Below are 43079 nucleotides of genomic sequence, written 5' to 3' on the forward strand. Positions count from 1 at the left end.
AGCCCTCGGCGACCGCATGCTCGATGCTGTCACCGAGTTTGGGGCACGACCTCGTGCGCGCGGTGTCGCCCCCGGACGCACGCACCTCGGTGAAGTGCGCACACCGCTGCCACGCCTCGGTGTTCCATTGCACCGCGGTGTGTCCGGGCCCGAGCCTTCGAACGGTGACCCGCACGTGGCAGAACCGGCAGTCGACCGGCAACAGACCCGAGTTGAGGTAGCGCTCGCGGTCGGCCCGACTGGCCTCGGCGACCGCAGCGGCGCGCTGCGGATCGTCGGTGAAATCCCTTGATTTCGACCAGGACCCACCCTTGCGTTCGGGGCCGGCTCGATGCTCGTCGTGGTCGTGATGATCGCCGTGCAGCAACAACATCGACCGCGCGAGCTGATCGACGTCAGGTACCGCCGGCTGATCCTCGCTCATGATTCCTAGTGTTGGTTGGCCGGCACGTCGTCGGTGGCGGGCTCGTCCGCCTCGGAGTCCTTGGCCTTGAGGTTCTGCTCCACCTCGGCATTCCAGTACTCATTGGCTCGGGTCGTGTCGACCTCGATCTCGAAGCGCTCCACCATCTCCGGCTCGATGTCGGCGACGTCGACGTAGAACTGCTGGTACCAACGACGCAACTGATAGACCGCGCCGTCCTCTTCGACCAGCAGCGGATTGTCGATGCGGGTCTTGTGCTTCCAGATCTCGACGTCCTGCAGGAAGCCCTTGCTGACGCCCTCGGTGAACACCCTCGACAGCTTGTCGGTCATCTTTTCGTCCATGCCCTTGGGCTTTTCGACGATGACACCCCACTGCAGCATGAACGAGTTCTGGGTCACCGGGTAGTGGCAGTTGATCAGGATCGACTCGGCCTTGTAACCGCCGTAGCTATTGTGCAGCCAGTTGATCATGAACGACGGCCCGAAATAGGACGCCTCCGAATCCAGGTGCGCCTCACCGTAAGACGTGCCGAGGTCGTTGACGTCGGGCCGGCCCACGTTGTGCAGGTACTGCGAGGCGATGTGGCCCTCGAACACGTTCTTGAAGTACGTCGGCAACCCGAAATGGATGTAGAAGAAGTGCGCCATGTCGGTGACGTTGTCGATGATGTCGCGGCAGTTGGAGCCCTCGATGAGGATGCTGTTCCACCGCCACTCGGTCCACTCGTCGCTGTGGGATTCCGGGATGTCCGGGATGCGCACGGCGGGGTCCGGCGGATTGTTCTCGTGGTCGTGCCAGACGAACAGCAGGCCGCCGCGCACGTCGGTCGTCCACGACCGGGTCCGCGCCGTCTTGGGTGTGCGCTTGGCGTACGGGACCAGCTTGCAGCGGCCGTCGCCGCCCCAGCGCCAGTCGTGGAACGGGCAGGCGACCTCGTCGCCCTTGATGGTGCCCTCGGAGAGGTCGCCGCCCATGTGGCGGCAGTAGCCGTCGAGCACCTTGATGTCGCCCTGCGAGTCGGCGAAAACCACCAGCTTGGTGCCGAACGCCTCGATCGAGTGCGGCTTTCCGTCCTGGAAGTCCTTCGCAACGCCCAGGCAGTGCCAGCCGCGGGCGTATCTGGTCGGCAAGGCGCCGGGATCGATCTCCCGGATGCCGACCGCCTTGGTGTCGGTACTCACCTGTCACCTCCAACTCGCTGGGCCTCTAACTAGAACACGTTACAGTTTTGCAGCGGGCGCGCGCAACGACGGCGAGCCTGGCCATGGCATATGCGCGCTGCGGTATATCTAAACGATGCCGCTGTTTGCGTTCGAGGGCCGCGCGCCACGGGTCGATCCCACCGCTTTCGTGGCCCCGACGGCCACTCTGATCGGCGATGTCGTGGTGGAGGCGGGGGCCTCGGTCTGGTTCAACGCCGTGTTGCGCGGCGACTACGGGCCGATCGTGGTGCGCGAGGGCGCCAACGTCCAGGACGGATCGGTGTTGCACGCGCCACCCGGCATCCCGGTCGACATCGGTCCCGGTGCGACGGTCGCGCATCTGTGCCTGATTCACGGGGTGCACGTCGGCCAGGAGGCGCTGATCGCGAACCACGCCACCGTTCTGGACGGTGCGGTGATCGGGGCGCGCAGCCTGGTGGCCGCGCACTCACTGGTGACGGCGGGCACCCAGATCCCGGCCGGGATGCTTGCCGTCGGAGCGCCGGCGCAGATCAAGGGCCCTGTCGCCGGGACCGGCGCCGAGATGTGGGTCAAGGTGAACCCGCAGGCCTACCGCGACCTCGCCCAGCGGCATCTGGCCGGGCTGGAGCCGCTCTAGACTTTGCGCGTGTTGGCCGCGGCGCGTTCCATCTCCCAGTAGGCGCGCAGGGCCACCATCTTGCCCTCGGCGTCGACCCGGTAGGTGAAAACGCCCTCGGCTGTCGTCTGGTACTCACCCGTCGTGATGAGGATGTGCCCGACGTTGGCTTCTTCGTTGCCGCACTGGTAGGTGTCGCGGAAGAAGAACTCGATCTTGCTGGTGGGGGCGATGGCCTTGTCCCAGAAGGCCGCGATGGCGTCACGGCCCCGGTGGCCGAGGCCTTCGGGGTCGAACACCGAGGGCCCGATCGGGTCCTCGACGATGGCGTCGTCGGCGAATACCGCCAGCCAGGCGTCCTTGTCCCGGGCCGCCACCGCCTCGCGGGAGCGGCGGCCGGCCTCGTGCGCGGGATGCTCACTCAACGGCGCCGCTCCTCATCGCTGCGTCCCCCGCAAGCGGGCGGTACCCCCACTGCATCGTCGTCGGCGGGCTCACGAGACCTGCTGGGCCGCGGGCTTGTCAGCACCGACCACCCACATCGAGTAGTACTGGGAGCCACCGCCGTAGGCGTGTCCCAGGGCCTTTCGCGCGTTGGGAACCTGGTGGTCGCCGCCCTTGCCCATTACTTGAATGGCCGCTTCGGCGAAGCGAATCAGGCCCGACGCGCCGATCGGGTTCGACGACAGCACCCCGCCGGACGGGTTCACCGGCAGCCGACCGCCGATCTTGGTTTCGCCCGCTTCGGTGAGCTTCCAGCCTTCGCCCGCGGCGGCAAACCCGAGGTTTTCCAACCACATCGGTTCGAACCAGGAGAACGGGACATAGATCTCCGCGGCGTCGATCTCGTCGATCGGGCTCTCGATGCCGGCGGCCTTCCATAGTGCCGCGGCGGCGTCACGGCCGGCCTGCGGGCTGACCTGGTCGCGTCCGGCGAACTGCAGCGGCTCGGTGCGCAACGCGGTGGCGTGGATCCACGCCACCGGATGTCCTTGCGCCAGGCGGGCTTCGGCGGCCTCCTCGTTGCCGATTACGACGGCGGCGGCGCCGTCGGACGACGGGCAGGTCTCGTCGTAACGGATCGGATCCCACAGCATGGGCGAGGCCATCACCTTCTCGACGGTGATGTCGGGTTGGTGCAGATGTGCCAGCGGGTTCTTGACGCCGTTGAGCCGGTCCTTGACCGCGACCATGGCGCCGATGTTCGTCGGCGCGCCGGTCCGGCGGATGTAGGAGCGCACGTGCGGGGCGAAGTAGCCGCCCGCGCCGGCGCCCACCGGCTTGATGAACGGGATGGGAATCGACAACGCCCACATGGCGTTTGACTCCGACTGCTTCTCCCAGGCCATCGCGAGCACGCGCCGGTACTTGCCGGACTGGACCAGGCTGGCGGCAACCACGCCGGTAGAACCGCCGACCGATCCGGCGGTGTGCACCCGGATCAGCGGCTTACCCGTGGCGCCCATGGCGTCGGCCATGAACAGCTCGGGCATCATGACGCCCTCGAAGAAGTCCGGCGCCTTGCCGACCACGACGGCGTCGATGTCGTCGAAGGTGGAACCGGAATCGGCCAGCGCCCGGTCGATGGCCTCGCGCACCATGCCGTTCATCGAAACGTCTTGGCGCTTGGCGACGTACTTCGTTTGTCCGGTACCTAGTACCGCAGCAACGTTTGGCCCTGCACCGGCCATCAGTTCTTTCCTTCCATCACCGCGACCAGGTTCTGTTGTAGCGCAGGCCCGCTGGTGGCGTGCGCCAGCACCCGCTCAGCAGAACCGTTCCAGATGTGTTGTGCCGCAAAGCCGATGCGTTCGAGACCGGCGACGAACATGGGATTGGCCGCCAGCGCGCCGCCGGACGGGTTGACCTTGGTCGGTCCCGGTATCCGGATGGCTTCCGCGATGATCAGGTGTTGGTGGGTGAACGGCGCGCAGATCTCGGCAACGTCGAGGTTGTCGGTCCGCCCGCCGGTGGCCACCTGGGCGGCGGCCTTGGTCGACGGGGACTCGGTGAGGTCCCGCGCGCCCAGCACCGGCGTTTCGATGCGATGCTCGATTCCGGTGATCCAGGCCGGGTTTTCGCGCAGCTCGCGCGCCCGGTCGCCGGCCGCGAGCACGATGGCCGCGGCGCCGTCGGTGATCGGGGCGATGTCGTGGCGGCGCAGCGGGTCGGCGAAGAAGGGCCGCTCGAGCAACTCGGCCACGCTGATCGACCCCTCCACGTTGTCCACCCGGCGCGCGTTGGCGAAGGAGTCGAAGGCCACGCGCGCCATCTGCTCCTCGGTCCACTTGCCGGTGTCGAGCCCGATGCGCGCCTGCAGCCCGGCCATCGAGATCGAATCCGGCCACAACGGCGCGACGGTGTAGGGGTCGGTCTGCCGCGTCAGGATCTGACGCAGGATGCCCGCCGAGGACTTGCCGAAGCCGTACACCAGCGCGGTGTCGACCTCGCCGGTCAGGATCTTGATGTAGGCCTCGTAAAGCGCCCAGGCCGCGTCCATCTCGACGTGTGATTCGTTGATCGGCGGAACGGCGCCGATCGAGTCGATCGCCGAGATGAACGAAAATGCCCGTCCGGCAAGGTAATCAGATGATCCGGAGCACCAGAAGCCGATGTCGGTCCGGCTGATGCCCAGCTCCTCGTACAGCTGGGCGAAGCACGGGATCAACATTTCGACACCGTTGGTGGTGCCGTCGGTGCGGCGGACGTGCGGTGCGTGGGCAAAGCCGACTACCGCGACGTTGCGAGCGCTCATGTGTTCTTAAGCCCTTTACAGGTGGTGCTTGTAGGTGTCGTAGTCGGCGTCGGGTTCCCCGGTCGGCCGGAAGTACTCGATGTTGTCGATCCCAAATCCCCACTCCTCGCGGGGTTTCCACACCGCCTCGACGCGCATGCCCATCCGCACCTCGTGGGCGTCGATGTCGGCGACCAGATGGAGGAACGGGATGTCGGAACCGTCGAGCAGCACGTAGGCCGCCACGTACGGGGGCTTGATGCGCTGACCCTGGAACGGGATGTTGATGATCGCGAACGTCGTGACGGTGCCCTTGTCCGGCAATTCGATGAACTCGGTCGTCGGCTGGCCGGTGGCGGGGTCGGCGCCGTGCGGCGGGAAGTAGACCTTGCCGTTCTCGCCCGTCTTCGCGCCGAGCAGCTTGCCCTGCGCGATGGCCCGCAGGTAGGCGCTCTCCTCGTGTGAGGCGCTGTGCTGAATCGTCAGCGACACGGGCGTGACGACCATGGTCACCGGGTCTTTGTCGCCCTCCGAGTGCTCCGTCACGGCCTCGGCTTCCTCACCGAGCTCGAAATACGCGATGTCGGTGATGGCGCCTACCGGCTCGTCGGCCCAGCGCACATGTACCCGGGTGCCGGTCTTGATGTTCTTCGGCTCGCCCGCGTCCACCGCGTGGATCAGCGGGGTGTCGGCGCCGTCCAGCTTGATCAGCGCCCAGGCGAACGGCCTGTCCAGCGGCTGGCCCTCCATGGGCTCGGGCTGCCAGGTCCACGAGACGACGGTGCCGACACTGGACACCGGTACCATCTCGCCCAGCGGCTCATAGGTGACCGGGTCATACTCCGCCGGCGGCACGTGCACCCGGCCATCGGATCCGCGCACACCCAGGACGTGGCGGTCACGCAGTGCGGTGAAGAACTTGCCCAGCGTGGGGCCGACCGAACGGGTGTAGTCGAAGGACAACGTCAGTGGCGCGGCGAGCGGTGGCTCAGGGTGATCCATCAGGGGCGGGCTACTCGAACTGGCTGTCACGCCATCGAGTAGAACAGGTTCTAAGAACGGATTCAACATCGGGTCTGCTATCCGGAAGGGAAGACGATGAAGCTGGGATTGCAGCTGGGATATTGGGGCGCTCAGCCGCCCCAGAACCATGGCGAACTCGTCGCCGCCGCCGAGGAGGCCGGATACGACGCCGTCTTCACCGCCGAGGCCTGGGGCTCGGACGCCTACACACCGCTGGCCTGGCTGGGCTCGTCGACATCCCGGGTGCGGCTGGGCACCTCGGTGGTCCAGCTGTCTGCCCGCACGCCGACCGCCTGCGCGATGGCCGCGTTGACGCTCGACCACCTCTCCGGCGGACGCCACGTCCTCGGCCTCGGCGTCTCCGGCCCGCAGGTGGTCGAGGGCTGGTACGGCCAGTCGTTCCCCAAACCGCTGGCCCGCACCCGGGAATACATCGACATCATCCGGCAGGTGTGGGCGCGGGAGGCGCCGGTGACCAGCGCCGGCCCGCACTATCCGCTGCCTTTGCAGGACGGGGTCCGGGGACCGGCGACGGGTCTGGGCAAGCCCCTCAAGCCGATCACCCATCCATTGCGGGCCGACATCCCGATCATGCTCGGCGCCGAGGGACCCAAAAACGTCGCGCTGGCCGCCGAGATCTGCGACGGCTGGCTGCCGATCTTCTACACGCCGCGCATGGCCGACACCTACAACGAGTGGCTGGACGAGGGATTCGCCCGCCCGGGGGCGCGCCGCAGCCGGGAGGACTTCGAGATCTGCGCGACGGCCAACATCGTCATCACCGAGGACCGCAGCGCCGCGTTCGCGGCCATGAAGCCCTACATCGCGCTCTACATGGGCGGCATGGGTGCCGAGGACACCAACTTCCACGCCGACGTCTACCGCCGGATGGGCTACGCCGAGGTGGTCGACGACGTGACGAAGCTGTTCCGCAGTGGACGCAAGGAAAAGGCCGCGGAAATCATCCCCGACGAGGTGATCGATGACGCCGCGATCGTCGGCGACCTCGACTACGTGCGTAAGCAGATCAAGGCCTGGGAGGCCGCCGGCGTCACCATGATGGTGGTGTCGGGCCGCAGTACAGAGCAGGTCCGCGAGCTGGCGACGCTGATCTGACGCCCGGGCGCAACAAACGAGAACACGTTCTAATTTTCTTGCAAGAGACTTAGAACGCGTTCTAGATTGTCCGGATGACAGCTTCGCAGCACACCATCGCGGGCAGGGTGCTCACCATGCCGGTGCAGATCCGCAAGGCGACCCAGCACATGGCGATGTTCTCTGTCGACGCGGACGCCGCGCAGCAGATGATCGACTACAGCGGCCTGCAGGTCTGTCGTTACCTGCCAGGCCGGGCGATCGTGGTCCTGATGTTGATGCAGTACATCGACGGCGACCTTGACCAGTACAACGAATTCGGCACCACCGTGATGGTCAATCCGCCCGGGTCGACGGCGAGTGGGCCACGAGCCCTGCAGTCGGCGGGCGCCTTCATCCACCACCTGCCCGTCGACCAGGCGTTCACGCTGGAAGCTGGAACGAAGATCTGGGGCTACCCGAAAGTGATGGCGGACTTCACCGTTCGGGAAGGCCGTCGGTTCGGCTTCGACTGCACAGTCGACGGGCAATTGGTGGTCGGCATGGAATTCGGCCGCGGACTGCCATTTCGGCTCACCCCGCGCACGCAAGCGCAGCGGAGTTACTCGCACCGCGACGGTGTCACATGGGAGACCGCCTTCGACTCCACGCTGGACGGCGTGCGCACCAGATTCGGCGGGGTACGCGTCCGGCTCGGCGACCACCCCTATGCGAAAGAGTTGGCGTCGCTGGGCCTTCCGAAGCGCGCGATGCTGTCCAGTTCTGCTGACCCAGTACAAATGACGTTCGGCGACGCACAGGAGATTTCATGACTTCGACCATCCCGGAAGCAATCTCGAACATCGACCTGACCGACGGCAATTTTTACGCCGACCGTCGCACCTCGCGGGAGGCCTATCGCTGGATGCGGGCCAACCAGCCGGTGTTTCGTGATCGCAATGGGCTGGCCGGTGCCACCACTTATCAAGCCATCCTTGACGCCGAACGCAATCCGGAACTGTTCTCCAGCACCGGTGGCATCCGTCCCGAGCAGCCCGGCATGCCCTACATGATCGACATGGACGACCCCGCACATCTGTTGCGGCGCAAACTCGTCAACGCCGGTTTCACCCGCAAGCGGGTGAAGGAAAAGGAACCGTCGATCGCCAGGTTGTGCGACACCCTGATCGACGCGGTGTGCGAGCGCGGCGAGTGTGACTTCGTCCGCGACATCGCCGCCCCGCTGCCGATGGCGGTGATCGGCGACATGCTGGGCGTGCTGCCCTCCGAACGCGGCATGCTGTTGAAATGGTCGGACGACCTGGTCTGCGGGCTGAGCTCGCACATCGACCCGGAGTCGGAGACAGCCCAGGCGGTGATGGCCGCATTCGCCGCGTACACCGAATTCACTTCCGCCATCATCACCAAGCGGCGAGCCGAGCCCAATGACGACCTGTTCTCCATCTTGGTGAACGCCGAGGTGGAGGGCCAGCGGATGTCCGACGACGAGATCGTCATGGAGACACTGCTCATCCTCATCGGCGGCGACGAAACCACCCGTCACACATTGAGTGGGGGCACCGAGCAGCTGGTGCGCCACCGCGACCAGTGGGATGCGCTGGTGCGTGACCCGTCGCTGCTTCCCGGCGCTATCGAGGAGATGCTGCGCTGGACATCGCCGGTGAAGAACATGTGCCGAACCCTGACCGCCGACACCGAATTCCACGGCACCTCACTGCGTGAGGGCGAAAAGATCATGCTGCTGTTCGAGTCGGGCAACTTCGACGAGTCGGTGTTCGACGAGCCGGACAACTTCGACATCAGCCGTAACCCGAACAGCCACATGGCTTTCGGCTTCGGCACCCACTTCTGCCTGGGGAACCAGCTGGCCCGCCTGGAGTTGTCGATGATGACCGAGCGGGTGCTCAAGCGGCTGCCGGATCTGCGACTGGCCGACGACGACTCGACCCTGCCGCTGCGGCCGGCGAACTTCGTCAGCGGACTGGAAGCGATGCCGGTGGTGTTCACCCCGAGCGCCCCGCTGCTGAGCTGATTGGCTTTGCGCCGAGCGTGCACTCACGGCGAGTTTTTCGCTGATTTCTCGTCCTGAGTTCACGTTCGGCGCTTCCAAGCCGCCGATACCCGAGCGAGAATGCCGCCGGCCGTGTCTTCGGCGGTCACCCGGATGACGATCCACCCGAGCTCCGTCAGCGACTCCAATCGCGCGATGTCTCGATTGAATTGCCGTCGATCGGATCGGTGGTGGTCGCCCTCGTACTCGACGGCCAGTTTGATGTCCTCCCAGCCCATATCGAGGACCGCGACGAGCTCGCCGTAGTGGCCGTGGACCGGAATCTGCGTCCGCGGGCAGGGATAACCGGCGTCGATGAGCAGCAATCGCAACCACGTCTCGCGTGGCGACTCGGCCCCCGCGTCGACCATGGTCAGCGCGCGGCGGGCACGACGGACATTTCGATGTCCCGTGTAGCGGTCAGCGAGCAGCTGGGCTTCGGCGATGTCGAGATTCGTCGCCCTCACCAACGCGTCGAGAGCCGCGACGGCTTTGCCGACGGGATTGCGGCAGGCGATATCGAACGCCGTACGCGCCGCGGAAGTTGCGAGCATATCGCCGATCGACCGGACTTCGTTGTGCGACAACGAGTCCGACCAGGTGTTGATACCGGGCGGCGGACGGCGGTGTTCGTAGAGCAATTGTGCCGGCGCTTGGTGGTCGACCCATTTGGCCCCGTGCAGCGCCGCGGCGGAGCGCCCGGCGACGATGCCTCGGCGCCGCGACCACAGCCACGCCGCGCATGCGCGCGTTGTGGCGGTCAGTTCAGTGCCGGGGGCGACGTAGACGTCGGGGTGCACGGCGACGAATCGGCTGCGCAGCCGGTGCCGCGTCAGAGCGCCGGTTGCGAGCGCCTCGCTGCCGATGAAGGGTTCGCGCACGCAAGCAGTGTGGCGCGCAGGACCGACAACGTCGCCGAACGTGACGTCACGGCGACGAAATGGCCGAAAAGCCGCCATGAGTTCACGCTCGGCGAAGAGGGGGCTAGCGGTTTTTGAAGTTGGGCTTGCGCTTCTCGGCGAACGCCCGGGGGCCTTCCTTGGAGTCCTCGGAAAGGAACACCGGGATGCCGTTGGCGGTGTCGGGCTTGAAGGCCTCTTCCTCGTGCATCCCCTCGGTCTCGCGGATGGTCTTGAGGATCGCCTGTACGGCCAGGGGTCCGTTGTTTTCGATGACCTCCGCGATCTCGAGCGCCTTGGTCAGCGCCTGCCCGTCGGGCACTACGTGGCCGATCAGGCCCATGTCCTTGGCTTCGGCGGCGGTGATGTGCCGTCCGGTCAGCAGCAGGTCGCAGGCCACGGTGTAGGGGATCTGGCGCACCAGGCGGACGGCGGAACCGCCCATCGGGTACAGGCTCCATTTGGCCTCGGAGATACCGAATTTGGCGCTCTCGCCGGCGACCCGGATGTCGGTGCCCTGCAGGATCTCGGTTCCCCCCGCGATCGCCGGGCCCTCGACGGCGGCGATCAGCGGCTTCTTGAGCCGGCGACCCTTGAGCAGAGCGTCGATTCGCGACGGGTCGTAGCTGCCGTCCTTGAACGAGTCGCCCGGCGGCTTCTGGGTCGCCGCCTTGAGGTCCATGCCCGCGCAGAAGTAGCCACCGGCGCCGGTCAGGATGCAGACGCGGATGTCGTCGTCGTTGTCGACACGGTCCCAGGCCTGGACCATGATTTCCATCATTTCGGTGCTCAAAGCGTTGCGGCGGTGCGGCCGATTCATGGTCACGATGAGGGTGTGACCACGCTGTTCCACCAGCGCATCCGGGCCGGTTGCCCCGTTTTCGGTGTTTGCTGGGGTTCCGGCATTCTCCACGGTCACGGCTACCGCCTTTCCCTCGACAATGGGCACGAGCTTGCCTCGAAATGTAACACGTTCTAATTTGGTGGCCGTGGCCCTGAATATTGCCGACCTTGCAGAGCACGCCATCGACGCTGTGCCCGACCGTGTCGCCCTGATCTGCGGCGACGAGAAGCTGACCTACGCCCAGCTGGAGGAGAAGGCCAACCGCCTGGCTCACTACCTGATGGAGCAGGGGGTGAAAAAGGACGACAAGGTCGGTCTGTATTGCCGCAACCGCATCGAGATCGTCATCGCGATGCTCGGCATCGTCAAAGCGGGCGCCATCCTGGTGAACATCAACTACCGCTACGTCGAGGGCGAGCTGCGCTACCTGTTCGAGAACTCCGACATGGTCGCGCTGGTGCACGAGCGCCAGTACTCCGACCGGGTGGCCAACGTGTTGCCCGATACGCCCAACGTCAAGACGATCCTGGTCGTCGAGGACGGCAGCGACAACGACTTCGGCCGCTACGGCGGCGTCGAGTTCTACTCGGCGATCGCGCAGAGCTCACCCGAGCGCGACTTCGGCGAGCGCAGCGCCGACGACATCTACCTGCTCTACACCGGGGGCACCACCGGCTTCCCGAAGGGCGTGATGTGGCGCCACGAGGACATCTACCGGGTGCTGTTCGGTGGAACCGACTTCGCCACAGGCGAATTCGTCGAGGACGAATACGACCTGGCGAAGGCCGCGGCGGCCAACCCGCCGATGGTGCGTCACCCGATTCCACCGATGATCCACGGCGCCACGCAGTCGGCCACCTGGATGTCGATCTTTTCGGGGCAAACCACCGTGCTGGCACCGGAATTCAACGCCGACGAGGTGTGGCGCACGATCCACGACCACAAGGTGAACCTGCTGTTCTTCACCGGTGACGCCATGGCGCGACCGCTGCTCGACGCGCTGCTGGCCCACCAGGACGAGGGCAACGAGTATGACCTCTCGTCGCTGTTCCTGCTCGCCTCCACCGCAGCGCTGTTCTCGCCGAGCATCAAGGAGAAGTTCCTCGAGCTGCTGCCCAACCGGGTGATCACCGACTCCATCGGATCTTCGGAGACAGGATTCGGCGGCACCAGCATCGTCGCCAAGGACGCCCCACACAGCGGCGGCCCGCGCGTGACGATCGACCACCGCACCGTCGTGCTCGACGAGGAGGGCAACGAGGTCAAGCCCGGCTCCGGTGTGCGCGGCTTCATCGCCAAGAAGGGCAACATTCCCGTCGGTTACTACAAGGACGAGAAGAAGACCGCCGAGACGTTCAAGACCTTCAACGGCGTGCGGTACGCCATCCCGGGCGACTGGGCGACCGTCGAGGAGGACGGCACCGTCACGATGCTGGGCCGCGGCTCGGTGTCGATCAACAGCGGCGGCGAGAAGATCTACCCCGAGGAGGTCGAGGCCGCACTCAAGGGTCACCCCGACGTCTTCGACGCCCTGGTGGTCGGCGTGCCCGACCCCCGCTACGGGCAGCATGTCGCCGCCGTCGTCCAGCCCCGGCCCGGCGCCCGGCCCGCGCTGTCGGACCTGGACAGCTTCGTACGCTCCGAGATCGCGGGCTACAAGGTACCGCGCAGCCTGTGGCTGGTCGACGAGGTCAAGCGATCGCCCGCGGGCAAACCCGACTACCGCTGGGCCAAGGAGCAGACCGAGGCCCGCCCGGCCGACGACGTGCACGCCGCCCACGCCACTGCGTGACCGACTTCGTCAAACGTAATCCCGCCGCGCCCGCCGGCTTCTTCGCGTGGGAAGCCGCAGGGCTGCAATGGCTTTCCGCCGCCGAAGGTGGCGTGCCGTGCGCGCGGGTCGTATCCGTCGACGACGCCAGCCTGACCCTGCGGCGCCTGGAATCGGTGGGCCCGACCCCCGAGGCCGCGCGCACGTTCGGCGGCCGGCTGGCCGTCACGCACGACGCCGGCGCCCCGGCGTTCGGGGCCGGGCCGGACGGCTGGGACGGGCCGGGCTTCTTCGGCCCGCTGTCGCGGCCCCTGCCGATGTCGCTGTGCCCGCACCGCGCCTGGGGAGAGTTCTACGCCGAGGAACGGCTGGGCCCGATGGCCGAACTCGCGGCGCCTCGGCTCGATGCCGCCACCCGCGACGCCGTCGACTCCGTCGTGAAGCGTTGCCGTGCGGGCGATTTCGACGACGACGACCGGCCGGCCCGGTTGCACGGCGACCTGTGGAGCGGAAACGTGATGTGGACTCCCGACGGTGTCGTGCTCATCGACCCGGCCGCACACGCCGGCCACCGCGAGACGGACCTGGCGATGCTTGCCCTGTTCGGCTGCGCGCACTACGACGAGATCATCGCGGGTTACCAGGAAGTGCGACCGCTCCGGCCCGGCTGGCGCGACCGCACCGGCCTGCACCAACTCTTTCCGCTGCTGGCGCACGTCGTGTTGTTCGGCGGCGGGTACGCGCAGCAGACCCACGCCTGCGCCCGCGCCGCGCTGACCATCTGAGGTCGGCCGGGACCGGTCTAGAGCTGATTGCCCGCCTCGCCCCCTCGCCGCTGAGCGGCTGGGGGTACCCCCACCTCCCGCCGCTCCGCGGCGCGCATCGTCGGCGGGCTAAAGTCCAATCGCATGACGATCGATGTCTGGATGCAGCATCCGACCGCGCGGTTTCTGCGCAGCGACATGCTCGCATCCCTGCGGCGGTGGACGGGCGGGACAATCCCCGACACCGATATTCCGATCGAGGCGACCCTGGCATCGATGGACGCCGCCGGCGTCGAACTGGGTGTGCTCAGCGCCTGGCGCGGCCCGGGTGGAGAGGACCTGGTCTCCAACGACGAGGTGGCGCAATGGGTTGCCGCGCACCCGCAGCGGCTCGCCGGCCTGGCCGCCGTCGACCTGGACCGCCCGATGGAAGCCGTCCGCGAGCTGCGGCGCCGGGTAGCCGACGGCGGGTTCGTCGGGCTGCGGGTGGTGCCGTGGTTGTGGAACGCCCCGCCCACCGACCGTCGCTACTATCCGCTGTTCGCCGAGTGCGTAGAGTCCGGCGTGCCGTTCTGCACGCAGGTCGGCCATACCGGCCCGTTGCGCCCGTCGGAGACCGGCCGGCCGATTCCCTACATCGACCAGGTGGCACTCGATTTCCCGGAGCTGGTGATCGTCTGCGGCCACGTCGGCTATCCCTGGACCGAGGAGATGGTCGCGGTGGCCCGCAAGCACGAGAACGTCTACATCGACACCTCGGCGTACACGATCAAGCGGTTGCCGGACGAACTGGTTCGATTCATGAAGACCGGTACCGGGCAACGAAAAGTGTTGTTCGGCACCAATTATCCGATGATCACCCACGAGCACGCGTTGGCGGGACTGGACCAGCTCGGGCTGTCCGACGAGGCTCGCCGAGATTTCCTGCGCGGCAACGCCGAACGAGTTTTCCGACTGGAGGCAATGAAGTGAACGGTGCCCTGGCCCTGATCAACACCCTGGTCGACGGCGGTGTCGACGTGTGTTTCGCCAACCCGGGCACGTCGGAGATGCACTTCGTCGCCGCCCTGGACGCCGTGCCGCGGATGCGCGGCGTGCTGGCGTTGTTCGAGGGGGTCGCCACCGGCGCGGCCGACGGCTACGCCCGCATCGCCGATCGCCCGGCCGCGGTGCTGCTGCACCTGGGCCCAGGGCTGGGCAACGGCCTGGCCAACCTGCACAACGCGCGTCGCGCGCGGGTGCCGATGGTGGTGGTCGTCGGCGACCACGCGACGTATCACAAAAAGTACGACGCCCCACTGGAATCCGACATCGACGCGCTCGCCGGCACCGTCTCGGGCTGGGTACGGCGGACCGGTGACGCCTCCCAGGTCTCGGCCGATGCCGTCGAGGGCATCGCGGCCAGCCGGTGGGGTTCGCAGATCTCGACGTTGATCCTGCCCGCCGACGTGTCGTGGTCGGAGGGGGCCCAGTTGTTCTCCAACCTGGAGGCCCAACCGACGGGCGCCGATCCGCTGCTGGCGCCCGAGGTGCTCGAGGTGCTTCGCTCCGGGGAGCCGACGGTGATCATGGTGGGCGGCGATGCCACCCGCAAGGCCGGGCTGGCGGCGGCCACCCGCATAGCGGCGGCGACCGGTGCCCGCGTGCTGTGCGAAACCTTTCCGGCCCGGCTGGAGCGCGGCGCCGGCGTCCCCGCCGTAGACCGGCTCGCGTATTTCGCCGAGGCCGCCACCGCCCAACTCAACGGTGCCAAGCATCTGGTGCTGGCCGGCGCCAAGTCGCCGGTGTCGTTCTTCGCCTACCCCAACATGCCCAGCGATCTGGTTCCGGCCGGCTGCGAGGTCCACGTGCTCGCCGAATACAGCGGCGCCGCAGACGCTTTGATCGCCCTGGCCGATCAGGTCGCGCCCGGCACCGAGGCTCCGGTGGCGCCCGCGTCGCGTCCCCAGCTGCCGACGGGCGCGCTGACCTCCGCGTCGGCCGCCGACGTGATCGGGGCGCTGCTGCCCGAAGCCGCGATCGTGGTCGACGAGTCGAACACCTCGGGCGTGTTGCTCGCGGGCGCGACCGCGGGCGCGCCGGCGCACGACTGGCTGACGCTGACCGGCGGAGCGATCGGCTACGGCATCCCGGCTGCGGTCGGCGCCGCGGTGGCCGCCCCGCATCGTCCGGTGCTGTGTTTGGAGTCCGATGGCTCGGCGATGTACACGATCTCGGGATTGTGGACCCAGGCCCGCGAGAATCTCAACGTGACCACCGTGCTGTACAACAACAGCGCCTACGACATCCTCCGGATCGAGCTGCAACGCGTCGGTGCCGGGTCGACCCCCGGGCCCGAAGCGCTCGCGCTACTCGATTTGTCGAACCCCACAATGGATTTCGTGAAGATCAGCGAGGGCATGGGGGTGCCCGCCCGGCGCGTCACCACCGCCGAGGAACTGGCCGATTCACTGCGCGCCGCCTTCGCCGAACCTGGGCCGCACCTGATCGACGCCGTGGTGCCGTCAATAACGGGCTAGCGTCGGCAGCCGGCTCAGCAGCCAGTCGGTCAGCGTATCGACCACGTCGACGCCCGTCTCGAAAGCGCCGTCGTCCGCGTCAGCGGCGAGTGCTACACCCCACTGGCCGGAAGGGGTGGGAACGATGCCGAACTGGCGGACCAGGTACCCGCCGTGTACGCCCGGCCCCCAACCGCCCTTCGCGGCAAGGCCTTTCGCGGCCAGCCCCCACTGATCGCCGGGCACCAGGCGTTGCATCAGATCGATCACTTCCACGGCGTCCGGGATGGTCGACAGCTCCGCGGCGAACCGCGCTTGCCGTTGCAGGCTCCACTCGGTTTGGCCGAATGCGGTGAACCCGCGGCGGAGCCGTCGTGATTCGACCACCGTCGCGGTGTCGCCGCCTTCGGCCACCACGACCTGAACCCGTCGCGCGGCGTCCATCGGCTCGCCCAATTGCGACCACAACTGCTCGGAGGCGCGATTGTCGGATTCGGTGATGGCTTTCACGGCCAAATCGCGGGCACCCAGCCAATCATTGCGCAGCGCCGCTATCGCCAGGGGCACCTTGATCGTCGACCACGCCACGCCCGACCACCAGCTGCCCAGCGAGAACGTTCGGTCCGGGCGGGCGATCGCGACGCCGACGTTCGCCGGCACCGCGGCGGAAAGCTGTTCGAAGCTCGCTTCCAGCGCGAGTTCGAGAGGCCGTGCGGTCATGCCCTGGTTGCCACGGCCGAGCCGGCGACGACTTCGCGGGTTTTCATCAAGCGCTGAGTTTACTGCTCGCGTGGCAAGTCAACGGCGGATCTTGCACACCGGGTCGCCGCACTCGACACCCTGAGCGGCCAGCTGCCGCTTGAGCACTTTGAAGGTCGCCGTCCGCGGGAGTTCGGCGCAGATCCGCACGTACGACGGCCACTGCTTGGGCCCTAGATCCGTTTGCTCATCCAGGAAGGCACGGAATTTCTCGTCCTCGAACTCGGCGCCTGGCGCCAGCACCAACGCGGCCATCACCTGGTCGCCGACTACCGGGTCCGGCACCGGGTACACCGCGGCCTCGGTGACGTCGGGGTGGCGCAGCAACACCCGTTCAATCGGGGCCGCGCCGAGGTTCTCACCGTCGACGCGCAGCCAATCACCCAGCCGCCCAGCGAAGTACGCGTAGCCGGCGTCGTCGCGGTAGGCCAGGTCACCGCTGTGGTACACGCCGCCGGCCATCCGCTCGGCCTCGGCCGTGACGTCGTTGTAGTAGCCCTCGAAACGGCCCGGTCCCGCGGTGTTGACCAGTTCGCCGACCACACCCGGCGGGCAAGACGAGCCGGTGTCGGGATCGACGATGTCGATGCCGTCGGGAAGCGGGCCCAGTGAACCGGCCGGCGTATCGGGCGTGCGCGCGATGGCCACGCCGCCTTCGGTGGAGCCGAACCCGTCCTGCACCACACACCCGAACCTGCGCCCGAAGCGCTCGATGTCTTCGGGCACGCCCTCATTGCCGTAGACCGCGCGCAGCGGGTTGTCGGCATCGTCGGGCTGCTCCGGCGTGGCGAGCACATACGACAGGGGCTTGCCCACGTAGTTCGCATAGGTGGCACCGTAGCGACGGACATCGACGATGAAGTTCGAGGCGGAAAACTTGCGCCGCAACGCCATTGAGCCCTGGCAGGCCGCCGCGACGGCCCAACCTACCAGCACCGCGTTGGAATGAAACAGCGGCATCGACACGTAGCAGACGTCGTCGCGCCCGAGGCCGAAACGCTGCGTCATCGTCACACCCGCGATCGCGACCTTGCCGTGGCTGCACTTGACCGCCTTCGGCTCGCCACTGGTGCCCGACGTGAAGATCAACATGAAAAGATCCGCCGGCGAGGCCGCCTGAAAAGAGATCGGCGCGTCGCGGTGCGCCGCGACCTCGTCGGCCCACTCGGGCGAGTCGGCGTTCAGGTGCTCGATGTCGCCCAGCGTCTCAGACGATTTCGAGTCGGCCAGCACCAATTGGCAGTCGGCGCGGGCGATGTCGCGGCGCAGCGCATCGCCGCGGCGCACCGGGTTGAGCCCGACCGGCACGATCCCCGACATTCCCGCCGCCACCAGCATCGCCGAGAAGAAGGGGGTGTTCTCTAGCAGCACGCCGACATGCGGCGGCCGGCTGGGGTCGAGCCGCGCGCGCAACGTCGCGGCGATCGCGGCACCGTGCTGCAGGTGATCGCGCCAGCTGGTGAACGCGTCCTCGAAGTGGATGCCGCGATCGTCGATCTCGGTCAGCGGCGCCAGCAGCTTGGTGACGGTCAGGTCGTCGGTGAGTTCCATTGCGCCTAAGCGGGCGTCTCGGCCAGCTCCCGGCCGATCCGGCGCAGCTGGCCGGTGGCGCCGCCGAGGGCGAACTCGATCTCCTTGGCGGCCAAGAAGTAGCGGTGCGCGGGGTGATCGGTGTCGACGCCGACGCCGCCGTGCACGTGCACGATGGTGTGCGCCACCCGGTGTCCGGCGTCCGCCGCCCAGAACGCCGCACTCGCGACGTCGACCTCGGCCGGGATGTCCTCCGAGACCCGCCAGGCCGCCTGCGTCAGCGTGAGCCGCAGACCTTTGACGTCGATGTAGCCGTCGGCCAGTCGCTGCGACACCGCCTGGAAGCTGCCGATCGGGCGGTCGAACTGTTCGCGCTCGCGCGCGTACTCGGCCGTCATCTGCAGGCCGCGCTCGAGCACTCCGAGCTGGAAAGCGCTGCGGCCCAACGTGCCCAGCGTGCCAAGCCACGTCACGACCTCGGCGCCGCCGACCTTGCGGCTCTCGTCCACCTGGGTCCCTTCCAGCGCGAGGTGCCCGACGCTGCCCAGGCCCGTGGTTTCCAGCGCGGTCACCGTGACGCCGGGATCGTCGGCGGCGACCAGGAAAACCGCGGTGCCGGAATCCGTTTCGGCGGGAACCAGGAACGCGTCGGCGACCGGGCCGAAGCCGACCTGGGTGCGGGTTCCGGTCAGCCGATAGCCGGCGCCGGAACCGGCCGCCTGCACGGGACCCTCGCCCATCTCGCCGTCGAGGGCGACGGCCAGCGTCTTCTCGCCGTTGACCGCGGGCACCCCCCAGCTCTGTTGCAGCTCTTCGGAGCCGAACCGGGCCAGCGCTCCGGCGCCGAGCACCACCGACTCCAGGTAGGGCACCGCGGCCAGCTGGCGTCCCAGCGCGACCAGGATCGCGATCTGCTCGAGCGCCCCGAAGCCGTCGCCGCCCAGCGACGAGGCCGACGCGCTGGACAGGATGCCCGCGTCGATCAGCTTGCGCCACAGGTCGCGGTCGAACCGTTGATCGAGCCCGTCGAGCTCACGCTGGTGTTCGGGTGTGCAAACCGAGTCCACGATGGTGTCGACCAGGTTGCCCAGGTCGTTGGCCGCTTCGGTGGTGGTGAAATCCATGAACGTCCGTCCTTCTATTACGTAGCGGCTCAGCGGTTTCGGGGCAGACCGAGGGCGACCATGCCGATGATGTCGCGCTGCACCTCGTTGGTGCCGCCGCCGAAGGTGAGGATCAGGCAGGCCCGGTGCATCCGCTCGACCCGTCCGCGCAGCAACGCACCCGGCGAATTCTGGCGCACCGTCGCGGCGGTGCCGAGCACCTCCATCAGCAGCCGGTAGGCCTCGGTGGCCAGCTCGGTGCCGTACACCTTGGCCGCCGACGCGTCGGCCGGGTTCAGCGCTTCACTGGACGCCGAGGCCAGCTCCCAGTTGATCAGCTTGAGCACCTCGGCCTTGGCGTGCACGCGGGCCAGGTTGAGCTGCACCCACTCGGAATCGATCAGCCGGGCGCCGCCGGCGTCCTTGGTGTTCTGCGCCCATTCGCGGACCTCACGCAGGGCCAGGAAGATCGGTTGCGGCGAGACGAGCGCGACCCGCTCGTGGTTGAGCTGGTTGGTCACCAGTTTCCAGCCGCCGTTCTCCTCGCCGACCAGGTTGGTGACCGGGACGCGCACATCGGAGTAATAGGTGGCGCTGGTGTCCACGCCGGCCATGGTGTGCACCGGCGTCCAGGAGAAGCCCTCGGCGGTGGTCGGCACGGTCAGCATCGAAATGCCGCGGTGCTTCTTGGCCTCGGGGTTGGTGCGCACCGCCAGCCACACCCAGTCCGCGTAGGCGATCAGGCTGGTCCACATCTTCTGGCCGTTGATGACGTAGTCGTCACCGTCGCGTACCGCGGTGGTGCGCAAGTTCGCCAGGTCGGTGCCGGCGCCGGGCTCGGAGTAGCCGATGGAGAAGTGCAATTCGCCGGCGGCGATCTTGGGCAGGAAGAACTTCTTCTGTTCCTCGGTGCCGAACGCCATGATGGTCGGCGCCACGCTGTTGATGGTCAGGAACGGCACCGGCACACCGGCGATGGCGGCCTCGTCGGTGAAGATCAGCGAGTCCATCGGGGAGCGGTCCTGGCCGCCGTATTCCTTGGGCCAGTTCAGGGTGAGCCACCCGTCCTTGCCCATCTGCGCGACGGTGTCGCGGTACGCGGTGCCGGTGCCGACCTCGCCGCCCCCTGAAGAGGTCAGCGCCTCCCGGCGCTCGGGGGTCATCAGCTCGGTGAAGTACGACCGCAGCTCGCGACGCAGGTCCTCTTGCTCCGGGGTGTAACTGATACGCATTTCGGCCGTCCTCGAAGTTAACGACGTTCGGAGTAGCAAGCCTCATCACAGGCTGCAGCTCGACCAACGGCTACCCGTTCGCCTCCCCGGTTGTAACACGTTCTAGTCTGGGAATCCAGCGACCGTTTCCCCAGCGGTGTCGGGGTCCTATGGTGGACCTACATGCTGATGAGGCGAGTCCTGCGGTGATGGCCAGGTTCAAGGAGGGTGCTGTGCGGGTGATCGTGGACCGTGACCGGTGCGAAGGTAACGCAGTGTGCCTGGGAATTGCCCCAGATATCTTCGACCTGGACGACGAGGATTACGCAGTGGTGAAGCTCGACCCGATTCCCGCCGATCAGGAGCAACTGGCCGAGCAGGCGATCGCCGAATGCCCGCGCGCGGCACTTCAGCGCGCCGACTAATCCGAGCCCAGAGCGCGGAACCGAGAAACTAGAGGTATTCATAAATTGACTAGGCCTTATGACCCGGCTTCTTCTCAGACCGCTGCACGGTCTGCATCGTCGCCGGGCGCCAGCACGAACGCTACCGATCTGTCCGGAAAGGTCGCGGTGGTGACCGGTGCGGCCGCGGGCCTGGGACGCGCCGAGGCGCTCGGCCTGGCGCGCCAGGGCGCAACCGTCGTCGTCAACGACATCGCCGCGGCGCTGGATGCCTCCGACGTCATCGACGAGATCAACTCGGCCGGTTCGAAGGCCGTCGCCGTGGCCGGCGATATCAGCGAACGCGCCACCGCCGACGAGTTGGTTGCTCAGGCCGACTCGTTGGGTGGCCTCGACATCGTGATCAACAACGCCGGGATCACCCGCGACCGGATGCTGTTCAACATGTCCGACGAGGAGTGGGATCTCGTCATCGCGGTGCACCTGCGCGGTCACTTCCTGCTGACCCGCAACGCGGCGACCTACTGGCGTTCCAAGGCCAAGGACTCCGGCGGCCGGATCTTCGGGCGCATCGTCAACACCGCTTCGGAGGCCGGGCTGGTCGGGCCGGTCGGGCAGGCGAACTACGGTGCCGCCAAGGCGGGCATCATTTCGCTGACCCTGACGGCCGCACGGGCGCTGGGCCGCTACGGGGTATGCGCCAACGCCATCTGCCCCCGCGCGCGCACCGCGATGACGGCCGACGTGTTCGGCGACGCACCGGAGGTGGAAGCCGGCGGTGTCGACCCGTTGTCACCCGAGCACGTGGTGAATCTGGTGACGTTCCTGTCGTCCCCGGCGGCCGCCGAGGTGAACGGTCAGGTGTTCATCGTCTACGGTCCACAGGTGACATTGGTGGCCGCACCTACCGCGGAGCGCAAATTCGTCGCCGATGGTGGCGCCTGGGACCCTGCGCAGCTGAGCTCGACGCTGCAGGATTACTTTGCTGGCCGTGATCCTGAGCACAATTTTTCCGCTGGCGCGCTGATGGAGCAATAACGCCGGAAACCTGGTCGAAAGCGCCAAATCGCCAGGTAGAACGTGTGTCAGTTTGACACGTGCCAAGTGCTTCTGACCTGGCAAATTAACAGTTCAGATACGGAAATGCTGTTCATTGACATGGTGAACTTGTTCTGGGTTAATATGATCCGGCTCACACCGAGCCCCGTGGGACAGTAGCCGACGCAAAGGCCAGACATAGACTTCGCCGAGACCAAACCGAGGGGGGAACCGCGTTGAGGGAACAACTTGCGGTTCCCGCCCGCGCCGTCGGCGGATTTTTCGAAATGATGTTGGATACCGGCCGAGCGGCTTTCCGCCGGCCGTTTCAGTTCGGTGAGTTCCTCGACCAGACCTGGATGATCGCGCGGGTGTCGCTGGTCCCCACGCTGCTGGTATCCATCCCGTTCACCGTCCTGGTGGCCTTCACCCTCAACATCCTGCTCCGCGAGATCGGCGCCGCCGACCTGTCCGGCGCTGGGACGGCGTTCGGAACCATCACCCAGCTGGGTCCGGTGGTGACGGTGCTCGTCGTGGCCGGTGCCGGCGCCACCGCGATCTGTGCCGACCTCGGCGCCCGCACCATCCGCGAGGAGATCGACGCGATGCGGGTGCTCGGCATCGACCCGATCCAGCGACTGGTCGTGCCGCGCGTGCTGGCCTCCACGGTGGTGGCGCTGCTGCTCAACGGATTGGTGTGCGCCATCGGCCTTTCCGGTGGCTATGTGTTCTCCGTCTTTCTGCAGGGCGTCAATCCCGGCGCGTTCATCAACGGATTGACCGTGCTTACCGGGCTGCGCGAGCTGGTGCTCGCCGAAGTCAAGGCGCTGCTGTTCGGCGTGATGGCCGGCATGGTGGGCTGCTACCGGGGCCTGACCGTCAAGGGCGGGCCCAAAGGCGTCGGTAACGCGGTCAACGAAACCGTGGTCTACGCCTTCATCTGTCTGTTCGTGATCAATGTGGTGATGACCGCCATCGGCGTGCGAATCTCGGCGAAGTGATGGGACGGGTAAGCACGCAATGAGTTACGACATCACGTACCGGCTGCGCAATATCGCCTCCCGGCTCCAGGACCCGGTCGATGACTTCGGCGAGCAGGCGTTGTTCTACGGCCAGACGATGCGATATGTCCCCAATGCGCTCACCCGCTACCGCAAGGAGACCGTCCGACTGATCGCCGAGATGACGATGGGCGCGGGAGCTCTGGTCATGATCGGCGGCACGGTCGGTGTGGCCGCCTTCTTGACCCTGGCCTCCGGCGGTGTCATTGCCGTGCAGGGGTATTCGTCGCTGGGCAACATCGGCATCGAGGCGCTGACCGGATTCCTGTCGGCGTTCCTCAACGTGCGGGTGGTCGCGCCGGTGATCGCCGGTATCGCGCTGGCCGCCACCATCGGTGCCGGCGCCACCGCCCAACTGGGTGCCATGCGGGTGTCCGAGGAGATCGATGCCGTCGAATGCATGGCGGTGCACTCGGTGTCCTATCTGGTGTCGACCCGCCTGATTGCGGGCCTCATCGCGATCATCCCGCTGTACTCGCTGTCGGTGCTGGCCGCGTTCTTCGCCGCCCGCTTCACCACGGTGTACATCAACGGGCAGTCAAAAGGCCTCTACGACCACTACTTCAATACGTTCCTGATCCCGTCCGACCTGTTGTGGTCGTTTTTGCAGGCCATCGTGATGTCCATCGCGGTCATGCTCGTCCACACCTATTACGGCTACAACGCCCACGGCGGCCCGGTGGGAGTCGGGATCGCGGTCGGCCAGGCCGTGCGGACTTCGCTGATCGTGGTGGTCGTCATCACGTTGTTCATCTCGCTCGCTGTGTATGGGGCGTCCGGTAACTTCAACCTCTCCGGATAAGAGGACCGCTCACAAGGGACATGGCAGACACAGACGCGCGACGCTCAACCGTCCGGCTGGCAGCAGCGGTGCTGGCCGGTCTCTTGGTGGCTTTCGTTGTGCTGACCTATCTTTCCTACACAGCGGCCTTCGCATCGATCGACACCGTCACGGTGTCGGCGCCGCGGGCCGGCCTGGTGATGGAGAAGGGCGCCAAGGTCAAATACCGCGGTATCCAGATCGGCAAGGTCGAAACGATCGACTATTCCGGTGACCAGGCGCGGCTGACGCTGGGCATCAACAGCGACGACATGCATTTCATCCCATCCAATGCGACAGTGCGCCTCGCGGGTAACACCATCTTCGGTGCCAAGGCGGTGGAATTCATTCCGCCGCAGGCGCCTTCGCCGACGTCCCTGCGTCCGGACGCGCACGTGGCGGCATCCTCGGTGCAGCTGGAAGTCAACACCTTGTTCCAGTCGTTGATGGACCTGCTGCACAAGGTCGATCCGGTCGAACTCAACGGCACGCTGAGCGCGTTCGCGGAAGGCCTGCGCGGCCACGGCGACGACCTGGGTGGCATCCTGTCGGGCTTGAATACGCTGACGCGCCAGGCGAATCCGAAGCTGCCCGCGCTGCAGGAGGACTTCCGCAAGGCCGGGGTCGTGGCCAACGTGTACGCCGACGCCGCGCCGGACCTGACGACCGTGGTCGACAACCTGCCGACGATCGACAAGACGGTCGTGGACCAGCAGAAGAATCTCGACAGCACGCTGTTGGCCACCATCGGGCTGTCGAACAACGCCTATGAAACCCTGGCTCCGGCCGAACAGGACTTCATCGACACCATCAACCGGCTGCGGGCCCCGCTGAAGGTGGCCGCCGACTACTCACCGGAATTCGGCTGCCTGTTCGCCGGGATCGAGCGCGGTATCAAAGAATTCGCCCCGCTGCTCGGTGTCCGCAAGGCCGGCCTGTTCACGTCGTCGAGCTTCGTGCTGGGCGCGCCGGCGTACGTATATCCGGAATCGCTGCCGATCGTCAACGCCTCCGGCGGCCCGAACTGCCGTGGGCTGCCGGACATCCCGACCAAGCAGACGGGCGGATCGTTCTTCCGTTCCCCGTTCCTGGTGACCGACAACGCGAACATCCCCTACGAGCCCTTCACCGAGCTGCAGTTCGACGCGCCGTCCACGCTGCAGTTCTTGTTCCACGGTGCCTTCGCGGAACGGGACGACTTCTGATGGCCGCCTCGGGAATGCCGTCGCACCGCGAGATGATCATCAAGGTCAGCATCTTCGCGGTGGCCATGCTGCTGGTGTCCGCGGGGCTGGTGGTGGTCTTCGGTGATTTCCGCTTCGGACCCGAAAGTACCTACCACGCAACGTTTACCAACGTGTCACGGCTGAAATCCGGCCAGAAGGTGCGCATCGCCGGGGTCCCGGTCGGCGCGGTGTCGGGCATCAAGCTCAACCCGGACAACACCATCGACGTGAAGTTCGGAGTCGACAAGCGCTACACGCTGTATTCGTCCACGCGCGCGGTGATCCGCTACGAAAACCTGGTCGGCGACCGATTCCTGGAGATCACGTCGGGCCCCGGGGAACTGCGGAAGTTGCCTGCCGGCGGGACGATCAACAGCCAACACACCCAGCCCGCACTGGATCTCGACGCGCTGCTGGGCGGACTGCGACCGGTGCTCAAGGGTCTTGACGCCGACAAGGTCAACACCATCAGCGGCGCCGTCATTCAGTTGCTGCAAGGCCAGGGCGGGGCGTTGTCGAACGTGCTGGCCGACACCAGCGCGTTCTCCTCGGCGCTGGGTCAGCGCGACCAGCTCATCGGCGACGTGATCAACAACCTCAACACGGTGCTGACCACCGTGGACCAACGCAGCGCACAGTTCTCGGCCAGCGTCGACCAGCTTCAGCAACTGATCACCGGGCTCGCCCAGCATAAGGACGACATCGCCGGTGCCATCCCGCCGCTGGCGTCGACCACGACGGATCTGACGGAGCTGCTGAAGAATTCGCGCCGTCCGCTGCAGGGCATCCTGGAGAACACCCGCCCACTGGCCACCGAACTGGACAACCGCAAGGCCGAGGTGAACAACGACGTCGAGCAGCTCGGCGAGGACTATCTGCGGCTGGCCGCATTGGGTGCCTACGGATCGTTCTTCAACATCTACTTCTGCTCCGTGACGATCAAGATCAACGGCCCGGCCGGTAGCGACATCCTGCTGCCGCTCGGTGGCCAGGTGGATCCCAGCAAGGGGAGGTGCTCTTTTGCCAAGTAACGCAAGGCAGGGCGAGCGCGATCCACTGCGCACCGGCATCTTCGGCGTGGTGCTGGTGGTGTGTGTCGTGCTCATTGCGTTCGGCTACGCCGGATTACCGTTCTGGCCGCAGGGCAAAATCTACGACGCCTACTTCAGCGACGCCGGCGGCATCAATCCCGGCAACGCCGTGTACGTTTCGGGCTTCAAGGTCGGCAAGGTCACCTCGGTGGGCCTGGCCGGCGACAGCGCCAAGATCAGCTTCAGCGTCGACCGCCACGTCGCCGTCGGTGACCAGTCGCTGGCCGCGATCCGGACCGACACCATCCTCGGTGAGCGTTCCATCTCGGTGACCCCGGCCGGTGGCGGCAAGGCGACCACCATCCCGCTCAGCCGCACGACGACCCCGTACACGCTCGCCGGCGCGCTCGAGGACCTGGGGCAGAACGCCAACAACCTGGACAAGCCGCAGTTCGAGAAGGCGTTGAACGTGCTGACCGACACGCTGCACGACGCCAACCCGCAGCTGCGCGGCGCGCTGGACGGCGTGACCTCGCTGTCGCGCACCCTGGACCGCCGCGACGAGGCGCTGCAAAGCCTGCTGGCGCACGCGAAATCGGTCACCGGCGTGTTGTCGCAGCGCGCCGACCAGGTCAACAAACTGGTCGATGACGGCAACGAGTTGTTCGCCGCCCTCGACGAACGACGGGGCGCCCTGGAGCAGCTGATCTCCGGAATCCGGGGCCTCTCGGCGCAGATCTCCGGCTTCGTCGCCGATAACCGCAAGGAATTCGGTCCGGCGCTGAACAAGCTCAACGACGTGCTGTCCAACCTCAACGAGCGCCGCGACTACATCGCCGAGGCCCTCAAGCGGCTGCCCACCTACGCCACCGAGCTGGGTGAGGTGGTTGGTTCGGGACCCGGGTTCAACGTCAACGTCTACGGCGTGATCCCGGCGCCGTTGCTTGCCACCATGTTCGACTTCTTCTACCAGCCGGGCAAGATGCCGGCCAGCCTCGCCGATTACCTGCGTGGGTTGATTCAGGAACGCTGGATCATCAGGCCGAAGTCACCGTGACGCAGCGGATCCTCGGCAGCAGGGGGCTGCGCTACGCCACCATCATCGCGCTCGTCGCGGTGCTGGTGGGTGGCGTGTATGTGCTTACCTCGCAAGCGAATAACCGCAAGATCGTCGGCTACTTCGCCTCCGCGGTCGGGCTGTATCCCGGTGACCAAGTGCGGGTGCTCGGCGTCCCCATCGGCACCATCGACACGATCGAACCGCGGCCGTCCGACGTCAAGATCACCATGTCGGTGAGTAAGGACGTGAAGATCCCGAAGGACGCCAAGGCGATCATCATCTCGCCGAACCTGGTGGCGGCCCGCTTCATTCAGCTGACACCCGCGTACACCGGCGGACCGGCGATGGCCGACGGCGCGAGCATCGGCCCGGACCGCACCGCGGTCCCGGTGGAGTGGGACGAGGTCAAGGAATCGCTGACGCAACTGGCCGTGCAACTGGGCCCCACGGCCGGATCGATGCAGGGTCCGTTGGGCGCGGCGATCAACCAGGCCGCGGACACCTTCGACGGCAAGGGCGAGTCGTTCCACAACGCCTTGCGCGAGCTTTCGCAAGCCGCTGGGCGGCTGGGCGATTCGCGCGGCGACATCTTCGGCACCGTGAAGAATCTGCAGGTACTCGTCAACGCGCTATCGTCCAGCAACGAACAGATCGTCCAGTTCGCCGGGAACGTCGCCTCGGTGTCACAGGTGCTCGCCGACAGCTCGCGCCACCTCGACACCACGCTGGGCACCCTGAACGTGGCGCTGTCCGACATCCGGGGTTTCCTGCACGAGAACAACTCGACGATCGTCGACACGGTCAACAACCTCAACGATTTCGCGAAGACGTTGAGCGACCAGAGCGACAACATCGAGCAGGTGCTGCACGTGGCGGGCCCGGGTATCGCCAACTTCTACAACATCTATGACCCCGCACAGGGCACACTGAACGGCCTGTTGTCGATACCGGAGTTCGCCAACCCCGTGCAGTTCATCTGCGGTGGATCCTTCGAGACCGCCGCCGGGCCACGGGCACCCGACTACTTCAAGCGCGCTGAACTCTGCCGTGAGCGGCTGGGGCCGGTGCTGCGCCGGCTCACCGCGAACTACCCGCCGCTGATGTTCCACCCGCTGAACACGATCACGGCGTACAAGGGCCAGATCATCTACGACACCCCCGAAACGCAGGCCAAGGCTGCCACCCCGGTACCCCAGCTGACCTGGGTTCCGGCGAAGGGCGCCCAGACGCAGCCGGCCGCGCAGAACCCGGCGGATCTGCAGGCCCTGCTGGTACCGACGGCCCCGCAGGCCGGCCCCGCGCCGGGCCAATCGGCGCCGGGCGCCGCTCCGGCGCCGGGGCCAGCGCCCGGAAGCGCCTTCGGCCCGCTGCCGGGGCCGGCGCCGGGCCAGGCGCCCAACGGGCCCGCGGCCGACCTGGGCGGTGGCGGATGAACCGAATGTCGTTGCGCGTCGGCGTATTGGCGTCGGGCGCCATGTTGCTGGCCGGCTGCCAATTCAGCGGGCTGAACTCGCTGGCGATGCCCGGCACCGCCGGCCACGGTAGCGGCGCCTATTCGATCACCGTCGAACTGCCCGATGTCGCGACCCTGCCGCAGAACTCTCCGGTCATGGTGGACGATGTCACGGTCGGCAGCGTCGCCGGCATTTCGGCCGAACAGCGCGCCGACGGATCGTTCTATGCGGCAGTGAAACTGGCGCTCGACAAGAATGTCGTGCTGCCCGCCAACTCGACCGCGACGGTCGCCCAGACGTCGCTGCTCGGTTCCATGCACATCGACCTGGCGCGCCCGAAGGACAAGCCGGCCGTGGGCAAGCTGAAGGACGGGTCGAAGATCGCGGAGGCCAACACCGGTCGCTATCCCACCACCGAGGAGGTGCTCTCGGCGCTCGGCGTGGTGGTGAACAAGGGCAATGTCGGTGCCCTGGAAGAGATCACCGATGAGACCTATCGCGCGGTCGCCGGCCGGCAGGACCAGTTCGTCGACCTGGTTCCCCGGCTCGCGGAACTGACCTCGGGACTCAACCGTCAGGTCAACGACATCATCGATGCCGTCGACGGATTGAACCGATTCTCGGCGAGCCTGGCGCACGACAAGGACAACCTCGGCCGGGCGCTCGACACGCTGCCCGAGGCGATTCGCGTGCTGAACAAGAACCGCGACCACATCGTGGAGGCCTTCGGCGCGCTGCACAAACTGGCGAATGTCACCTCGAACATCCTGGCAAAGACCAAGGTGGACTTCGCCGCCGACATGAAGGACCTCTACTCGGCGGTCAAGGCGCTGAACGACAACCGCAAGAACTTCGTCACCTCGCTCCAGTTGTTGCTGACGTTCCCGTTCCCCAACTTCGGCATCAAGCAGGCCGTGCGTGGCGACTACCTCAACGTGTTCACCACCTTCGACCTCACCCTGCGCCGCCTCGGTGAAACCTTCTTCACGACGGCCTATTTCGACCCGAACATGGCCCACATGAACGAGATCCTCAACCCGCCGGACTTCTTGACCGGCGAGATGGCCAACCTGTCCGGACAGGCCGCGGATCCGTTCAAGATTCCGCCCGGCACGGCTTCAGGACAGTAGGGGGCGGGAAGCACATGCACGACAGACTGACCAAGATCCAGCTGGCGATCTTCGCGGTGATCACTGCCATCACCCTGACCGTGATGGCCATCTTCTATCTGCGGTTGCCCGCGACGTTCGGCATCGGAACCTATGGCGTGAGCGCCGATTTCGTCGCCGGCGGCGGCCTGTACAAGAACGCCAACGTCACCTACCGCGGCGTGGCCGTCGGCCGCGTCGAGTCGGTGGGCCTGAGCCCCAACGGCGTCATCGCCGGCATGCGGCTGAACAGTGGCACCGCCATCCCGTCGAACGTCACCGCGACGGTCAAGAGTGTGTCGGCGGTCGGCGAGCAGTACATCGACCTGGTGCCGCCCGGGTCGCCTGCAACCAGCAAGCTGCACAACGGATCTCGCATCGAGCGGCAGAACACCCGGATCGGCCGCGACGTCGCCGAGCTGCTGAAGCGCTCGGAAACCTTGGTCAACAGCCTGGGCGACACCCGGTTGCGTGAGCTGCTGCACGAGACGTTCATCGCGGCCAACGGCTCAGGTCCGGAGCTGGCCCGGCTCTTCGAGTCCGCCCGGCTGCTGGTGGACGAGGCCAACGCCAACTATCCGCAGGTCTCGCAGTTGATCGATCAGGCCGGCCCGTTCCTGCAGGCGCAGATTCGTGCCGGCGGTGACATCAAGTCGCTGTCCGACGGGTTGGCGCGGTTCACCTCCGAGGTGCGTCAAGCCGACCCGCAGCTCCGCGACACCCTGGCGACCGCGCCCGGCGCCACCGACGAGGCCAGCACCGCGTTCTCGGGCATCCGCCCCTCCTTCCCGGCCCTGGCCGCCAGCCTGGCCAACCTCGGCCGGGTCGGCGTCATCTACCACAAGTCGATCGAGCAACTGCTGGTCGTCTTGCCGGCGCTGTTCGCCGCGATCACCACCGCAGCGGGCGGTGGGCCGCAGGACGAAGGCGCCAAGCTGGACTTCAAGCTCGACCTCAACGACCCGCCGCCGTGCGCCGTCGGCTTCCTGCCGCCGCCGCTGATGCGCACCCCGGCCGACGAGACGGTGCGCGAGCTGCCGAGGGACATGTACTGCAAGACGGCGCAGAACGATCCGAGCACCGTGCGCGGCGCGCGCAACTATCCGTGCCAGGAATTCCCCGGAAAGCGCGCCCCGACGATCCAGCTGTGTCGCGACCCGAAGGGCTTTGTGCCGATCGGCCGCAACCCGTGGCGCGGGCCGCCGGTGCCGTACGACACGCCGGTGACCAACGGCTTGAACGTCTTGCCGCCCAACCACTTCCCGTACATCCCGCCCGGCGCCGAGCCCGACCCGGGCACGCCCATCGTCGGGCCGCCGCCCCCGGGCGTGACGCCCGGGCCGGGGCCGTTGCCGAACAAACAGCCGGCATTCGACCCGCCGCCGCCCAACAACAACGGGCCGCCACCGCCGTTCACGTCCTGGCAGCCGCCCGGGGTTCCCCCCGTGCCGCCCCAGCTTCCGTACCCGAAGTGGCTGCCCCCGCCCCCGGCACCGGAGGGCATCAGCCCGCCGCCGGCCGGCCCCGGACCGGAGAAGCCGTGGGGGCCGCCGCCCGGCGGACAACCGCAGGCCAGCGGACCTGCCTACGCCACGTATGACCAGAAGACCGGCGCGTTTATCGATCCGGCCGGCGGCACTGGTATCTTCGCGGCCGGCGCAACTGGCACCTCAGGCGCCGAGAACTGGGTGGACCTCATGCTTGATCCAAGGCCGATGTAATGGACCCTGCCGTGGCAGACGAACCGGCAACCACGCCGCGCGTTCGTCGACGGGCTTCGCGTGCGGCAGGTCCGGCCAAGGGCGGGCCGGCGCAGGACGCGACGGTCCAGACCGAGGCGCCCACCGCGCCGAAGCAGTCGGCGAAACCCGTCCGGGCCTTGAAGTCCATCAAGCCGCCGCCACGTCGGCAGCCGCATCGTGTCCTGGTCGGCTGGATCTCGTTCGCGGCGGCGGTGTTGGCGATCGGGGCGCTGGCCGCCGGCCTGGCATACATGTGGACCCAGCAGCGTCACGCCACCGCGGCGCAGGCGCGCGAACAGCGTTTCGTCGACACCGCCACCCAGACGGTGGTCAACATGTTCAGCTACAAGCAGGACAACATCGACGAGAGCGTGAACCGCTTCGTCAACGGCACCAGCGGTCCGCTGCGCGGCATGCTCGGTGCGAACAACAATGTCGAGAACCTCAAGGGGCTGTTCCGCTCGACCAATGCGACGTCGGAGGCCGTCATCAACGGCGCGGCGCTGGAAGGCGTTGACACCGTTACCGATAACGCGTCGGTGCTGGTGTCGGTGCGCGTCACCGTCGCCGACATCGACGGGGTGAACAAGCCGTCGATGCCGTATCGCTTGCGCGTCATCGTGCACGAAGACGATGCCGGGAAGATGACCGGCTACGACTTGAAATATCCAGACGGGGGTAATTGATGCGATGGCGGCGCCGGCTGCTGGTCATCGCGGGTTACCTCGTGGCCGTGGCGTTCGTCGGGCTGTCGGCGGTGGCCGGCTGGATGTACTGGGACCGGGTGCAGACTCGCGGCGAACAGGCGGCGCGCGCCGTGCTGCCTGGGTTGGCGGCCAAGGAGATTCCCGAGGTCTTCGCGTACGACTACCAGACCGTCGAGCGGAGCCTGTCGGCGGCGTATCCGTTGTTGACCCCCGACTACCGCGCAGAGTTCCAGAAGAGCGCCAACAACCAGATCATCCCCGAGGCCAAGAAGCGCGAAGTGGTGGTGCAGGCCAATGTCGTTGGCGTGGGGGTCATGTCGGCCAAACGGGAATCGGCATCGGTGATGGTCTTCATGAACCGGACCGTGACGGACAAGTCACGCCAGCCGTTGTATGACGGCAGCCGGTTGCGGGTGGACTTCAAGAAGGTCGGCAAGCAATGGCTGATCGCCTACATCACGCCGATCTAGGCCCGACGGGTCGAGGTCAGTAGCACATCGCAATGCCATTGCAGTACAACGGATAACGATTGATCGGGCTGGGTGGCGGACCGACCATCGTCAGCGAGAACGGTTCCTTCTTCATGCCCGGCTGCAAGCCGCACACGGCGCCGTGCATGGTGGTGTGGGTGCCGCTCATCGTTTCGTCGCTGAATGCGAAGGTTTCCGTGGTGGGTCCGGTGCCACCGCCCGGGCATGCGACACCGTCGGCCTTGTCGACCTTGAAAGTCCATAGCATGCTGGACATCCGGGCCCGGCCGCTGAAGTTCTGCAGCTTGTCCGCGGCGCTGATCTGCTCGGGGGTCGAACTCACGATGTTCAGCGCGCAGTTCATCGCGAACACGATCGGGTCGTTGTAGTCGTTCATGTTCCGGGTGCCCGAGGGCTGATCGCAAAGCGCCGAGATGGTCCAGGTAACCCCGGACACGCCCGCCTCGTTGAAGTTGTAGGTGCCGTCCGCCGGCGGTCCGACCGCTTTCGCCGGTTCACCGGATTGCAGCGCGATTCCCGCCGCGATCGCCGTGCAGATGCCGGCACCGGCGGCCATCCCGTGACGGAGCTTCATGTGATTCCCTCTCCTTCACGCTCGACGCTGCATCTGAGTATCACAGCGTTTGGGCGCCAACACCATGGGTTCTTGCGTGTGCGGGCTAATCGGCGGCATGGGGCCGGGATTCGGCGAGCGCATCGAGGAACGAGCGCGCCCAGCGGTCGACGTCGTGAGCGAGAACTTGGCGGCGCAGTGACCGCATCCGGCGGCGCCCGTCTTCGGCGGATTGGTTCAGCGCGGCCTCGATCGTGTCCTTGACGCCTTCGGTGTCGTGCGGGTTGACCAGATACGCCTGCCGGAGTTCGGCTGCGGCGCCGGTGAATTCGGACAGGACGAGCGCACCGCCGAGATCGCTGCGGCAGGCGACATACTCCTTGGCCACCAGGTTCATCCCGTCGCGCAGCGGGGTGACGAGCATGACGTTGGCGGCGACGAAGAACGCGATGAGTTCGTCGCGCGGGACCGGGCGGTGCAGGTAGTGCACCACCGGATGCCCGACTTCGCCGTACTCCCCGTTGATGTGGCCGACCTGGCGTTCGATGTCGTTGCGCAGGTGCTGATAACTGTCCACCCGTTCGCGGCTTGGTGTCGCGAGCTGTATCAGCACCGTGTCGTCGCGTTTGGCGCGGCCTTCGGCGAGCAACTCCGAAAAGGCCTTCAGCCGAACGTCGATGCCCTTGGTGTAATCGAGCCGGTCGACGCCGAGCAGCACCTTGCGGGGGTTGCCCAGCTCGGCCCGGATCTCGCGGGCGCGCCGCTTGATGTCGCGATGACGGGCCGCCTGGTCGAGGGAACTGGAGTCGATGGAGATGGGGAAGGCGCCCACCCGGACCACCCGGGACTCGAGTTCCACCTCGCCGTACCGTGAGCGCACTCCCACCGCTCCGCGTGAGGTGTTGGCCCCGGTCAGCCGTCGGGCCAGGAACAGGAAGTTCTGTGCACCGCCGGGCAAATGGAATCCGACCAGGTCGGCTCCGAGCAGCCCCTCGACGATCTCGGTCCGCCAGGGCATCTGCATGAACAGCTCGACCGGCGGGAAGGGGATGTGCAGGAAGAAACCGATGGTCAGGTCGGGCCGCAGTTCGCGCAGCATTTTGGGGACCAGCTGCAGCTGGTAGTCCTGCACCCAGACCGTCGCGCCTTTCGCGGCGGCGCGCGAGGTGGCTTCGGCGAAGCGGCGGTTGACGGCGACGTAGCGTTCCCACCATTCGCGGTGGTAGATCGGCTTGACGATGACGTCGTGATACAGCGGCCACAGGGTGGCGTTCGAGAAACCCTCGTAGTATTCGGCGACGTCGTCGGCGCTCAGCTTGACCGGTCGAAGCTCCAGGTCTTCCTGGACGATGGGCTCGGCATCCTGGTCGGTGTCCTCGTCGATGGTTCCAGGCCAGCCGACCCACGCCCCACGCTGGCGACGCAGCAGCGGCTCGAGGGCGGTGACCAGTCCCCCGGGGCTGCGTTTCCACGCGGTGCTGCCGTCGGGCAGGCGCTCCTGGTCCACCGGCAGGCGGTTGGCGACTACGACGAAGTCGGAATTCCCGAAATCGGCTGCCTTCGAGCTTCGCCCTCCCCCGGGAGACATTTACGCGTCGAGTTTCGCAGGTCCAATACCCAGCATGGACAGAAAGACCCGGCATTCGTCGGCGTCGTTGGCGTACGCCGCGACGACCCGCCTGGCCTGGCTCGCAGTGTCGTCGGCCACCGGCTCGACATCGCCGATTTCGCCGGGATCAGATTTTGTAGGCATGACTTAACTGTAGGCGACGCGGATGACCGGTCGCAGGCCGTCTCACCAGCTAACGGGCTCTAGGAGCGGTTATGGCTGGTTTGCACGGATTCGCCGCGCCGCTCGCGAAGAGACCATGGACTGCGCGCCCCGGTGATGCACCATAAGCAGGTGGTCGATCAGGACGCCGATAGCGACAGGGTGTTCGAGTTTTTCGATGTCGTCGTGGAGCGCCAGGGCGTGCGCGCTCTCGACGGGCTGACCGCCGCCATTCCGGGTCACGGTGTGACGGCCGTGTGTGGACCGTCGGGCGCCGGCAAATCGACCCTGCTTCGGCTGTGCAACCGGCTGGAGCTGCCGACGAGTGGGCGGGCCTCGTTCTACGGGTCGGACATCACCGGCCTCGACCCGCTGTCGCTGCGCCGCCGGGTGGGCATGTGCTTTCAGCGTCCGACTCCCTTTCCCGGCACGGTCGCCGACAACCTGCGGGCCGCCGACCCGGACGCGACCGACGCGCGGATGCGGGAGACGCTGGCTCGGGTGGCGCTGACGGGGTCGTGGTTGGGGCGTGACGTGGCCGAGCTCTCGGGCGGCGAAGCGCAACGCGTGTGCCTGGCTCGCACCCTGATGGCGCGGCCGCAGGTGCTGCTGCTGGACGAACCCACCTCCGCGGTCGACACCGAGGCCGCCGAGGTCATCGAGCGCGCGGTGCGCGAACTGGCCGCCGACGGGACCCCGGTCCTGTGGGTCACCCATAACGTGGCGCAGGTGCGACGCGCGGCCGACCGGGTCTTGCGCCTGGAGTTCGGCCGCAGCGTGGGGCTGGGCCCCGTCGCCGCCAATCCCGGCGATGGCTCGGTCGCGTCATGAACGGTCCGGTCGGCTGGGTGGGCCTGGCGACGTCGCTGGTCCTGGTGGCCTTCGCGGCCGGGATTTCGCTGTGGCGGCGACTGGGTTTGGAGCGGCAGCTGCTGTGGGCCGCGGCCCGCGCGCTGGTGCAGCTGCTGCTCGTGGGCGGGGCGCTGACGCTGCTGTTCGAACCGGGCCGGTCGCTGTGGTGGTCGTGGGCCTGGGTTGCCGGGATGGTGGCCTACGCCGGGGATGTCGCCCGCCGCCGGGCGCCGGAGGTGCCGCGCTTTGCGCCGCTGGCCGTGGCCGCGTTCGCCGGCGCGGCGCTGGTGACGCTGGGGGTGATCTTCGGCCTGCGGGTGTTCCCGCTGCAGGGCCGCACCCTGGTGCCGATCGCCGGGATGATGATCGGCAACTCGATGACCGCCATGGTGCTGGTGGCTCGGCGGCTGGTCGACGAGCTGCGCGACAAGCGCGACGAGGTCGAAGCCCGCCTCGCGCTGGGTCAGCCGTCGCGGCAGGCCGCGTCACCGTATCTGCGAATCGCCTTGCGCTCGGCCATATCTCCGCAGATCGAGACGACCAAGGCCACCGGCCTGGTGTTCCTGCCGGGCGCGATGACCGGTCTCATCCTCGCGGGGGTGCCGCCGTTGCAGGCCGTGCTGGTGCAGGCCGTGGTGATGTTCTTGATCCTGGGTTCGGTTGCCGCCACCACCGTGGTCGTCGCGATGGGCATCGTCCGGCTGGTGTTCACCCGCGACCACCGCCTGCTGCCGCTGCCCCGGCGGCCCGAGAGCGCCGGACGGTAGGCCCGTCGGCCGATCACCCCAGCGCGGACCCGGTTACACACTGGCCGTAATGTGTAAACAAGGCCAATTCAACGACGAACGAGGTGGGCGGAATGACAGTCTCCGAGCAAGCCGACACCGGCGCGGCCGACGCCAACTCTCCGGAGCTGGTGGCCTACGAGACCCTCGATGAGGGCCGCATCGCCCGGATTTGGCTGAACCGGCCCGACGCCCACAACGCGCAGAGTCGGCTCCTGCTGGTCCAGCTCGACGAGGCATTCGGCCGGGCCGAGGCCGACGACACGGTTCGCGTGGTGATCCTGGCGGCGCGCGGCAGAAACTTCTCCGCCGGCCACGACCTGGGTTCCGAGCAGGCCCTGGCCGAGCGCGCACCGGGGCCGGGGCAGCATCCCAGCTTCCGCTCGCGCGGGGCCACGCTCGAGCCGATCATGGAGAAGCTGTACCACCAGGAGTGGCACTACTTCTTCGAAAACACTTGCCGTTGGCGCGATCTGCGCAAGATCACCATCGCCCAGGTGCAGGGGAACGCGATATCGGCCGGCTTGATGCTGATCTGGGCGTGCGACCTCATCGTCGCGGCCGACAACGCAAAGTTCAGCGACGTCGTCGCGGTCCGGCTGGGAATGCCGGGTGTCGAATACTACGCCCACCCTTGGGAATTCGGACCACGAAAAGCCAAAGAGCTTCTGCTGACCGGGGATTCGATCGACGCGGACGAGGCGCACCGACTGGGTATGGTGTCCAAGGTTTTCGCTGTAGACGAATTAGAGGAGAAGACACTCGAATTCGCGCGACGCATCGCCGAACGGCCCACGATGGCGTCGCTGCTCATCAAGGATTCGGTCAACGCCGCCTCCGACGCGATGGGCTACACCGAGGCGCTGCGGCACGCGTTCCACGTGCACCTGCTGGGGCATGCCCACTGGGCGGCGTTCAACGAGAACCGTTGGCCGGTTGGCCAGCCCCCGCACGTCGAGGACTGGCGTAACGCGAAGCCGACGAAGCTGGCGCGCCGCGACACGCCGTAGCGCCGCGCCGCAAAAGCCTAACGAGACCGGGGGTAGCGATATTCGCCCCGAGCGGACATGCTTCTATAGCTAGAACTTGTTCCAGTTTGAAAGGGCCTCGCGTGCAGCTGTCTTTCGAAGACCGGACATATCTGATCACCGGCGGCGGTAGCGGGATCGGCAAGGGCGTGGCCGCCGGGCTGGTCGCGGGCGGGGCCTCGGTCATGATCGTCGGCCGCAACGCTGATCGCCTTGCGGCGGCCGTGAAGGAGATCGAGGCGCTCCCCGGGAGCGGCTCGATCCGCTACGAGCCCGCCGATGTCACCAATGAGGACGAGGTGGTCCGTGCGGTGGACGCCGCGACGGCCTGGCGCGGCCGGCTGCATGGCGCGGTGCACTGCGCGGGCGGCTCGCTGACCGTCGGCCCGATCACCCACACCGACTCGGAGGCGTGGCGAAACACCGTCGACCTCAACGTCAACGGCACCATGTACGTCCTCAAGCATGTGAGCCGCGAGTTGGTGCGGGGCGGTGGCGGCTCGTTCGTCGGGATCTCGTCGATCGCGGCCAGCAACACCCACCGCTGGTTCGGGCCCTACGGGGTCACCAAGTCGGCGATCGACCACATGATGATGCTGGCCGCCGACGAGCTCGGCCCGTCGTGGGTGCGGGTCAACAGCATTCGACCGGGTTTGATCCGGACCGATCTGGTCGACGCGAGCGTGATCCAGTCACCCGAGATCAGCGGCGACTACGCACTCTGCACGCCGCTGCCGCGGGTCGGCGAGGTCGAGGACGTCGCCAACCTGGCGATGTTCCTGCTCAGCGACGCCGCAACCTGGATCACCGGCCAGTGCATCAACGTCGACGGCGGACACATGCTGCGCCGCGGCCCGGACTACTCGTCGATGATGGAACAGATGTACGGCGCCGACGCGCTGCGCGGAGTGGTCTGAGCCGGGAGGATCGCTGTGAAAAGGCTTGAGGGCAAGCGGATCCTGGTGACGGGCGCCGCGTCGGGCATCGGCCAGGCCGCCGCGCTGCGCCTGCTCGACGAGGGTGCCGCCGTCGCGGCCTCGGACGTCGCCGCCGACGGCTTGGACCGCACCCGTGCGCAGGCCGACGAGGCCGGCACCGCCGACCGGCTCACCACCATGCCGATGGATGTCGGCAACGAGGAGTCGGTGATCGACGGCGTGCGCCTGGCGGTCGAGCAGTTGGGTGGGCTCGACTCGCTGGTGAACGCCGCCGGCATCCTGCGGGCCGCGCACACCCACGAGACCAGCCTCGACCTCTGGAACCAGATCGTCGGCGTGAACCTGACCGGCACCTTCCTGGTGGTCCGAGAGGCGCTACCGTCCCTGCTGGCGAATCCGCGCAGCGCGATCGTGAACTTCAGCTCGACGTCGGCCTCGTTCGCCCACCCATACATGGCCGCCTACGCCGCGAGCAAGGGCGGCATCCAGGCGTTCACCCACTCGCTGGCGCTCGAATATGCCAAGCAGGGTCTGCGCGCGGCATGCGTGGCGCCGGGCAGCATCAAGTCCGGGATCACCGACGCCACCGGCGGCTACATTCCGAAGGACGCCGACTGGTCGCTGTTTCCCCGGCTGATGCCGATCCTGCCGACGACGGTGGAGTCAAGCGGTGCCGGCATGGCCGAGCCCGGCGCGATCGCCGGCGTCATCGCCATGCTGGTGTCCGAGGACGGCGCGTGGATCACCGGTACCGAGATCCGGATCGACGGCGGCACCCACGCCTGACGGTGGCGACCCGCCGCGGTTGCGATCGCCTGGTCAGTTGACGCACGGGACGCCGCCGCCGTCGATCGGCTTCCCCTGATCGGGCGTCGGATAGGTCGTGGTCGTCCCGTTGTAGTAGTAACTCTTGGCCTTGGCCGACGTCGTGCTGGAGCTGGTGCTCGTGGTGTCGTCCATCTGGGTCTCGTCGGCGGTGGGCATCGAGAAACTGGTGTCCACGGTCAGCCGGATGTGTCCGGCCGCGACGCCGGGACTCGGCTGTTTGGGCGCGTCCACGCCGAGCATGCCGGCCAGGCTGAGCGCATCGGTCTGGGCACCCGCGCCGTACTCCACCGTCGTGGTGGTCGGGTCGCCCGATTCGCGGTCGCGCACCTGGCCCGGCGTGAAGCCCTTCTTTTTCAGCGCGCGCGAGACCTGGGTGGCCAGACCACTCATGGCGCCGGAGTTGACCACGTCGACGACGGTGGACGGATCGGGTTTGACGGCGGTGGTGCTCGGCGCGGTCGTCGGCGTGTCGGCGCCGATCGCCGCGGCCACCTCGGCCTTGATCGCCGCCGGGTCGACGATGTTGACGTCCTGGCCGTCGATGTTGTCGTAGCGCACCACCGGCAGGGTCCGGAACTCGACGTTGCCGCCGGCCAGCCCGCCGAGCCGCTGGATCATGTCGTCGTTCCAGCCCGCCGAGAGCACCACGTCTTTGCGCGCCACCGCCATGAGGTTCTTCAGCTTGTCGATGTTGGTGAAGGTGCCCGCGGCCTGCAGCTCCTGCATGACCGAAGAGATGAACGCCTGCTGCCGGTGGGTGCGGTCCAGGTCGCCGTTGTCCAGGCCGTGCCGCTGCCTGACGAACGACAGCGCCTCGGACGCGTCCAGCCGTTGCCGGCCGGCGGGGAAGTCCGCGCCCGAATACTCGTCGTAGACGGGGTGGTTCAGGCATACATCGACGCCGCCGAGAGTCTGTGCCAGATCGAAGAAACCGGCCAGATTGATCTCGGCGAAGTAGTCGATGGGAACGCCGGTCAGGTTTCGCACCGCGCGCAGCGTCGCCGCCCGGCCGGCCTCGCGGCCCTTGGTCTCCAGTTCCTTCTGCGTGCTGTCGCCCTGGCTGGCCAGCTTTTGGGCGACGTATTGTTTGGTCAGCCCGTACGCCTCTTTGATCTTGATGTGGTTGTAACCCGGGACGCCCGTGAAAGGCACCCAGTCGTCGCGGGGGATCGAGAAGGCGACGACTTTGTTGTCGGCGCTGACGTGCACCAGGATCATCGTGTTGGTGTTGTAGCCACCGTCGTCGGAATCGCCGGCGTGCAGATGCTTCAGGATCGAGTTGGGCAGGTCGTTGCCGTCCTGGTCTTTACGCGAATCCAGCCCGATCAGCAGGATGTTCATGTTGTCGCCGCTGGAACGCGGATCGTCGGGCAGCAGGGCGTTCGACACGGTGATACCGCCCAGCGCGCCATGCGCCACGTAGTACCCCGCCCCGGTGAGCCCCACGGCGGCAACGGAGACGAGCGCGCCCAGGGTGCGCGTCAGCCCCTTGCGGAAACGGGAGGGTTGACGGACGGCTCGATGACGACGATGTGCGCCGCCCGAGCGGGCCATCACAAACCTCTGCCCACGCCCAGCGCATCACCAGGCACCACAACGGTGCCCTGCGGCGATGTCGCTTCAAGCATGGTGACAAGTATGCGTTAGCTTGCTGTGAAGCCTCCAATCGAGAGCACCCGTCACAGGCTCTCCGCAGGCGCGTTTGTCGAGCCGACCAGGAGCGATTCGCGCTCGTCCCATCGGCTCTACCAGCAGGTTCAGCGCGGCCGCCGCCGCGACGGTCTCCTGCGGGTCTCGGGCCGGTCACGTCGCCGCCCGGATCGAGCCGAACTTGTTACCCAGCGGATGCGGCGCCGGAGACCGCCACCGCTCCGTCGCTACCGGGCTTTGACCAGGTCCTCGCCCGCGCTGTAAAAGAGCGCGATGTTGGTGCCGGTGACGATTTCCGCGAGGTAGACGCCGACGGGTTCGATCTCGTAGTAGTAGCGGACGTTGCCGTCGTTATCCAGCGTCGACGCACAGGCAAAGTCCGGCGCACCGCAGCGCTGCTTGACGGGTGCGGCGAGGACGGCAAGCAGTACGACGACGGCGGCGCCGACGACCAGCGGTTTCGCTCGCGCCGGATTGACCACGGTTGGAGTGTAAGCGGGGAATCCAGTGGCTTCGGCGCGCGGCCGGGATTCGTCATCGCGGCCGATCGGATACCGCCTCGGGCGTTTGGCTGCCCGGGTACGGCGGGTACGCGGCCATGAGCCGAGCGAAGGACTGAGCATGATCGACACACGCCTCAGGCCGTCTCCGGCGGGGCGGCCGGCAGATTCGGAGCCGGTGCAACCGGGCAGTCCCGGCGAGACGCCGGAGCGGCTGACGCCGACGGAAACGCCCGAACGGGTCACGCCGGCAGAACCGCCCGAGCGCTTGACGCCGTCCGAACCACCCGAGCGCCAGGCGCCGGAGTAGCCAACACGATTGGAGAGCAGATATGCGCGCCGAGGAAGGCGACGAAACCGTCAAGGACTACGCGAACGAGGGACGAGAAACCCTCGGCCGCATCAAGGCTTCGCAACACGGGGGTGGTCGCCTCGGCGACATCGCCCGGCGCTTCGCCAGCCTGTGGCGAGGCCAGCGCGGTACCGAAGACGCCGGGCCTACCACGTAAAGCCCTCAACGACAGGCTAATTCGGGTCCGCAGGTGCGGGATGCCGGTGGGCCCAGGGGCGCGCCTCTTCGAGTTGCGCTGCGAGCTGCAGCAGATCGCCGTCTGCGCCGAGCTTTCCGACGAACTGCACACCCAGCGGCAGTCCGGCATCCGTCCAATGCAGCGGCACACTGATCGCCGGGCGGCCGGTGAGGTTCGCCAGCTGCGTATAGGGCACCCAGCCCAGACTCTCCTGGATGAGGTCATCGAGGATTCCGCTGAGCCCCATGAGTTTTCCGGCGTGGACCCGGCTGACCAGGCGGGCCACCCGCTGCAACGGGGCCGACGTCGTCGTCGCACCGACCGCAATCGGTGGGGTGGCCAACGTAGGGGTCAAGAAGAAGTCGTAGCTCGCGTGAAACGCGGCCAGCGACTGGATGTAGTCGTTCCGATTCTCCAGTGCGGAGATCACTGGCAGCACACCGCCCGACCGGCCCAGTTCGGCGATGGCCAAGGTGTCGGCCTCAAAGTCGCTGTCGCGCGCACCGGTTCGCTGTTTGATGTCGGCGACCTGCTGGTGTAGCTGGCCGAACCAGATGGTCAGAAAGTCACGCCCCAGCGCAGCGTCGTCGTACGGCGGCGCGACCTCCTCGACCTGATGGCCGAGCTCGCGAAGAAGCGCCGCGGCGCTTTCGACCGCCGCGACGGCCTCACGGTGCGGCCGAGCGTTGATCGCCGAGCGCGCCGAGTAGCCGATTCTCAGCGTCTGCGGGCGGAGTTTGATCTGTTCGCCAAACGCTTTGTCGGGCAACGCGACTCGGTAGGCTGCGCTCGGGTCGGGTCCGATGATCGCGTCGAGCAGCGCCGCGCTGTCGCGCACGGTGCGCGACACGACTCCCTGGGTCGCCATGCCCAGCAGCTGTTCACCCGTCTGTGGGCCGTAGGGCGCCAACCCCCGGCTGGGCTTGAGGCCGACCAGCCCGTTGCAGGCGGCGG

44 protein-coding genes and 2 pseudogenes (1 of these 46 cut by a window edge) are annotated in these 43079 nt (G+C 67.1%); 27 read left to right on the forward strand and 19 right to left on the reverse strand.

The window, feature by feature from the left end:
* Together AC5Y4T_RS18380 and AC5Y4T_RS18385 are read right to left on the reverse strand one after the other, a co-directional pair.
* Positions 1 to 424 carry the 5' portion of a hypothetical protein gene (locus tag AC5Y4T_RS18380; RefSeq protein WP_499916897.1) on the reverse strand. 35 nt of this gene lie to the left of the window's left edge, so 424 of the gene's 459 nt are visible here — the first part of the coding sequence; the start codon lies at positions 422 to 424; the stop codon falls past the left edge of the window.
* A 5-nt stretch (positions 425 to 429) separates the two neighbouring features.
* Positions 430 to 1608, reverse strand: a complete 1179-nt coding sequence (locus AC5Y4T_RS18385) for a 3-ketosteroid-9-alpha-monooxygenase, oxygenase component (RefSeq protein WP_499954705.1) — start codon at positions 1606 to 1608, stop codon at positions 430 to 432.
* A gap of 115 nt (positions 1609 to 1723) precedes the next feature.
* Between AC5Y4T_RS18385 and AC5Y4T_RS18390 the strand changes: the two genes are divergently transcribed.
* Positions 1724 to 2248, forward strand: a complete 525-nt coding sequence (locus tag AC5Y4T_RS18390) for a gamma carbonic anhydrase family protein (protein ID WP_499916893.1) — start codon at positions 1724 to 1726, stop codon at positions 2246 to 2248.
* On the opposite strand, the gene AC5Y4T_RS18395 is transcribed toward AC5Y4T_RS18390, so the two are convergent.
* From AC5Y4T_RS18395 to AC5Y4T_RS18415, 5 genes and pseudogenes are all read right to left on the reverse strand, one after another.
* On the reverse strand, positions 2245 to 2652 hold the full coding sequence (locus AC5Y4T_RS18395) for a nuclear transport factor 2 family protein (RefSeq protein ID WP_499954707.1): 408 nt from the start codon (positions 2650 to 2652) through the stop codon (positions 2245 to 2247). The two genes, AC5Y4T_RS18390 and AC5Y4T_RS18395, sit on opposite strands and share 4 nt — an antisense overlap.
* Positions 2649 to 2717, reverse strand: a pseudogene (locus AC5Y4T_RS18400) (16S rRNA (guanine(966)-N(2))-methyltransferase RsmD); the annotation flags it as partial. The pseudogene AC5Y4T_RS18400 and the gene AC5Y4T_RS18395, both read right to left, overlap by 4 nt.
* A 4-nt stretch (positions 2718 to 2721) precedes the next feature.
* On the reverse strand, positions 2722 to 3918 hold the full coding sequence (locus tag AC5Y4T_RS18405) for a thiolase family protein (RefSeq protein ID WP_499954709.1): 1197 nt from the start codon (positions 3916 to 3918) through the stop codon (positions 2722 to 2724).
* Complete coding sequence (locus AC5Y4T_RS18410; RefSeq protein WP_499916886.1) at positions 3918 to 4982, reverse strand: thiolase family protein; 1065 nt, start codon at positions 4980 to 4982, stop codon at positions 3918 to 3920. The genes AC5Y4T_RS18405 and AC5Y4T_RS18410 overlap by 1 nt, the downstream gene beginning before the upstream one ends.
* A gap of 15 nt (positions 4983 to 4997) precedes the next feature.
* A complete protein-coding gene (locus AC5Y4T_RS18415; protein WP_499947485.1) occupies positions 4998 to 5993 on the reverse strand; it encodes a Zn-ribbon domain-containing OB-fold protein in 996 nt (331 codons plus the stop codon).
* Between the two features lie 66 nt (positions 5994 to 6059).
* On the opposite strand from AC5Y4T_RS18415, the gene AC5Y4T_RS18420 reads away from it, so the two are divergent.
* The 3 genes from AC5Y4T_RS18420 to AC5Y4T_RS18430 all read left to right on the forward strand — a co-directional run bounded on the left by AC5Y4T_RS18420 (position 6060) and on the right by AC5Y4T_RS18430 (position 9111).
* The gene (locus tag AC5Y4T_RS18420) at positions 6060 to 7100 is read left to right on the forward strand and encodes an LLM class F420-dependent oxidoreductase (RefSeq protein ID WP_499954711.1); all 1041 of its coding nucleotides are present in this window, start codon (positions 6060 to 6062) and stop codon (positions 7098 to 7100) included.
* A 74-nt stretch (positions 7101 to 7174) separates the two neighbouring features.
* On the forward strand, positions 7175 to 7891 hold the full coding sequence (locus AC5Y4T_RS18425) for an acetoacetate decarboxylase family protein (RefSeq protein ID WP_499954713.1): 717 nt from the start codon (positions 7175 to 7177) through the stop codon (positions 7889 to 7891).
* Complete coding sequence (locus AC5Y4T_RS18430) at positions 7888 to 9111, forward strand: cytochrome P450 (protein WP_499954715.1); 1224 nt, start codon at positions 7888 to 7890, stop codon at positions 9109 to 9111. The genes AC5Y4T_RS18425 and AC5Y4T_RS18430 overlap by 4 nt, the downstream gene beginning before the upstream one ends.
* 59 nt (positions 9112 to 9170) lie before the next feature.
* On the opposite strand, the gene AC5Y4T_RS18435 is transcribed toward AC5Y4T_RS18430, so the two are convergent.
* Both AC5Y4T_RS18435 and AC5Y4T_RS18440 read right to left on the reverse strand, forming a co-directional pair.
* Positions 9171 to 10010, reverse strand: a complete 840-nt coding sequence (locus AC5Y4T_RS18435) for a hypothetical protein (RefSeq protein WP_499954717.1) — start codon at positions 10008 to 10010, stop codon at positions 9171 to 9173.
* A gap of 103 nt (positions 10011 to 10113) precedes the next feature.
* Positions 10114 to 10941, reverse strand: coding sequence for a crotonase/enoyl-CoA hydratase family protein (locus AC5Y4T_RS18440; protein WP_499917626.1), 828 nt, complete (start codon positions 10939 to 10941; stop codon positions 10114 to 10116).
* A 70-nt stretch (positions 10942 to 11011) separates the two neighbouring features.
* On the opposite strand from AC5Y4T_RS18440, the gene AC5Y4T_RS18445 reads away from it, so the two are divergent.
* The 4 genes from AC5Y4T_RS18445 (at position 11012) to AC5Y4T_RS18460 (ending at position 15926) form a co-directional block, all read left to right on the forward strand.
* Complete coding sequence (locus AC5Y4T_RS18445) at positions 11012 to 12664, forward strand: acyl-CoA synthetase (protein ID WP_499916872.1); 1653 nt, start codon at positions 11012 to 11014, stop codon at positions 12662 to 12664.
* Positions 12661 to 13428 carry a fructosamine kinase family protein gene (locus tag AC5Y4T_RS18450; RefSeq protein ID WP_499954719.1) on the forward strand — a complete coding sequence of 256 codons (768 nt, stop codon included), beginning with the start codon at positions 12661 to 12663 and terminating at the stop codon, positions 13426 to 13428. The genes AC5Y4T_RS18445 and AC5Y4T_RS18450 overlap by 4 nt, the downstream gene beginning before the upstream one ends.
* A 123-nt stretch (positions 13429 to 13551) precedes the next feature.
* The gene (locus AC5Y4T_RS18455) at positions 13552 to 14379 is read left to right on the forward strand and encodes an amidohydrolase family protein (protein WP_499947490.1); all 828 of its coding nucleotides are present in this window, start codon (positions 13552 to 13554) and stop codon (positions 14377 to 14379) included.
* Positions 14376 to 15926: an acetolactate synthase large subunit gene (locus AC5Y4T_RS18460; protein WP_499954721.1), complete on the forward strand. Its 1551-nt coding sequence runs from the start codon at positions 14376 to 14378 to the stop codon at positions 15924 to 15926. Before AC5Y4T_RS18455 ends, AC5Y4T_RS18460 begins: the two co-directional genes overlap by 4 nt.
* Here the strand turns inward: AC5Y4T_RS18460 and AC5Y4T_RS18465 are convergent.
* The 4 genes from AC5Y4T_RS18465 to AC5Y4T_RS18480 all read right to left on the reverse strand — a co-directional run bounded on the left by AC5Y4T_RS18465 (position 15912) and on the right by AC5Y4T_RS18480 (position 20529).
* A complete protein-coding gene (locus tag AC5Y4T_RS18465) occupies positions 15912 to 16625 on the reverse strand; it encodes a hypothetical protein (protein WP_499954723.1) in 714 nt (237 codons plus the stop codon). The two genes, AC5Y4T_RS18460 and AC5Y4T_RS18465, sit on opposite strands and share 15 nt — an antisense overlap.
* 78 nt (positions 16626 to 16703) lie before the next feature.
* Positions 16704 to 18215, reverse strand: coding sequence for a long-chain-fatty-acid--CoA ligase FadD17 (fadD17, locus tag AC5Y4T_RS18470; protein ID WP_499954725.1), 1512 nt, complete (start codon positions 18213 to 18215; stop codon positions 16704 to 16706).
* Positions 18216 to 18220: 5 nt separating this feature from the next.
* Positions 18221 to 19318, reverse strand: a complete 1098-nt coding sequence (locus AC5Y4T_RS18475) for an acyl-CoA dehydrogenase family protein (protein WP_499947494.1) — start codon at positions 19316 to 19318, stop codon at positions 18221 to 18223.
* Positions 19319 to 19347: 29 nt separating this feature from the next.
* Positions 19348 to 20529: an acyl-CoA dehydrogenase gene (locus AC5Y4T_RS18480; RefSeq protein WP_499916858.1), complete on the reverse strand. Its 1182-nt coding sequence runs from the start codon at positions 20527 to 20529 to the stop codon at positions 19348 to 19350.
* Between the two features lie 212 nt (positions 20530 to 20741).
* Here AC5Y4T_RS18480 and AC5Y4T_RS18485 point away from each other — a divergent pair, with 212 nt between their 5' ends.
* The 12 genes and pseudogenes from AC5Y4T_RS18485 to AC5Y4T_RS18540 all read left to right on the forward strand — a co-directional run bounded on the left by AC5Y4T_RS18485 (position 20742) and on the right by AC5Y4T_RS18540 (position 32669).
* Positions 20742 to 20933, forward strand: coding sequence for a ferredoxin (locus AC5Y4T_RS18485; protein WP_499916856.1), 192 nt, complete (start codon positions 20742 to 20744; stop codon positions 20931 to 20933).
* Positions 20934 to 21044: 111 nt separating this feature from the next.
* A pseudogene (locus AC5Y4T_RS18490) lies at positions 21045 to 21950 on the forward strand (3-oxoacyl-ACP reductase); the annotation flags it as partial.
* A 236-nt stretch (positions 21951 to 22186) separates the two neighbouring features.
* Complete coding sequence (locus AC5Y4T_RS18495) at positions 22187 to 22951, forward strand: MlaE family ABC transporter permease (RefSeq protein WP_007772499.1); 765 nt, start codon at positions 22187 to 22189, stop codon at positions 22949 to 22951.
* Between the two features lie 19 nt (positions 22952 to 22970).
* Positions 22971 to 23813, forward strand: a complete 843-nt coding sequence (locus AC5Y4T_RS18500; protein WP_067355945.1) for an MlaE family ABC transporter permease — start codon at positions 22971 to 22973, stop codon at positions 23811 to 23813.
* 20 nt (positions 23814 to 23833) lie between these two features.
* On the forward strand, positions 23834 to 25036 hold the full coding sequence (locus tag AC5Y4T_RS18505; protein ID WP_499916853.1) for an MCE family protein: 1203 nt from the start codon (positions 23834 to 23836) through the stop codon (positions 25034 to 25036).
* Complete coding sequence (locus AC5Y4T_RS18510) at positions 25036 to 26088, forward strand: virulence factor Mce family protein (RefSeq protein ID WP_499916851.1); 1053 nt, start codon at positions 25036 to 25038, stop codon at positions 26086 to 26088. Before AC5Y4T_RS18505 ends, AC5Y4T_RS18510 begins: the two co-directional genes overlap by 1 nt.
* A complete protein-coding gene (locus AC5Y4T_RS18515) occupies positions 26078 to 27145 on the forward strand; it encodes a virulence factor Mce family protein (RefSeq protein WP_499916849.1) in 1068 nt (355 codons plus the stop codon). Before AC5Y4T_RS18510 ends, AC5Y4T_RS18515 begins: the two co-directional genes overlap by 11 nt.
* Positions 27142 to 28581, forward strand: coding sequence for a virulence factor Mce family protein (locus AC5Y4T_RS18520; protein WP_499954728.1), 1440 nt, complete (start codon positions 27142 to 27144; stop codon positions 28579 to 28581). The genes AC5Y4T_RS18515 and AC5Y4T_RS18520 overlap by 4 nt, the downstream gene beginning before the upstream one ends.
* On the forward strand, positions 28578 to 29732 hold the full coding sequence (locus AC5Y4T_RS18525) for an MCE family protein (RefSeq protein ID WP_499954730.1): 1155 nt from the start codon (positions 28578 to 28580) through the stop codon (positions 29730 to 29732). The genes AC5Y4T_RS18520 and AC5Y4T_RS18525 overlap by 4 nt, the downstream gene beginning before the upstream one ends.
* Positions 29733 to 29746: 14 nt before the next feature.
* Entirely contained in the window at positions 29747 to 31471 is a 1725-nt protein-coding gene (locus AC5Y4T_RS18530; protein ID WP_499916843.1) for a virulence factor Mce family protein, read from the forward strand.
* A complete protein-coding gene (locus AC5Y4T_RS18535) occupies positions 31471 to 32178 on the forward strand; it encodes an Rv1363c family protein (RefSeq protein ID WP_499954732.1) in 708 nt (235 codons plus the stop codon). Before AC5Y4T_RS18530 ends, AC5Y4T_RS18535 begins: the two co-directional genes overlap by 1 nt.
* A complete protein-coding gene (locus AC5Y4T_RS18540; protein WP_499954734.1) occupies positions 32178 to 32669 on the forward strand; it encodes an Rv1363c family protein in 492 nt (163 codons plus the stop codon). Before AC5Y4T_RS18535 ends, AC5Y4T_RS18540 begins: the two co-directional genes overlap by 1 nt.
* 16 nt (positions 32670 to 32685) lie before the next feature.
* On the opposite strand, the gene AC5Y4T_RS18545 is transcribed toward AC5Y4T_RS18540, so the two are convergent.
* From AC5Y4T_RS18545 to AC5Y4T_RS18555, 3 genes are all read right to left on the reverse strand, one after another.
* Positions 32686 to 33264, reverse strand: a complete 579-nt coding sequence (locus AC5Y4T_RS18545; RefSeq protein ID WP_499954736.1) for a hypothetical protein — start codon at positions 33262 to 33264, stop codon at positions 32686 to 32688.
* Between the two features lie 85 nt (positions 33265 to 33349).
* Positions 33350 to 34831, reverse strand: a complete 1482-nt coding sequence (locus AC5Y4T_RS18550) for an alpha,alpha-trehalose-phosphate synthase (UDP-forming) (protein WP_499954738.1) — start codon at positions 34829 to 34831, stop codon at positions 33350 to 33352.
* Positions 34832 to 34996, reverse strand: a complete 165-nt coding sequence (locus AC5Y4T_RS18555) for a hypothetical protein (protein WP_007772513.1) — start codon at positions 34994 to 34996, stop codon at positions 34832 to 34834.
* A 150-nt stretch (positions 34997 to 35146) separates the two neighbouring features.
* Between AC5Y4T_RS18555 and AC5Y4T_RS18560 the strand changes: the two genes are divergently transcribed.
* The 5 genes from AC5Y4T_RS18560 (at position 35147) to AC5Y4T_RS18580 (ending at position 39403) form a co-directional block, all read left to right on the forward strand.
* Entirely contained in the window at positions 35147 to 35845 is a 699-nt protein-coding gene (locus AC5Y4T_RS18560; RefSeq protein ID WP_499954740.1) for an ABC transporter ATP-binding protein, read from the forward strand.
* Positions 35842 to 36633, forward strand: coding sequence for an ABC transporter permease (locus tag AC5Y4T_RS18565; RefSeq protein WP_499947496.1), 792 nt, complete (start codon positions 35842 to 35844; stop codon positions 36631 to 36633). The genes AC5Y4T_RS18560 and AC5Y4T_RS18565 overlap by 4 nt, the downstream gene beginning before the upstream one ends.
* 92 nt (positions 36634 to 36725) lie before the next feature.
* Positions 36726 to 37661 carry an enoyl-CoA hydratase gene (locus AC5Y4T_RS18570; RefSeq protein WP_499916830.1) on the forward strand — a complete coding sequence of 312 codons (936 nt, stop codon included), beginning with the start codon at positions 36726 to 36728 and terminating at the stop codon, positions 37659 to 37661.
* Between the two features lie 101 nt (positions 37662 to 37762).
* Entirely contained in the window at positions 37763 to 38596 is an 834-nt protein-coding gene (locus tag AC5Y4T_RS18575) for an SDR family oxidoreductase (protein ID WP_499947497.1), read from the forward strand.
* A gap of 15 nt (positions 38597 to 38611) precedes the next feature.
* Positions 38612 to 39403, forward strand: coding sequence for an SDR family NAD(P)-dependent oxidoreductase (locus tag AC5Y4T_RS18580; protein WP_499954742.1), 792 nt, complete (start codon positions 38612 to 38614; stop codon positions 39401 to 39403).
* Positions 39404 to 39436: 33 nt separating this feature from the next.
* On the opposite strand, the gene AC5Y4T_RS18585 is transcribed toward AC5Y4T_RS18580, so the two are convergent.
* Both AC5Y4T_RS18585 and AC5Y4T_RS18590 read right to left on the reverse strand, forming a co-directional pair.
* The gene (locus AC5Y4T_RS18585; protein ID WP_499916826.1) at positions 39437 to 40999 is read right to left on the reverse strand and encodes an LCP family protein; all 1563 of its coding nucleotides are present in this window, start codon (positions 40997 to 40999) and stop codon (positions 39437 to 39439) included.
* 323 nt (positions 41000 to 41322) lie between these two features.
* On the reverse strand, positions 41323 to 41577 hold the full coding sequence (locus AC5Y4T_RS18590; protein WP_499916825.1) for a hypothetical protein: 255 nt from the start codon (positions 41575 to 41577) through the stop codon (positions 41323 to 41325).
* Positions 41578 to 41716: 139 nt separating this feature from the next.
* Between AC5Y4T_RS18590 and AC5Y4T_RS18595 the strand changes: the two genes are divergently transcribed.
* Positions 41717 to 41905, forward strand: a complete 189-nt coding sequence (locus tag AC5Y4T_RS18595; RefSeq protein ID WP_499954744.1) for a hypothetical protein — start codon at positions 41717 to 41719, stop codon at positions 41903 to 41905.
* Between the two features lie 22 nt (positions 41906 to 41927).
* Positions 41928 to 42104: a hypothetical protein gene (locus AC5Y4T_RS18600; protein WP_499916824.1), complete on the forward strand. Its 177-nt coding sequence runs from the start codon at positions 41928 to 41930 to the stop codon at positions 42102 to 42104.
* A 16-nt stretch (positions 42105 to 42120) separates the two neighbouring features.
* Here the strand turns inward: AC5Y4T_RS18600 and AC5Y4T_RS18605 are convergent.
* On the reverse strand, positions 42121 to 43079 hold a 959-nt coding region (locus AC5Y4T_RS18605; RefSeq protein ID WP_499954746.1), incomplete at its 5' end, for an amidase.

It is taken from the genome of Mycobacterium sp. NGS11 (assembly GCF_059813315.1).

Excerpts from the sequence above, each read along its gene's own strand:
- AC5Y4T_RS18425 (WP_499954713.1), top strand. The coding sequence starts at position 7,175 with ATGACAGCTTCGCAGCACACCATCGCGGGCAGGGTGCTCACCATGCCG.
- AC5Y4T_RS18530 (WP_499916843.1), top strand. The coding sequence starts at position 29,747 with ATGCACGACAGACTGACCAAGATCCAGCTGGCGATCTTCGCGGTGATC.
- AC5Y4T_RS18420 (WP_499954711.1), top strand. The coding sequence starts at position 6,060 with ATGAAGCTGGGATTGCAGCTGGGATATTGGGGCGCTCAGCCGCCCCAG.
- AC5Y4T_RS18480 (WP_499916858.1), bottom strand. The coding sequence starts at position 20,529 with ATGCGTATCAGTTACACCCCGGAGCAAGAGGACCTGCGTCGCGAGCTG.
- AC5Y4T_RS18410 (WP_499916886.1), bottom strand. The coding sequence starts at position 4,982 with ATGAGCGCTCGCAACGTCGCGGTAGTCGGCTTTGCCCACGCACCGCAC.
- AC5Y4T_RS18500 (WP_067355945.1), top strand. The coding sequence starts at position 22,971 with ATGAGTTACGACATCACGTACCGGCTGCGCAATATCGCCTCCCGGCTC.
- AC5Y4T_RS18510 (WP_499916851.1), top strand. The coding sequence starts at position 25,036 with ATGGCCGCCTCGGGAATGCCGTCGCACCGCGAGATGATCATCAAGGTC.
- AC5Y4T_RS18585 (WP_499916826.1), bottom strand. The coding sequence starts at position 40,999 with ATGGCCCGCTCGGGCGGCGCACATCGTCGTCATCGAGCCGTCCGTCAA.
- AC5Y4T_RS18555 (WP_007772513.1), bottom strand. The coding sequence starts at position 34,996 with ATGCCTACAAAATCTGATCCCGGCGAAATCGGCGATGTCGAGCCGGTG.
- AC5Y4T_RS18545 (WP_499954736.1), bottom strand. The coding sequence starts at position 33,264 with ATGAAGCTCCGTCACGGGATGGCCGCCGGTGCCGGCATCTGCACGGCG.
- AC5Y4T_RS18525 (WP_499954730.1), top strand. The coding sequence starts at position 28,578 with ATGAACCGAATGTCGTTGCGCGTCGGCGTATTGGCGTCGGGCGCCATG.
- AC5Y4T_RS18595 (WP_499954744.1), top strand. The coding sequence starts at position 41,717 with ATGATCGACACACGCCTCAGGCCGTCTCCGGCGGGGCGGCCGGCAGAT.
- AC5Y4T_RS18570 (WP_499916830.1), top strand. The coding sequence starts at position 36,726 with ATGACAGTCTCCGAGCAAGCCGACACCGGCGCGGCCGACGCCAACTCT.
- AC5Y4T_RS18430 (WP_499954715.1), top strand. The coding sequence starts at position 7,888 with ATGACTTCGACCATCCCGGAAGCAATCTCGAACATCGACCTGACCGAC.
- AC5Y4T_RS18535 (WP_499954732.1), top strand. The coding sequence starts at position 31,471 with ATGGACCCTGCCGTGGCAGACGAACCGGCAACCACGCCGCGCGTTCGT.
- AC5Y4T_RS18390 (WP_499916893.1), top strand. The coding sequence starts at position 1,724 with ATGCCGCTGTTTGCGTTCGAGGGCCGCGCGCCACGGGTCGATCCCACC.
- AC5Y4T_RS18565 (WP_499947496.1), top strand. The coding sequence starts at position 35,842 with ATGAACGGTCCGGTCGGCTGGGTGGGCCTGGCGACGTCGCTGGTCCTG.
- AC5Y4T_RS18455 (WP_499947490.1), top strand. The coding sequence starts at position 13,552 with ATGACGATCGATGTCTGGATGCAGCATCCGACCGCGCGGTTTCTGCGC.
- AC5Y4T_RS18475 (WP_499947494.1), bottom strand. The coding sequence starts at position 19,318 with ATGGATTTCACCACCACCGAAGCGGCCAACGACCTGGGCAACCTGGTC.
- AC5Y4T_RS18550 (WP_499954738.1), bottom strand. The coding sequence starts at position 34,831 with ATGTCTCCCGGGGGAGGGCGAAGCTCGAAGGCAGCCGATTTCGGGAAT.
- AC5Y4T_RS18405 (WP_499954709.1), bottom strand. The coding sequence starts at position 3,918 with ATGGCCGGTGCAGGGCCAAACGTTGCTGCGGTACTAGGTACCGGACAA.
- AC5Y4T_RS18600 (WP_499916824.1), top strand. The coding sequence starts at position 41,928 with ATGCGCGCCGAGGAAGGCGACGAAACCGTCAAGGACTACGCGAACGAG.
- fadD17 (WP_499954725.1), bottom strand. The coding sequence starts at position 18,215 with ATGGAACTCACCGACGACCTGACCGTCACCAAGCTGCTGGCGCCGCTG.
- AC5Y4T_RS18465 (WP_499954723.1), bottom strand. The coding sequence starts at position 16,625 with ATGACCGCACGGCCTCTCGAACTCGCGCTGGAAGCGAGCTTCGAACAG.
- AC5Y4T_RS18540 (WP_499954734.1), top strand. The coding sequence starts at position 32,178 with ATGCGATGGCGGCGCCGGCTGCTGGTCATCGCGGGTTACCTCGTGGCC.
- AC5Y4T_RS18505 (WP_499916853.1), top strand. The coding sequence starts at position 23,834 with ATGGCAGACACAGACGCGCGACGCTCAACCGTCCGGCTGGCAGCAGCG.